The organism is Haliea salexigens DSM 19537 (assembly GCF_000423125.1).
GTDB classification, from domain to species: domain Bacteria; phylum Pseudomonadota; class Gammaproteobacteria; order Pseudomonadales; family Halieaceae; genus Haliea; species Haliea salexigens.
The window spans coordinates 230256-287674 of the sequence record NZ_AUHJ01000003.1; the positions used below are offsets into that span (position 1 = coordinate 230256).

55 protein-coding genes (2 of these 55 cut by a window edge) are annotated in these 57419 nt (G+C 62.5%); 22 read left to right on the forward strand and 33 right to left on the reverse strand.

Annotated features, from left to right (window positions below; translation table 11 throughout):
- The 15 genes in view from G533_RS0105315 to gspC are tightly spaced (at most 60 nt apart) and all read right to left on the reverse strand, a layout consistent with a single transcriptional unit that may run on beyond the window.
- Positions 1 to 535 carry the 5' portion of a sodium-dependent transporter gene (locus G533_RS0105315; protein ID WP_027949074.1) on the reverse strand. 815 nt of this gene lie to the left of the window's left edge, so the window shows 535 of its 1350 coding nt (coding positions 1-535); the start codon lies at positions 533 to 535; its stop codon lies off the left edge, out of view.
- 60 nt (positions 536 to 595) lie between these two features.
- Positions 596 to 2380 (reverse strand): aminopeptidase P family protein, encoded by a 1785-nt coding sequence (locus G533_RS0105320; RefSeq protein ID WP_027949075.1) that lies wholly within the window; start codon positions 2378 to 2380, stop codon positions 596 to 598.
- A 26-nt stretch (positions 2381 to 2406) separates the two neighbouring features.
- Positions 2407 to 2586, reverse strand: a complete 180-nt coding sequence (locus G533_RS0105325; RefSeq protein WP_027949076.1) for a rubredoxin — start codon at positions 2584 to 2586, stop codon at positions 2407 to 2409.
- Between the two features lie 37 nt (positions 2587 to 2623).
- Positions 2624 to 3379, reverse strand: coding sequence for a type II secretion system protein N (gene gspN / locus G533_RS0105330; protein ID WP_027949077.1), 756 nt, complete (start codon positions 3377 to 3379; stop codon positions 2624 to 2626).
- Positions 3376 to 3846: a type II secretion system protein M gene (gene gspM, locus G533_RS0105335; RefSeq protein ID WP_027949078.1), complete on the reverse strand. Its 471-nt coding sequence runs from the start codon at positions 3844 to 3846 to the stop codon at positions 3376 to 3378. Before gspM ends, gspN begins: the two co-directional genes overlap by 4 nt.
- Positions 3846 to 5039, reverse strand: coding sequence for a type II secretion system protein GspL (gene gspL / locus G533_RS0105340; RefSeq protein ID WP_051229991.1), 1194 nt, complete (start codon positions 5037 to 5039; stop codon positions 3846 to 3848). Before gspL ends, gspM begins: the two co-directional genes overlap by 1 nt.
- A 43-nt stretch (positions 5040 to 5082) precedes the next feature.
- Complete coding sequence (gspK, locus tag G533_RS20620) at positions 5083 to 6114, reverse strand: type II secretion system minor pseudopilin GspK (RefSeq protein ID WP_084638810.1); 1032 nt, start codon at positions 6112 to 6114, stop codon at positions 5083 to 5085.
- On the reverse strand, positions 6089 to 6739 hold the full coding sequence (gene gspJ / locus G533_RS0105350) for a type II secretion system minor pseudopilin GspJ (RefSeq protein ID WP_027949080.1): 651 nt from the start codon (positions 6737 to 6739) through the stop codon (positions 6089 to 6091). The genes gspK and gspJ overlap by 26 nt, the downstream gene beginning before the upstream one ends.
- A complete protein-coding gene (gene gspI / locus G533_RS23335) occupies positions 6729 to 7157 on the reverse strand; it encodes a type II secretion system minor pseudopilin GspI (RefSeq protein ID WP_240472378.1) in 429 nt (142 codons plus the stop codon). Before gspI ends, gspJ begins: the two co-directional genes overlap by 11 nt.
- A 16-nt stretch (positions 7158 to 7173) precedes the next feature.
- Positions 7174 to 7776, reverse strand: a complete 603-nt coding sequence (locus G533_RS0105360; protein WP_051229992.1) for a GspH/FimT family pseudopilin — start codon at positions 7774 to 7776, stop codon at positions 7174 to 7176.
- Positions 7777 to 7780: 4 nt separating this feature from the next.
- Entirely contained in the window at positions 7781 to 8230 is a 450-nt protein-coding gene (gspG, locus tag G533_RS0105365; protein ID WP_027949082.1) for a type II secretion system major pseudopilin GspG, read from the reverse strand.
- Between the two features lie 4 nt (positions 8231 to 8234).
- Positions 8235 to 9455, reverse strand: a complete 1221-nt coding sequence (gspF, locus tag G533_RS0105370; RefSeq protein WP_027949083.1) for a type II secretion system inner membrane protein GspF — start codon at positions 9453 to 9455, stop codon at positions 8235 to 8237.
- A 14-nt stretch (positions 9456 to 9469) separates the two neighbouring features.
- Complete coding sequence (gspE, locus tag G533_RS0105375) at positions 9470 to 10975, reverse strand: type II secretion system ATPase GspE (RefSeq protein WP_027949084.1); 1506 nt, start codon at positions 10973 to 10975, stop codon at positions 9470 to 9472.
- Positions 10975 to 13002: a type II secretion system secretin GspD gene (gene gspD / locus G533_RS0105380; protein ID WP_035526542.1), complete on the reverse strand. Its 2028-nt coding sequence runs from the start codon at positions 13000 to 13002 to the stop codon at positions 10975 to 10977. Before gspD ends, gspE begins: the two co-directional genes overlap by 1 nt.
- Before the next feature lie 45 nt (positions 13003 to 13047).
- The gene (gene gspC / locus G533_RS0105385; RefSeq protein WP_051229993.1) at positions 13048 to 14088 is read right to left on the reverse strand and encodes a type II secretion system protein GspC; all 1041 of its coding nucleotides are present in this window, start codon (positions 14086 to 14088) and stop codon (positions 13048 to 13050) included.
- A gap of 217 nt (positions 14089 to 14305) precedes the next feature.
- On the opposite strand from gspC, the gene cysK reads away from it, so the two are divergent.
- On the forward strand, positions 14306 to 15274 hold the full coding sequence (cysK, locus tag G533_RS0105390) for a cysteine synthase A (RefSeq protein WP_027949087.1): 969 nt from the start codon (positions 14306 to 14308) through the stop codon (positions 15272 to 15274).
- Positions 15275 to 15286: 12 nt separating this feature from the next.
- Here the strand turns inward: cysK and G533_RS0105395 are convergent, their stop codons facing one another.
- Both G533_RS0105395 and G533_RS0105400 read right to left on the reverse strand, forming a co-directional pair.
- A complete protein-coding gene (locus G533_RS0105395) occupies positions 15287 to 15886 on the reverse strand; it encodes a GNAT family N-acetyltransferase (RefSeq protein ID WP_205622550.1) in 600 nt (199 codons plus the stop codon).
- On the reverse strand, positions 15883 to 16866 hold the full coding sequence (locus G533_RS0105400; RefSeq protein ID WP_027949089.1) for a quinone oxidoreductase family protein: 984 nt from the start codon (positions 16864 to 16866) through the stop codon (positions 15883 to 15885). The genes G533_RS0105395 and G533_RS0105400 overlap by 4 nt, the downstream gene beginning before the upstream one ends.
- A gap of 168 nt (positions 16867 to 17034) precedes the next feature.
- Here G533_RS0105400 and G533_RS0105405 point away from each other — a divergent pair, with 168 nt between their 5' ends.
- Positions 17035 to 18360, forward strand: a complete 1326-nt coding sequence (locus G533_RS0105405; RefSeq protein ID WP_035526545.1) for a DEAD/DEAH box helicase — start codon at positions 17035 to 17037, stop codon at positions 18358 to 18360.
- Positions 18361 to 18364: 4 nt separating this feature from the next.
- On the opposite strand, the gene G533_RS0105410 is transcribed toward G533_RS0105405, so the two are convergent.
- Positions 18365 to 20419, reverse strand: coding sequence for a S9 family peptidase (locus G533_RS0105410; RefSeq protein ID WP_051229994.1), 2055 nt, complete (start codon positions 20417 to 20419; stop codon positions 18365 to 18367).
- 60 nt (positions 20420 to 20479) lie between these two features.
- Between G533_RS0105410 and prlC the strand changes: the two genes are divergently transcribed.
- Entirely contained in the window at positions 20480 to 22510 is a 2031-nt protein-coding gene (gene prlC, locus G533_RS0105415; RefSeq protein WP_027949092.1) for an oligopeptidase A, read from the forward strand.
- A gap of 7 nt (positions 22511 to 22517) precedes the next feature.
- On the opposite strand, the gene G533_RS0105420 is transcribed toward prlC, so the two are convergent.
- Positions 22518 to 23000, reverse strand: a complete 483-nt coding sequence (locus G533_RS0105420) for a 6-pyruvoyl trahydropterin synthase family protein (protein ID WP_027949093.1) — start codon at positions 22998 to 23000, stop codon at positions 22518 to 22520.
- Between the two features lie 189 nt (positions 23001 to 23189).
- Here G533_RS0105420 and G533_RS0105425 point away from each other — a divergent pair, with 189 nt between their 5' ends.
- Entirely contained in the window at positions 23190 to 23891 is a 702-nt protein-coding gene (locus tag G533_RS0105425) for an SDR family oxidoreductase (protein ID WP_027949094.1), read from the forward strand.
- Between the two features lies 1 nt (position 23892).
- A complete protein-coding gene (locus G533_RS0105430) occupies positions 23893 to 24681 on the forward strand; it encodes a queuosine precursor transporter (protein ID WP_027949095.1) in 789 nt (262 codons plus the stop codon).
- 21 nt (positions 24682 to 24702) lie between these two features.
- Here G533_RS0105430 and G533_RS20630 read toward each other — a convergent pair whose 3' ends face one another.
- Positions 24703 to 26319 carry an amidohydrolase family protein gene (locus G533_RS20630; protein WP_084638814.1) on the reverse strand — a complete coding sequence of 539 codons (1617 nt, stop codon included), beginning with the start codon at positions 26317 to 26319 and terminating at the stop codon, positions 24703 to 24705.
- 109 nt (positions 26320 to 26428) lie between these two features.
- Between G533_RS20630 and G533_RS0105440 the strand changes: the two genes are divergently transcribed.
- From G533_RS0105440 to G533_RS0105450, 3 genes are read left to right on the forward strand one after another with little or no spacing between them, the layout of a single operon-like run.
- Positions 26429 to 27202, forward strand: a complete 774-nt coding sequence (locus G533_RS0105440; protein WP_205622551.1) for a response regulator transcription factor — start codon at positions 26429 to 26431, stop codon at positions 27200 to 27202.
- Entirely contained in the window at positions 27199 to 27561 is a 363-nt protein-coding gene (locus G533_RS0105445) for an Hpt domain-containing protein (protein ID WP_027949097.1), read from the forward strand. The genes G533_RS0105440 and G533_RS0105445 overlap by 4 nt, the downstream gene beginning before the upstream one ends.
- Positions 27562 to 27568: 7 nt before the next feature.
- Entirely contained in the window at positions 27569 to 29737 is a 2169-nt protein-coding gene (locus G533_RS0105450; protein WP_027949098.1) for a GAF domain-containing hybrid sensor histidine kinase/response regulator, read from the forward strand.
- Positions 29738 to 29986: 249 nt separating this feature from the next.
- Here G533_RS0105450 and G533_RS0105455 read toward each other — a convergent pair whose 3' ends face one another.
- Positions 29987 to 31084, reverse strand: a complete 1098-nt coding sequence (locus G533_RS0105455; protein ID WP_027949099.1) for a Glu/Leu/Phe/Val family dehydrogenase — start codon at positions 31082 to 31084, stop codon at positions 29987 to 29989.
- Between the two features lie 29 nt (positions 31085 to 31113).
- Positions 31114 to 34617: an indolepyruvate ferredoxin oxidoreductase family protein gene (locus G533_RS0105460; RefSeq protein ID WP_027949100.1), complete on the reverse strand. Its 3504-nt coding sequence runs from the start codon at positions 34615 to 34617 to the stop codon at positions 31114 to 31116.
- A 133-nt stretch (positions 34618 to 34750) separates the two neighbouring features.
- Between G533_RS0105460 and G533_RS0105465 the strand changes: the two genes are divergently transcribed.
- From G533_RS0105465 to G533_RS0105475, 3 genes are read left to right on the forward strand one after another with little or no spacing between them, the layout of a single operon-like run.
- Positions 34751 to 35218: an Lrp/AsnC family transcriptional regulator gene (locus G533_RS0105465; RefSeq protein ID WP_035526670.1), complete on the forward strand. Its 468-nt coding sequence runs from the start codon at positions 34751 to 34753 to the stop codon at positions 35216 to 35218.
- 7 nt (positions 35219 to 35225) lie between these two features.
- The gene (locus G533_RS0105470) at positions 35226 to 36368 is read left to right on the forward strand and encodes a methionine aminotransferase (RefSeq protein ID WP_027949102.1); all 1143 of its coding nucleotides are present in this window, start codon (positions 35226 to 35228) and stop codon (positions 36366 to 36368) included.
- Positions 36356 to 37129: an amidohydrolase gene (locus G533_RS0105475; protein ID WP_027949103.1), complete on the forward strand. Its 774-nt coding sequence runs from the start codon at positions 36356 to 36358 to the stop codon at positions 37127 to 37129. Before G533_RS0105470 ends, G533_RS0105475 begins: the two co-directional genes overlap by 13 nt.
- Before the next feature lie 37 nt (positions 37130 to 37166).
- Here G533_RS0105475 and G533_RS20635 read toward each other — a convergent pair whose 3' ends face one another.
- The 4 genes from G533_RS20635 to G533_RS0105495 form a co-directional block, all read right to left on the reverse strand.
- Positions 37167 to 38195 (reverse strand): OmpA family protein, encoded by a 1029-nt coding sequence (locus G533_RS20635; protein ID WP_051229995.1) that lies wholly within the window; start codon positions 38193 to 38195, stop codon positions 37167 to 37169.
- A 132-nt stretch (positions 38196 to 38327) separates the two neighbouring features.
- Positions 38328 to 39062 carry a DnaA regulatory inactivator Hda gene (gene hda / locus G533_RS0105485; protein WP_205622552.1) on the reverse strand — a complete coding sequence of 245 codons (735 nt, stop codon included), beginning with the start codon at positions 39060 to 39062 and terminating at the stop codon, positions 38328 to 38330.
- Complete coding sequence (locus tag G533_RS0105490) at positions 39034 to 40116, reverse strand: AI-2E family transporter (RefSeq protein ID WP_027949105.1); 1083 nt, start codon at positions 40114 to 40116, stop codon at positions 39034 to 39036. The genes hda and G533_RS0105490 overlap by 29 nt, the downstream gene beginning before the upstream one ends.
- On the reverse strand, positions 40104 to 41144 hold the full coding sequence (locus G533_RS0105495) for a DUF2066 domain-containing protein (protein WP_158413395.1): 1041 nt from the start codon (positions 41142 to 41144) through the stop codon (positions 40104 to 40106). Before G533_RS0105495 ends, G533_RS0105490 begins: the two co-directional genes overlap by 13 nt.
- Before the next feature lie 164 nt (positions 41145 to 41308).
- On the opposite strand from G533_RS0105495, the gene purM reads away from it, so the two are divergent.
- The 3 genes from purM to G533_RS20645 are packed head-to-tail and all read left to right on the forward strand — an operon-like array spanning position 41309 to position 43744.
- Positions 41309 to 42346, forward strand: a complete 1038-nt coding sequence (gene purM / locus G533_RS0105500; protein ID WP_027949107.1) for a phosphoribosylformylglycinamidine cyclo-ligase — start codon at positions 41309 to 41311, stop codon at positions 42344 to 42346.
- The gene (gene purN / locus G533_RS20640) at positions 42346 to 43041 is read left to right on the forward strand and encodes a phosphoribosylglycinamide formyltransferase (RefSeq protein ID WP_051229997.1); all 696 of its coding nucleotides are present in this window, start codon (positions 42346 to 42348) and stop codon (positions 43039 to 43041) included. The genes purM and purN overlap by 1 nt, the downstream gene beginning before the upstream one ends.
- Positions 42959 to 43744: a DUF3108 domain-containing protein gene (locus G533_RS20645; RefSeq protein WP_240472379.1), complete on the forward strand. Its 786-nt coding sequence runs from the start codon at positions 42959 to 42961 to the stop codon at positions 43742 to 43744. The genes purN and G533_RS20645 overlap by 83 nt, the downstream gene beginning before the upstream one ends.
- A gap of 8 nt (positions 43745 to 43752) precedes the next feature.
- Here the strand turns inward: G533_RS20645 and dcd are convergent, their stop codons facing one another.
- Positions 43753 to 44319, reverse strand: a complete 567-nt coding sequence (gene dcd, locus G533_RS0105515; RefSeq protein WP_027949108.1) for a dCTP deaminase — start codon at positions 44317 to 44319, stop codon at positions 43753 to 43755.
- A gap of 17 nt (positions 44320 to 44336) precedes the next feature.
- Positions 44337 to 45152 (reverse strand): iron-sulfur cluster carrier protein ApbC, encoded by an 816-nt coding sequence (gene apbC, locus G533_RS20650; RefSeq protein ID WP_051229998.1) that lies wholly within the window; start codon positions 45150 to 45152, stop codon positions 44337 to 44339.
- Positions 45153 to 45307: 155 nt separating this feature from the next.
- On the opposite strand from apbC, the gene metG reads away from it, so the two are divergent.
- The 7 genes from metG (at position 45308) to G533_RS0105555 (ending at position 52380) form a co-directional block, all read left to right on the forward strand.
- A complete protein-coding gene (metG, locus tag G533_RS20655) occupies positions 45308 to 46978 on the forward strand; it encodes a methionine--tRNA ligase (RefSeq protein WP_084638816.1) in 1671 nt (556 codons plus the stop codon).
- 92 nt (positions 46979 to 47070) lie between these two features.
- Positions 47071 to 47649 (forward strand): electron transport complex subunit RsxA, encoded by a 579-nt coding sequence (gene rsxA / locus G533_RS0105530; protein ID WP_027949109.1) that lies wholly within the window; start codon positions 47071 to 47073, stop codon positions 47647 to 47649.
- 4 nt (positions 47650 to 47653) lie between these two features.
- Positions 47654 to 48268 (forward strand): electron transport complex subunit RsxB, encoded by a 615-nt coding sequence (gene rsxB / locus G533_RS0105535; protein ID WP_027949110.1) that lies wholly within the window; start codon positions 47654 to 47656, stop codon positions 48266 to 48268.
- Positions 48265 to 49989 carry an electron transport complex subunit RsxC gene (gene rsxC / locus G533_RS0105540; RefSeq protein ID WP_027949111.1) on the forward strand — a complete coding sequence of 575 codons (1725 nt, stop codon included), beginning with the start codon at positions 48265 to 48267 and terminating at the stop codon, positions 49987 to 49989. The genes rsxB and rsxC overlap by 4 nt, the downstream gene beginning before the upstream one ends.
- A complete protein-coding gene (rsxD, locus tag G533_RS0105545; protein WP_027949112.1) occupies positions 49989 to 51017 on the forward strand; it encodes an electron transport complex subunit RsxD in 1029 nt (342 codons plus the stop codon). The genes rsxC and rsxD overlap by 1 nt, the downstream gene beginning before the upstream one ends.
- Positions 51017 to 51670, forward strand: a complete 654-nt coding sequence (rsxG, locus tag G533_RS0105550) for an electron transport complex subunit RsxG (RefSeq protein WP_027949113.1) — start codon at positions 51017 to 51019, stop codon at positions 51668 to 51670. The genes rsxD and rsxG overlap by 1 nt, the downstream gene beginning before the upstream one ends.
- Positions 51667 to 52380, forward strand: a complete 714-nt coding sequence (locus tag G533_RS0105555) for an electron transport complex subunit E (protein ID WP_027949114.1) — start codon at positions 51667 to 51669, stop codon at positions 52378 to 52380. The genes rsxG and G533_RS0105555 overlap by 4 nt, the downstream gene beginning before the upstream one ends.
- Before the next feature lie 3 nt (positions 52381 to 52383).
- Here the strand turns inward: G533_RS0105555 and G533_RS0105560 are convergent, their stop codons facing one another.
- The 4 genes from G533_RS0105560 to G533_RS0105575 are packed head-to-tail and all read right to left on the reverse strand — an operon-like array spanning position 52384 to position 54890.
- Positions 52384 to 52794 carry a hypothetical protein gene (locus G533_RS0105560; RefSeq protein ID WP_027949115.1) on the reverse strand — a complete coding sequence of 137 codons (411 nt, stop codon included), beginning with the start codon at positions 52792 to 52794 and terminating at the stop codon, positions 52384 to 52386.
- Between the two features lie 7 nt (positions 52795 to 52801).
- Positions 52802 to 53212, reverse strand: coding sequence for a ribosomal protein S18-alanine N-acetyltransferase (gene rimI, locus G533_RS0105565; protein WP_051230000.1), 411 nt, complete (start codon positions 53210 to 53212; stop codon positions 52802 to 52804).
- 47 nt (positions 53213 to 53259) lie between these two features.
- Entirely contained in the window at positions 53260 to 53979 is a 720-nt protein-coding gene (locus tag G533_RS0105570; RefSeq protein WP_027949117.1) for a hypothetical protein, read from the reverse strand.
- A 50-nt stretch (positions 53980 to 54029) separates the two neighbouring features.
- On the reverse strand, positions 54030 to 54890 hold the full coding sequence (locus G533_RS0105575; protein ID WP_084638817.1) for a glycosyltransferase: 861 nt from the start codon (positions 54888 to 54890) through the stop codon (positions 54030 to 54032).
- Positions 54891 to 54967: 77 nt separating this feature from the next.
- On the opposite strand from G533_RS0105575, the gene G533_RS0105580 reads away from it, so the two are divergent.
- Positions 54968 to 56191 (forward strand): Nramp family divalent metal transporter, encoded by a 1224-nt coding sequence (locus tag G533_RS0105580; RefSeq protein WP_027949119.1) that lies wholly within the window; start codon positions 54968 to 54970, stop codon positions 56189 to 56191.
- A gap of 122 nt (positions 56192 to 56313) precedes the next feature.
- On the opposite strand, the gene G533_RS0105585 is transcribed toward G533_RS0105580, so the two are convergent.
- Positions 56314 to 57419, reverse strand: partial view of a hypothetical protein gene (locus G533_RS0105585; protein ID WP_144079799.1) — the 3' portion only. It continues 1198 nt past the right edge of the window; 1106 of the gene's 2304 nt are visible here — the last part of the coding sequence; its start codon lies off the right edge, out of view — the gene reads right to left on this strand; it ends in the stop codon at positions 56314 to 56316.

Here is a 57419-nt window from a genome sequence, read left to right on the forward strand (position 1 = left end):
CGACCACGGCGCGCTCGATACCATCCTTGACGCCGGCATAGATAATCAACCCGGTGATACCCAGGCCGACCAGGGTCCAGAACAGCATACCCAACGTATCGCCCTGAACCGCGGTAAACTGCGCGGCGGCGTTCACGGCATCGACATCGGTAAACCCGGTCGTCACTGCCTTGAACAGGTACCAGAGCACCCAGCCCACGATCACTGCGTAGACGATCTCGATAGTGTAGGCCGCCAGCAGCCCCATGCCACCGACCCACTGCCACTGGCGACTGCGACCACTCTCTGTGGCCACGACGGCCATGGCTTCGGGCGGGCTTGCCTGGCCGCGACGTCCCACCATAAGCTCGGCAATCAGGATGGGCATACCAATACAGAAGGCGCACACCAGATAAACAATGACAAAGGCAGCGCCGCCATTTTCCCCCGTGATGTAGGGAAACCGCCAGATGTTCCCCAGGCCCACCGCAAACCCGACGGCCGCCATGAGGAACGCAAACCGCGAAGACCAGTGATCCGCTGCCGCTACTGCCATGGTGCTCTACTCTCCGGGTTATGGTTATTCTGCGCAGTGTACACAAAAGCCCTCAAGGCATCAGCTGGCAATCAATGGCGCGCAGGCCTGCTCCAGCCATTGCCGGTCAAGCTCGTCCAGCAGGGGCGCCACCGTATCTTCCACGCGCCGGTGATAGGCATCGATCCAGGCCTGTTCAGCAGGCGATAGCAGGCCCACTTCTATCAGGCGCCGGTCAAAAGGTACCAGTGTCAACACGTCAAAGCCGTACATCGGCGTTTCCAGCTCGCCGTTCAATGCCTGCACCACCACCAGGTTTTCACAGCGAATACCGAACTCGCCGTCGCGATAGTAGCCCGGTTCGTTGCTGAGGATCATGCCCGGCTCAAGCGTTGCTGCGCTCCACGCCCGGCTGATCCGCTGCGGCCCTTCATGCACGCTGAGAAACGCCCCGACACCGTGACCGGTTCCGTGGTCGTAATCGAAGCCTTCGCGCCAGAGCGGCTGGCGTGCCAGCACGTCGAGGTGCGTACCGGTGGTACCGCGGGGGAAGTGTGCCTGGTCGAGTGCAATGTGGCCCTGCAATACCAGTGTGAAGAGCTTGCGCACCCCCGCCGCCGGCGTGCCAATGGCCACCGTGCGGGTGATGTCGGTTGTGCCGTCAGTATACTGACCCCCGGAGTCCACCAGATACACAGAGTCGGGCGGCAACCGGGCAGGCGTGGCGTTGCGATGATTGTAGTGGCACATGGCGGCGTTGCCCCCGGCCGCCGAGATGGTCTCGAACGAAGGCCCCTGGAAGTGCTCGCCCTCCTCACGGAAGGCGAGCAGCTGATCGGCGAGTCCCGCCTCGTCGTGATACTCGCCATGCTGCAGCTGCGCATCCAGCCAGGCGAGGAAACGGACCACGGCAACGGCGTCGCGCACGTGCGCCGCGCGAGCGCCCGCAATCTCCACCGCGTTCTTGCAGGCTTTGGGCAGCAGCACCGGGTCGGGCGCGGCGATCAGGGTTGCACAGCCCTCTTCCAGAAGTTGTTGCGACCAGGCATTGGCCGTGTGGGGATCCGCCACCACACGCTGGCCAGCCTGGCCGGCGAGAAGTGTCGCGGCCTCCTGTGGTGCGTGCAGACGCACGTCCGCTCCGCAGTGCGCCTGCCAGCCCGGGGGCATACGCTGTGGGTCCACGATAAGGTCCACCGAGGCGTCACGCCAAATCAGCGCCATCGCCTGCAATACCGGCAGGCAGGGCACATCCAGACCGCGCACATTCAGCAACCAGGATACGGAGTCCGGCGCGAATACCAGTGCGGCATCGGCGCGGTGGCCTTCCAGGCTTGCCGCGATGCGCGCGCGCTTGCTGGCGCTGGACTCACCGCTGAACGAGTCATCCAGCAACAGCGCCGGACGCACGTCTGGCGCGGGACGATCGTGCCAGCAACGGTCGACCAGGTTGTCCGCATCCGCACACAACACCACACCCGAGGCCTGCAATGTGTCCTCGGCGTCGCGGTACCACTGCAGGCTGTGCAGCCGTGGGTCTACCGCAACCCGCGCTCCGGAGCGCAATGCCGCGGCCAGCCAGCTGGCCGGGGGCGTGTTGATCAGGTGTTGATAACTGAAATGGGCCGCATCCACCTGTTGTCGGACCTGCACGGTGTAGCGCCCGTCGACAAAAATCGCCGCACTGTCGCGCAGCACCACAACCACGCCCGCCGAGCCGGTAAATCCGGACACCCAGAGCAGGCGTTCATTGTGTAGCGGAATATATTCGCCGAGGTGTTCATCGGCACGGGGGATGACCAGGGCATCGTAACCCCGCTCTTCCATCAGTTTGCGCAGGGCTTGCAGCCGGGTTGCAGTCGTCATCAGGGATTTCCAGAATGTGGTTAGGCTCAACCTTCCATAAGGTCAAAATCGGCCTTGGAGATACCGCAGTCGGGGCACTCCCAGTCATCAGGCAGATCTTCCCAGAGAGTACCGGGCGCAATGCCGTCCTCCGGAATACCCAGGGCTTCATCGTAGATAAAACCGCAAATGACACACTCGTACTTGCGCTGGCCGGGCTTGCTCATAACACGTGATCCTGTAGGTGGTTCGAAGTCAGTGACCCTACTGCGGGAGAGAGCCATCGAGGCGTAAATCGTAGCCCGCCGCCACTGGCCGCGCCAGCAGGGCGAGCGCTTCCTGTAACAGAGGATCCCAGGCTTCGTCATGGGTCAGTAAAATGGCGATGCTATAGTCGCGCTGTCGCAACTGCAACTCTCCCTCGGCACGCAGGGGGCCGGCGAGCGTGACGATGGTGCCGGCCAGCACCCCGGGGGCGGTATCCTGTATATCCGCGGCGTAGCTGCCCAGCGGCAGCAGACCCTGAGGTGAATCCCAGGCCGCCTGCTGCCAGGTCAGCCGCGCGGTCGCCTGCAACGGCAAACCGTCGCGCAGTTGCAGCCTCTCGGCCTGGGCTGTCATTCGCCCACTGAGGGCTATCGGTGCCAGGTGTCGCAACAGCGCTGCATCAAATCGCGCCTCGACATCGGACAGGATGACCTCGCGTTCGCCTCGCCAGGTGATAACAGCCGCCAGTTCCTGGTCACTCCAGCGGGAGTGTATACGCAGTGTCGGGGCCGCCACGAGCAACGACAGTGGACGCAAGGACCAGGTCACCTCGCCCAGATGCAGAATGCCGGCATCCGTGGCCACCCGCACGCGGCTGGCGCGGCCACTCCACACCGTACCTGACAAGCCGTCAGCCGCGACCGGCGTACCGGCGAGAACACGATTCAGCACGTGCGCAGGCGCGCCCGCCAGCAGCAGGACAATCAACAACAGCAGGGCGGCGACCCCCGCGAGCAGCTGCGCGCGGCTCATGGCTGACCGATCCGCACCGTCGCGTTGACCAGTCCCGCGCTGCCCGCCTGCGTGATCGCGACTTCTGCGAACACCAGGCCCTCCCGCATTTCGAGCTGATGCAGCCAGGCCGCAAGATCGGCAAAACGGGCGTTTTCCAGGCGCACCTGCAGGTCGCCCCGCGCACCCGGTTGCAACCTGCTCACTGACAGGCCGTAACGGGCGGTGCTTTGATTGACCACCGCGGCGAGATTGCTGCCCGAGCGCGCCGGCGTACTACCCTCCCGCGCCTGCAACACCAGCGCTGACAGCGCATCCACACGCACCAGTGTTTCCGCTGTCGCGCTGTTCTGCTCCACCATGCGATCGCGCTTGGCAGCCACCGGCGACCACAAGGCTACCCAAAGCAACCACACCACCACAGCCACCGCCAGCACCAGCACACTGGACTGCTCCCGCACCGTGAGGCGCACCCACCAGGCTTTCATCACGCGCCCCTCACCCGGATGCGGGCTCGCACCCCGTCACCTTGCGCACTGCTGCTCTCCATTTCAGCCGCCAGACCCGCATCCGTAAGCCCCGCGCGCAGCTGTTCAACCGCGGAGAAATCGCTGGCAACGATATTGAGGCGCATCTCGCCACCCCGCTGGTTGTAGTTCAGGCTGAGTACCCGCGTGGCCGGGCGCTCGGCAATCACGCGACCGGCGCGCTCCAGCAATGGCACAAAACTGCCTGCACCGGGCCCACCCCGCAGGCTGTCCAGCTGCCGTTGCAGCTGTCGCTCCGCGTCCACCAGCGCACCCTGCGGCACGGCCTGGCGGTAACTCGTCTCCAGCGCACCGCGCAATGCCAGATTCTCGCTTGCCAGGGCGCGGTAGTCCGCCCATGTCGCCGCCAGTTGCAAGACAAACGCGCCGAGCAGGAAACCGGCGGCGACTCGCCAGTAGTTCCACCATTGCACCAGCGGCAGACGCGACGCATAGGCGCCCTGCCGGAGGCTCAATGCCGCTTCATCGGCAGACAAGAGCAGCGCGCTGCACAGATTGCCCTGACGCCACTGCACGCGCTCACGCAGCAACGCTGGCAGCAAATCGAGTGCGGCCGCATGGTCAGCCGCATAGAAAATGATAGTCTCGGGCAGCTCTGCTTCGGCCGCAGCCGCGAGCACGACGGGCAACAGTTCGCACTCCACCGTGTAGCCTTCTGCCTCACCGCTGCGCACCAGTACCTGCTCGCCATCCATAACCAGGCACCATTCACCCGCGCGCCACGGGAGCAGCAGCGTTTCTGGCACCCACCGCGGCAAATCCGGCAGGTGCGCCAGACGCTGCGCCCAGTACGCCATCGCCCGGTGGCTGCACAGCGCCACCGCATAACGGGTTTTGTCCAGTGCCCGCGAGGCGAAATGCAGAGCGTCTACGTCTTCCGCAACCTGCTCCTCGAACATGAACGGCAATGCCCGCGCCAGATGCTTCTTCTCTGCCGCTGTTACCTCCAGCGATAGTAAGCGCACATCGGCACCCGGGGCTGCGAAGCATGCCTGCCAGCGCGAACTGCGCAGACTGGCGGCGAAGCTTGCTACCTCTTCGGCACTGCCCAGCGGCCGCGGCTGCTCACCCGCACCGGGCGGATACCAGACAAGCGCATCATCCATCAGGCGCACGATGGCTAGGTTCTGCACAGAGTTTTCTCCGTTGTCATCAATCCGGGGAATGGGGAGCGGGTCACAGGCTGCCCATCGCTCGCACGATTGGCCGCACCTCGCGCTTGTCGCGCTGCAGGACACTGTACAAGCGCATCTTGCGCTCGGCAACTTCCACCTCCGCAGACAGCAGGAACCAGGAGGAGCTTTCCCCCAACAGGCTACCCGCGTCGGTCATGGTCTTCTCGCCGAAAACGGAATTGGCGAGGAAAGTCTCAAGGTCGGCAAACCCGCCTTCCTCCTGCTGCGTCTGCCAAAGTGCTTCGCCCTGGGCTTCGCTGAGGGGGACAAGCTCGCCGTCACCGTTGATCGCGCGCAGCAAGGGCAGCGATGCCGTGTGAATATTAAGCGGTGCCGGTGTGCGCGGCCAGACCGTGACCCACGGCGCCAGTGCAACATACAGTTGCGGTGTCATGTTGGCGACCGCACGCAGTTCGCTGACGCTCGCCATGGGGTGGTTGGCCGCGCGGTAGGCGGGCGTCTGCCCGGTGTAAACATCATCCTCCGCGCCGAAGGCAAGGGGAATGCTGTCCTCGTCAAGCCAGTCGCCGATAGCACGCGTGACCGCCACCGCCTCGGCCTGCCCAAGCGCAGCTTCCGGCAGTGCCTGCAGCAGGCGGATGAAAAAGGCCTCGGCGGGAGTGAAGCGCTCGCCCGCCTCTCCCGGCTCAATGGGCGCCAGCGCATTGAGGTTGAAGCGCCCCTGCAGGTCCTGCAGCGACCCGACAAGCCAACCGCCCTCGTCCAGTGGATACGGGGTCGCCTGCTGCGCCCAGATTTCATTCCTGTCATCGCGCGGCTGCGCACGGGACTGGTCGGCGTCGTGATCCATCACCAGGGCCACCGCGGCAAGCTCCTCTGCTCCGCGCAGGTACGCGTATCCCTGATCCTGTAAAAACAGGTTCGCGCCCCGCTGCGCAAACAGGGCGAACTCACGCTGCATGGCGACCATAAGGGCAGCGCACAGCCCGAACACCAACAGGGCGACCACCAGCGCCACGCCGCGCTCCGCCAGCGCCGTCCCGGGGCTACAACGGCGGCGGTGGTAATTCATACAACATCCGCAGGTCGCCGAGATCATCCAGTTCCAGCGTCAGTTCCAGCGCCGCCGGGGGCGCCAGTGTAGCGTTCGGCTGACTGGTATCCACCACCCAGTTGTCAGGCCAGTTGCGCGTATCAACCTCAGTGCCCCGGGCGCCCGGCTGCAAGGCCGCCACCGAGGCCAGAAACGTGATCTGAACCCCTGTCACCCCCTCCAGCAAGCGCACCCGCTGCGGCTCGGTCGAACCCGCACGGTCCAGCACGGCATAGCTCTCGCGCCACAGGCTGTCTTCCTGCCACACATAGTTGACCCGCTGCAGCGTGCTGCGCGGCTGATCCGTCGGGTTATGCCAGCCGGTGCGGGTGAAGCTGAGCAGAAAGCGCGCTGCCGGACCACCCATCAGGGCCGGCTCCTGGTCACCGAACTCATCCCGGACGGGGCGGTCGACGAAATGTCGCAGGTCGCGCTGCAGTATCTGCAGGGCACGATTCAACTCCCACGTGCGCTCAGCAACCCCGCGGGTACTCTCGACGCCGTTGATAACGGTAGACAGGCCGGTGTACGCCACCGCAGCCACGAAAGCCGTTATCGCCAATGCGATCAGCACTTCCACCAGGGTAAAGCCGCTAACTCGCAAAACGGAAACCCCCTGCCCGCTGCCGCGCCACGATGCCCTGCCGCTCGCCACCCGGCGCGGCGAGGAAAGCAACCAGGGAATAGAGCAGCGGCCCGCCATCCTCCTCCCCGGCACGCACAGTAATTTCCACCCGGTAGAAACCCTGCACCTGGGTGGGCGTGCTTTCCAGCCGCCAGTGCCAGGGGCGGCCGGCAAACTCCTCACTGCCGCTGTCGGAGCCCCGCAACAGCTCACCCCGTGCGGCGCTCAACAGGCGCAACTCCACCAGCTTGTTGTTGGCTACCAGCTGAGCCAGCGACTTGTCACGCAAGTAGCCGGTGCCGTCCACCTGCTGATGCAGGGCGAACAACAACGCGGGCAGGGCCAGCGCCACGATCGCCAGTGCCACCATCACCTCCACCAGCGTGAAGCCACGCACGCTCCGGGCCCGGCAACTAGCGCGAGGGATACGCGTCATCGACCTCACCGCGGGGCAACATGGTCATACGCCCCAGCAAGTCCCACTCCAGCCGCCAGAGCACCTCCGCCGTGTCTCGAGCGCGCCACTCCAGCGCGCCCGGCGCCACTTCGCCACTGGCGTAGAACACCACCTGGGGTGCGGCGTCCTCGGCCAGCGGCGCAGCCAGCAAATCAGCAGTGGGGATATCATCCAGCAGCAACACCAGTTCGACCTCCGCAGGCAGCGTACGCGGCGCCAGCACCTCGCGCGCCAGCGCCGGTGACCGCCAGCCCTCGGCACGCCGCTCACGCCAGTCGTAGAGGTATTGAGTTTGCGCACCACGCGCATCCACCGCCAGCACCAGGCCCATGTCCCGCCCCGCCATCTGCGCCTCTTCCAGGGCGAACTCCGCGACATTGCGCAACTCACGCACCTGGGACTCAAGCACCTGTTGCTGTCCGCCATCACCCACGTTGAGGGTGGCAAGCGACGTCATCAGCACAATCACAAACAGAACAACCAGCAGTTCAACCAGGCTGAAAGCGCGACACCGTGCGGCACACGGCCGTGACAACCACGCGCCCACCTGCCGCTGCATGGAATCAGTCCTGTTCCTTCCAGTTGCCGATATCGGCGTTCTGGCCTTCGCCTCCCGACAGGCCATCGGCGCCGAGGCTGTAAATATCCACTTCACCGTTTTCGCCCGGGCTCAGAAACAGGTAGGGGCGCCCCCAGGGATCCAGCGGCACTTCCGGCAGGTAACCACCGTCCTTGAAATTACGTGGCTGCGGATCGAGATTGCTCGCCTCGACCAGCGCATCGAGGCCCTGCTCGGTGGTTGGATAGACGTAGTTGTCGAGGCGATAGATTTTCAGCGCGGTCTCGATCGCCTTGAAATCGGCGTGAACTTTCTGGATGCGCGCTTCATCCGCCCGGTTGAGCACCGTGGGTGCCACAACACTGATCAGCAGCCCCATGATCACCAGCACCACCAGAATTTCCACCAGCGAGAAACCGCTGTGCGCCCGCCTTGCTGTCGTCGGCAATTTCATATCACTATCGCACCATCGTATTGAGATCAAAAATCGGCAACAGAATGGCCATGACTATGACCAACACCATGCCGCCCATAAACACCACGAGCAGGGGTTCGAGCAGGCTCATGAGTGTTCCCAGTGTCATTTCCAGTTCGCGCTCCTGATTGCTGGCCGATCGCGCCAGCATGGTTTCCAGTTCGCCACTGGCTTCGCCGCTGGCCACCATGTGCACCATCATCGGCGGGAACCGGCCATTCTCTCGCAGCGCTCGGTGCAGGCTGCTCCCCTCCTGCACCCGCTCAGCCACGCGGGCACTGTCTTCTCGCAGCACCAGGTTGGTCAACACCTGCCCGGCAATGCGCAGCGACTCCAGCAGGGGCACCCCGCTGGCCATGAGAATGCTCAGGGTCGAAGCAAAACGCGCCGTGTCCATCGCTATCACCAGCCGGGAGAAACCCGGCACGCGCAGCAACAGGGCATGCCAGCGCCGGCGACGCTGAGGCTGGCGCAGCCAGCGCCGCAGCCCGAACACCAAAAGCACCACGGCCACCAGCACCCACAGCGCGTAGTCGCGCGAAAAATCGCTGGCGACAATCAAGCCTCGGGTCAGCAGTGGCAACTCGCGGTTGGTGTGCGCAAAAATGCCGATCAGCTCCGGTACGACAAAAATCATCAGTGCCACAACCACCGCCAGCGCCACGGCGATCAGGATAAACGGATAGATCATGGCCATTTTCAGCTTTTGCGCGGTGTACTGGCGCTGTTCGTTGTAATCGGCCAACTGCGCCAGCACCGGACCGAGAAAACCCGCATGCTCCCCGGCGTTGACCATGGCCCGGTACATTTCGTTGAACACCAGCGGGAACTCACCCATGGCATAGGCGAGCGTATGACCCTCCGCGACCCTGGAGCGCACCTGCAACAACAGCCCCTGCGTCCGGCCCTTGCGGCTCTGCTCGGCGGCTGCCTGCAAACATTCGTCCAGCGGCAAATTGGACTGCACCAGTGTGGCGAGCTGCCGGGTCACCAGCGCCAGTTCGGCAACACTGATACGCGGCTGCAGAAACGACCACCCTGAACGCGGCTTGCTCTCCGCCTGGCGGTTTGCCACCACAACGTCAACCGGGCGCAGCTTCTGCGTGCGCAGCTGGCCGCGCACCTGGCGCTCGGAATCACCTTCGAGCACGCCCTTGACCAGCTTGCCGCTGGCATCCAGTGCCCGGTAACGATATGCGGTCATAAGCGCCTATCGGCTCAGGTGACAGCGGTGACGCGCAGCACTTCTTCGATGCTGGTTTCACCGCTCAGGATGCGCCGGCGACCGTCCTCCTGAATCCCCGGATAGTGCTTGCGCGCTTCGAGCAGCATCTGCTGCTCGCTCGCGCCCTCGTGAATCATCAGGCGCAGCGCGTCCGTCACCTCGATAAGTTCATAGATACCTGTGCGCCCACGGTAGCCGCCGAAATTGCACTGCTCGCACCCCTTGGCCCGATAGACACTGACCGCTGCCGTGGTATCCGCAGAGAGTCCCAGTAGCGTGCGCTCGGAATCTGCCAGTTGATGTGGCTCCTTGCAGTCGCGGCAAAGCAACCGCACCAGACGCTGGGCCATCACGCCAATCAGGCTTGATGACAGCAGGAAAGGCTCAATACCCATGTCCTGCAGACGCGTCACCGCGCCGATGGCGGTATTGGTGTGCAGCGTGGACAGCACCAGGTGGCCGGTGAGGGACGCCTGCACCGCGATTTCCGCCGTTTCCAGGTCGCGAATCTCGCCGACCATCACCACGTCAGGGTCCTGCCGCAGAATAGCCCGCAGGCCGCGCGCAAAGGTCATGTCGACCTTGGGATTGACCTGCGTCTGCCCCACACCTGGCAGCATGTACTCCACCGGGTCTTCTATGGTGAGGATATTGCGCGTGGCCTGGTTGATATGCGACAGGCCGGCATACAGCGTTGTGGTTTTACCCGACCCCGTGGGGCCGGTTACCAGGATGATGCCGTGTGGACTGCGCAGAGCCTTTTCATAACTGTGCAGCACCTGCTCATTCATATTCAATTGCCGCAGTTCCAACTGCCCGGCCTGCTTGTCCAGCAGGCGCAGCACCACGCGTTCACCGTGGGCAGAGGGCATGGTCGACATGCGGATATCAATGGCGTGCCCGGCTATTCGCACGGAAATGCGGCCATCCTGGGGCACCCGCTTTTCGGCGATGTCCAGCTTCGCCATCACTTTCAGCCGCGACACCAGCAGCGGCGCCAGCATCCGCTTCGGGGACAGCACCTCCGCCAGCACGCCATCCACCCGATAGCGCACGCTGAGCCGGTCCTCGAAGGTTTCAATATGGATGTCCGAGGCCTGCTCACGCACGGCCTGGGAGAGGATGGCGTTGATCAGACGAATGATGGGCGCATCGTCCTCGGCGTCCATCAAATCGCCCGCGTCCGGTATTTCATCGGCGAGACGGCTGAGGTCGACGTCGGCACTGATGTCTTCCGCCATCTGCACCGCCGCGTTGTTGTCGCGTTGGTAAGCGCGGGAGAGGCGCCGCTGGAACTCGGCATCCGACACCGTCTCGCATTCGAACGGGGCGCCCAGCCAGCGACGAATCTCCAGCAACAAGGGGGCCTCAAGAGGGCCACGGTGCACGAGCACCGCTCCCTGCGCCCGGTTATCAACCAGCACGCCAAACTGCTTGGCAAACCCGAAGGGCAGGTTTGCCCTCGGCGGCTCGGGCACCGCGACCTCCGCGGAGGTCATCAGTCGGCCTCCACAGCCGCCGGCGTGTTACCCGACTCGTCGCGGATTTCCTCCAACTGCCGGATTTGTTCTTCCCACTCGGGCAATACCGGCACGCTGCTGTCATCAAGGAACATCAGGCCCCGCTCGCGACGCAGCACCTGCTGGTCGCGGATATAGCGGTACTTGTCTGCCGTGGCGCCGGCGAGTTGTTCGTCATCGCGAATGATCGTGGGCCGAATGAAAATAAGCAGGTTGGTTTTAATGACCTGTACTGCGTCATTGCGGAACAGGCGCCCGAGCAGCGGAATATCGCCGAGCAGCGGCACCTTCTGGCTGGCGTCCTGCACATCGTCCTTGATCAGACCGCCGAGCACCACAACGCGTCCATCCGCCGCCAACACCTTGGTTTGCAGTACGCGCTCGTTGGTGATCAGGTCAGACGCCTGTAACACCACGGACGTGTTGCTGAGACTGGAGACTTCCTGGGAGATATCCAACACCACAGAGTCTCCCTCGTTGATGTGGGGCGTCACCTTGAGCGTAATGCCCACATTCTCCCGCTCAATGGTCTGGAACGGGTTTTGTGCACCATCGCCGGTACCGGTGCTGGTAAATGAACCGGTCACAAACGGCACGTTCTGGCCCACGGTGATGTAGGCTTCCTGATTGTCCAGCGTCAGCAGGCTGGGTGTTGACAGGATGTTGGCGTTGGATTTCTCCTTCAGGGCGTTGAGAATCACGGTCATCGACAGATTGTCATCAATCACGCCCCAGCCCAGGGAAACACCCGGTGACTGAGCCAGCGCGCCCGCCAGGGCGCCCACGTTGAAGTCGCCCGTGGTCACGCCGCCGTCGGTCCCGTCACCGCCATCTTCCGGCAGAATGGCCCCGGCTATGCGTCGCGCCCGCGCATCGTCAGCACTGATACTGCTGCCGAAAAAGCCGTTGTCGTTGGCAAACAGCCACTGCAGGCCCAGATCCTGGCCGTCACGCACTTCCATCTCGACGATGATGGCCTCCACCAGCACCTGGGCGCGGCGTATGTCGAGGCGCGCCACAACCGCCTCCAGCGCCGCCATCTTGTCGGTCGGCGCGGTAATAATCAGGGCATTGGTATTGGCGTCGGCCTCGATGGTCGCGCTGGTTTCAGATGCACGCTGCGCGCGCCCCGCCTCGCCGGCATCCACCCGGCCGATGTTCTGCATGACCTTGGTCAGCACCTCGGCAATGTCCTCCGCCTTGGCGTACTCCAGGTAGATCACCTTTACGTTGCCGCTTTGCTCGAGAGGCGTGTCGAGATAGCGGATCAGCTGCGTCATGCGCGCACGCTCCAGCTCATCGGCACTGATCAACACACTGTTGGTGCGCGCATCCGCTACCAGCATGACCTCAACCTCATTGCCCTGCTGCGCCTCTGAGGTGTTGAGCTGGTCGAGCATACGCACCACGTCTTCAGCGACGCCATAGCGCAGCTTGATGACCTCGGTCTCCTGCGTTGCCGTGCGGTCCATGCGCTCGATGATCGCCGCGATGCGATCAATGTTGGAGGCCACATCCGAAATGATAATGGCATTGCTCGGCGCGTACGCCGCCATATGTGCCTGTTGCGGCACCAGGGGCCGCAGCACGGGTATCAGCTTGGCGGCGGAAATGTTCTTCAGGCGCATGACCTGCGTGACATATTCGTCATTGCCGCGCCGTCCCTCGTCGTCGCGCACCGTCACCGGTGCCGAGCGGGCGTCTTTGCTCTGTATCACCCGCACTACCCCGCCGGAGCGGACTGCGGTGTAACCATGCACTTCCAGTATGGACAGGAAGAGATCATAGAGCTCAGTGCGCGACACCGGCTTGGAGGACACCACCTTGACCTTGCCCTTGACTGCCGGGTCCACCACGATCGTGATGTCGGTCGCCTCCGCCACGAACTTGATCAGCTCCTGAATATCGGCCTCTTTCAGGTTGACCGTGAAATCCTGGGCGCTCGCGACAGCTGCCCACAGGGCAGCCAGCAGATAAAACAGCGGTACTCGCAGTGCCCGCAACATGGTTCTCACTGATTCTATGTCCTTAACCGAATAGCCGTGACTCTATCACCGATCCGTCGACGCAGCATCAAGGCTCACACTGAGTGCCACCGCTTCACCGGCGCGCAGTAGCTCGAACGAGACCTCGCTTGCGGAGCGCATGGCCTGGTAGAGCCGCATGGTGTTTGCCGGATCTGACAGGGACAGGCCATTCACCGCCAGCACAAGGTCACCGGCGCGAAATCCCAGCTGCTCGAACTGCGCCCGATCCCGTCCCGGTGTCACCCGATAGCCCTGCAGGGCGCCCTCCTCGCGCACCGCGCTGATGCGCACCAGATCGGCCAGTGACTGGGGGTCCTCATACAGCTGGTCGCGATAGCCCGCCGCCAGCGCCGCGGATTCCGCATCGCTGCGCCGGTCGATAACCGCGGCCGCAACCGGCGCCGTGCGCGTGTCACCGGCAGCCATTGCGCGGCGCCCCGTGAGCTGCGCATCAAGTTCGTTTGGAGGGTACAGGCGCAGAAGCTCGTAGGTGCCGCCGTTGTCCAGAACCACCTGCTGCGGCATGACCTTGGCCAGCACCACATTGCCGCCGACAGGCAACTCGTCGTCCACGGAATAAATTGCCTGCCGGCCGCGATACTCAATCACCGCGCTGCCCTCACCGGCTGCATTGAAGGCAATGATGCCACGGAGGGTAAGCTCGAGCCGGCTTTCCCGGGCTCCTCGCTCGATACCCTCGCGGGCTGCACGCGCCTCGCTGGGGAGTGGGGCCACCTCTTCCACCACGGATCCTGCGCCGGGCTCACCGAACAGCGCCCAGCCACGCAGTGCCTCAATGTCTACAGGCGTTCGCTCGCCGGGCGCTGAGATTGCCTCCGCCGGGGGATTGATAACGCCACCCGACAACGCTGTTGCTGGCGCTGCGGGGAACAGCGCCCAGAACAACTGCGCCAGTGCCGCCATCAGCCAGCATACCGCGAGTGCCAGCACACCCCGGCGCAACCAGCGCACACAGCGCGGCTCTGCCAGCATCGCCAGCAGCCGCTGCGCACCGGCCACCCACTTCCCTGCAACGCTGCCCTGATTCAGTGAACCTGCGGCCAATGCTCTCTCCCGGTGTGCCACCGTCCGCCGGCGGCGGCCTCATGGATGTAACGGCCCGATTATAGGGTGCGCCATTAAAAGATAAAACCGTGACGGTTGCGTGACAGGCAGATGACAAGGGCATGACAGCCGACACGGCCGCAAGGCGGCCAATGGACAGCGACAGGCCAGTTGACTACCCTTGCTCGCAGCTGACCCCCTTTCAGGAGCACGACCGATGGGACGTATTTTCAACGACAACTCGGAAACCATTGGCGGCACACCACTGGTTCGCATCAACCACATAAGCACCGGCAACGTTTATGCCAAGCTGGAGAACCGGAATCCGGCGATGTCGGTGAAGTGTCGCATCGGCACAAGCATGGTGCTGGCGGCGGAGCGCGACGGCAGCCTCCAACCCGGCATGACCATTGTCGAGCCCACCAGCGGCAACACCGGCATCGCCCTGGCGTTTGTGGCGTCCGCTCGCGGCTACGGTTGTACCCTGACGATGCCCAACACCATGAGCCTGGAACGGCGCAAACTGATGAAGGCACTCGGCGCCGAGATCATCCTCACCGACGGCAGCAAGGGTATGCCCGCCGCGATTGCCCGGGCCGAGGAAATCATTGCCTCCGAGCCCGGCCGTTATTGGGGTGCACGGCAGTTCGAGAACCCCGCCAACCCGGCCATTCACGAGAGCACGACCGGGCCGGAAATCTGGCAGGATACCGAGGGCGCGATTGATATCCTGGTGGCCGGCGTGGGCACGGGCGGCACGCTGACCGGGATCTCCCGCTACATCAAGGGCAGCGCCGGCAAGGCCATACAAACAGTCGCCGTCGAGCCTGCGAGCACAACGGTGATTACCGCGGCCAAAGCCGGCGCCGAACCTTCCCATGCACCGCACAAGATCCAGGGTATCGGTGCCGGTTTCCTGCCCGGCAACCTGGACCTGGCCATGGTCGACCGCGTGGAACAGGTCAGCAACGACGACGCCATGGCCTGGGCACACAAGCTCATGCAACAGGAAGGCATTCTTGCCGGGGTGTCCTGTGGCGCGGCGATGGCCGTGGCTGATCGCGTGTCGAGGGAGCCTGCCAATGCCGGCAAGATGGTGGTGGTGATCCTGCCGGATTCAGGCGAGCGCTACCTGAGTGCAGCCCTGTTCGAGGGTCGTTTCAGTGATAACGAAATGGTGCAGTGAAAGGGGCGCGGTTCAGCGCCCCTCACGCAACTGTGCCAGGCGGCGCTTGACTGCCGGCCACTCGGTATCCAGCACGCTGAAGTAGACCGAATCCCGGGAAAAGTCGTTCTGCACAATACGGTGCTTGCGCAGCACCCCTTCGCGCATGGCGCCGATGCGCTCCAGCGCACGCTGTGATCGCAAATTGCGTGCGTCCGCCTTGAACTCCACCCGCAAACACCGCAGCCGTTCAAAGGCGTGACGCAGCAGCAGCAGTTTAGCCTCGGTGTTGACCCCGGTGCGCTGCCACTCCTGGCCCAGCCAGGTCCAGCCGATTTCCAGGCTGCGATGCTCCGGCAGCATGTTCAGATAGCGCGTACTGCCCACCACCTTGCCTTTCGCGTTCTCGACAATGGCCCAGGCTTGCTCACCGGGCGCACTGGTGGCCTCGTCGATCCAATGACGGGTATCCGCCAGATCGATAAAACAGCCGCGCGGCATGAATGCCCAGTCCGCTGCGTGACAGCCGCGCAAAAACAATCCCTGGGCGTGCTGCTGGGTAAGCGGCTCCAGCCTGACCAACTCCCCACGCAGAACCGTGTTACCGGCATCGGGGCCCGGCGGCATGCTCATGGCAGTATGATCGTCGAACCGGTGGTCACCCGTCCCTCGAGGTCGCGGTGGGCGCGTGCAACGTCAGCCAAGGGGTAGCGCTGACCAATCGTCACGGTCAATACGCCCGCCAGTAATCGATCGAACACTGCGGCGGACGACTGCCGCAACTCCTCCGTAGTGGCGGTGTAGGTCAGCAGCGTCGGGCGCGTCACATACAGCGACCCCAGGGTGGCGAGGGTCTGCAAATCCAGCGGTGCCGGCTTGCCGGAGGCGTTGCCGAAACTCACCAGCATACCCCGCGGCTGCAAACAGGCCAGCGATACGTCGAAGGTATCGCGGCCTACGCCGTCATAGACGACCGGCACGCCCTGCCCGTCAGTAAGCTCCCGTACGCGCTGGGCCACGTCTTCCTGCGCGTAATTGATCACATGGGCGTAACCCTGCGCCCGGGCGAGCTCCGCTTTCGCCTCTGAGCTAACAGTGCCAATCGCGTTGACACCCAGGCTCTTCGCCCACTGCCCGAACAACAGCCCCACGCCACCCGCCGCCGCATGAAACAGGCAGGTCTGGCCAGATTGCAGCGGAAACACCCGCTGCAACAGGAACTCTGTCGTCTGGCCCTTGAGCAAAGCTGCCGCGGCCGTTGCAAAATCGATGCCCTCAGGAATGGCGACCAGTCGCGCAGAGGGCAGATTCACCGCCTCGGCGTAGGCACCAAACAGGGCAGAGCAATAGGCCACGCGGTCACCCACGGCGAACTCCGCCCCCTCCCCCACCGCAGTCACCACGCCGGCAGCTTCCATACCCAGCCCACTGGGCAGCGGAATGGGATAGGCACCACTGCGGTGGTAGGTATCAATGAAGTTGAGCCCAATGGCCCGCTGAGCCACAGTCACCATGCCAGGCCCCGGTGGCGGCAGCTCAACATCGACCAGCTGCATGACCTCGGGCCCACCTGTGTGCTCAATGCGCACTGCCTTTACTGACTGTGTACTCATACAACCGTCTACTTGCCCTGTGTGAAACGCTAGTGTGCCAAACAAGCCCACTGAGGGAAACGGAAGTTTGCCTGCTGTCACGCGGTCGGGTATTGGCCTGTGGCATGCTACACTGCCCCCTTCACCTGCGCCGGCTACAGACCGGCGCCGCAGCCTGAGACTACCCATGTGTTAGAAGATCTTGCCCTTGACCGCAGCCTGCAACTGGCACTGGAAGACCTCGGCTTCGGCAAGCCGACGGCCGTGCAGCAGGATGTTATTCCGCTCGCCCTGAGCGGCAGTGACCTGCGTGTCAGCGCCCCGACCGGCAGTGGCAAGACACTCGCCTACCTGCTGCCCGGATTGCAGCGCCTGCTACAGGCACCACTGCCGACTGACGGCGGCACTTTGCTACTGGTGCTGGTGCCCACGCGAGAGCTTGCGCGCCAGGTTCTGAAAACGGCACGCCAGCTGCTGGGCAAAAGCACACTGCGTGCCGACGCCCTCACCGGCGGTGCCGACTTCAAATACCAGAAATCCCTGTTGCGCAAGAACCCGGAAGTGGTCATCGCGACGCCAGGGAGGCTGCTGGAGCATTGCGAGCATGGCAGCGCCGATCTGCGCGGCCTGCAAGTGCTGGTCATTGATGAAGCAGACCGCATGCTCGACCTGGGCTTTCGCGACGATGTGCTGAAAATTGCCGGCTTCTGCCCCGCCGAGCGCCAGACACTCCTCCTGTCTGCCACGCTGCACGCCCGCGGCCTGAGTGATATGAGCGCCGCCCTGCAGCAAGACCCGGTTGCTGTGAGCTGCGGCGACATCCGCAGCGCACACGAAAGTATTCACCACCAGCGCATCCTGGCCGACAGCCAGGAGCACAAGGACAAGCTGCTGCTCGCACTGCTGCATGACAGCGGTCGCAAGCAGCTGGTGTTTGCCAACAAACGCAGCACGGCGTCACGCCTGGCTGATTTTCTGCGCCACCACGGCCTGCGTGCGGGGTGCCTGCACGGCGAAATGACCACCGAGGAACGCAAGGCGATCGTGACGCGTTTTGAGCAGGGCGGCGTCAGCACCGTCACCGCCAGCGATGTCGCTGCGCGGGGGCTGGATATCCAGGGTATCGACACGGTCATCAACTACGACTTGCCGCGCAATGGCGACGACTACCTGCACCGCACCGGCCGCACCGGCAGGGCCGACAGCAAGGGTACCGCGATCTCGCTGGTGACCGCGGCTGACTGGAACCTCATGATCAGCATACAGCGCTACCTGAATATCACCATGGAACCGCGCGCCCTGGCCGGCCTGAAAGCGCGCTACGCGGGGCCAAAGAAGATGAAGTCGTCAGGCAAAGCCAGCGGCAGCAAGAAAAAGGCGCCGGTTGCTAAGAAGAAAGTACGCGCCCGCGACAGCAAGGCAAAAGGCAAGCCGCGCAAGACAACCAGCGCCTGGCCGGCGAACGACGGTTTCGCGCCGCTGATGAAAAAGCGGCGCGAGCCGAACGACGAATGAGCTTTCAGTCTACAGGCGTGGGCGCATAGCGCTCGAACCAGCCGAGAATAGCCGCCACCTTGGCGATGAGCTGGCTGGGACGACGGGCGATGGAGTGCGATGCGCCGGGGACCCGCACCATCGCGGTTTCGACACCACTCAGCTTCAAGGCCTGATAGTACTGTTCGGTTTCCGACATGGGCGTACGCAGGTCCTCCTCGCCTGTCAGCAGCAGCGTGGGTGTTGTCACGTTGCCGACCAGGGAAAGCGGTGAGCGCCGCCAGTAGGCCTCGGGGTTTTCCCAGGGCATGTCCCCAAACCAGTAGCGCGCAAAGACGGGTGACTGGTCCGCCGTCAGCACAAAGCTGGCCCAGTTGATCACCGGCTTGGCAACGACCGCCGCCCGAAAGCGCTGGGTTTTGCCGACTATCCATGCCGTCAGTGTGCCACCACCACTACCACCTGTGACGTACAATTGCTGCGGGTCCACATAGCCTTCGGCGATCACCGCATCAACGCCGGACATGAGGTCGTCGTAATCCTCGCCCGGATAGTTGTGGTGGATGAGATTGGCAAACTCTTCGCCGTAGCTGGTACTGCCTCGTGGATTCACATACAGCACAACGTAGCCGGCCGCCGCAAACAACTGCAACTCGGCCGCAAAGCGCGGACCGTAGTTGGCAAAGGGTCCGCCGTGAATTTCCAGTAGCAACGGATAGCGCTTTTGCGGGTCAAAATCCGGCGGGGTGACCACCCAGGCTTGAATATCACGTCCGTCAAACGAGGACGGATAGGTCAGTTCGCGTACCTCGCCGAGGGTGCGGTAACCAAGGAGATTGCTGTTCAGCGTGGTGAGCGTACTTAGGCGGTCACTGCCGACACGCCCAGCCTTCAACTCTGCCGGTGCCTGCGGGGTAACCGCGGTATACACAAAGCGGTCGCCGCCAACCGCGTAGTCAGCACCCGCGTAGGGACGACCGAGCTGCTTGCCACCGAGATCGCGGGCGAGGATGCGCATGCGGCCCTTGAGATCGGTCATGGCGAGATGCGTGTCGCCTCGATCGTCATAGTAAAAGAAGATGTGCTTGCCATCGGCGGACCACTGGGGGTGCTCAATGCTGCGATCAAGGTCCGGCAGCAACTCCCGACGCTGTTCGCCTGCCACGCTCATCACATAGAGCCTGTCCCGGTGATACCCCATCCCCTTGTCATCCCAACCGGTCCACGCCAGCCAGCGCCCGTCTGGCGATACGGTGACTTCCTTGTCCGGCCCCTGTCGATCGGTCAGGGGCGCCATGACGCCGGACTGCAGGTCAACCCGGTACAGCTCGGTATTCTGGGTATCCATTGCCCAGTCGGCGTGGCGATTGGCAGACAGGTACAGCGCCGAGCCATCGGCCGCCCAGGCAACTGCCCCCGTGTGGTTGAAATCACCGTGAGTCACCTGACGCGGACTGCCACCGGCAGCAGGCAGCACGAACACCTGCTCAAAGCCGTGGGGTTTGCTGCCACTGCCATCTGCACGATACACCGTGCGGTCTACCACCACCGGTGCCGCCGCCCACTGCGCACCGATCGGGGCTACGGGCACGTCTTCCACCGCTGGCGCAGGCGCCGGCACCAGCATACGGAACGCCAGCCACTCACCGTCCGGGGACCAGGTCAAACCCTGCGGCGCCCAGGGCAGCCGCGTGAGCTGCGCGGTCTGCGCGGAATCCAGCCAGCTCACGAACAGCTGCAAGCCCGTGTCATCGCGCCGTAAATAGGCAACGCGGTCCCCCGCCGGGGACAGGGCCGGCGAGCTGACCGAGTCCGGGCCCGTCACTACCGGGCGGTGCTCGCTGCCGTCGATGTTCATGCGCCAGAGGCTGGCCTGCGGCTGGTCGCGCATCATGTCCATGCTGTGGCGCAGGTACACCAGGCGACGCCCTTCCCGATCCAGCTGGGGGGACGTTGCCCAGGCCAACTGGAACACATCCCCGGCACTGAACGGTTCAGCGCTCGCCGCACCCGCCGGGGGCGCAAGTAACGCTACCGCAAGGGCCATCGCCCACAAACACCGGTTCGTTGGCTCTCTCATTCCGTCTCCCCACCACTATCCGTTAGACTGTACATACATTTCTCGGGACAACCTTTGATTATGACCAACCCGCTAATGGAAAAGAACCTCTTGCCGCCCTTTTCCGCCATTCGCGCGGAGCATGTGGAACCGGCCATACGCACCCTTATCGAACGCCACAAGGCACAGCTCAACGCTCTGCTTGCGCAGCCGGGGCCGCGCACCTGGGCGTCGCTGATTGCCCCCATTGAAGCAATGGATGATGAGCTGGCACAGTGCTGGTCACCGGTGGGACATTTAAACGGCGTGCTCAACAGCGAGGCGCTGCGCGCTGCCTACAAGGCCTGCCTGCCGCTGCTCTCCGAGTACCGCACCTGGGTGGGCCAGAACGCGGACCTGTATGCGGCCTATTGCGAGGTGGCACAAGGCGAGGACTTCAACGCTCTCGGCCAGGCCGAGCAGCAGGCAGTACACAACGCCCTGCGCGACTTCAAGCTGGCCGGCGTTGCGCTGCCCGAGACGAGCAAGAAGCGCTTCGGCGAGATACAGCAGCAGCTAGCCAAGCTCAGCAGCCAGTTCAGCGACAACGTCCTGGACGCCAGCAACGCCTGGAGCAAACAGGTTACCGCGGAGCAGCTGCAGGGCCTGCCCGCTTCGGCGATCGCCAGCGCGACACAAGCGGCACAGGAGCGCGACCTGGAGGGATGCCTGCTCACGCTCGACTTCCCCTCCGTGTTGCCGCTACTGACCTACTGCGACGATCGGGAGCTGCGCCGCGAAGTCTATCTGGCCAATGTTACCCGGGCATCGGACATTGGCCCGCACGGCGGCCAGTTCGATAACACACAGCTGATGGACGAGATTCTCGACCTGCGCCAGGAGCTCGCCCGCCTGTTGGGCTTCGCAAACTATGCCGAGTGTTCCCTGGCGACCAAGATGGCCGACAGCCCACTGCGCGTAGTCGAATTCCTCACCGAGCTGGCAGAGCGCTCCCGCGCCCAGGCACAAGCGGAGTGGCAGGAGCTGAGCCGGTTTGCCGCCAGCGAGCACAGCATCGAGCAACTCAAACCCTGGGATGTCACCTACTACAGCGAAAAACTGCGTCAGCGCACCTTCAGCATTGCGCAGGAAGAGTTGCGCCCCTACCTACCGGTGGAGCGCGTACTCAGCGGCCTGTTTGCAGTGGTACAGCGGCTCTATAACGTAACCGTGGAAGAGGTGCAGGATTTCGACAGCTACCACCCGGACCTGCGCCTGTTCGAGATTCAACAGGATGGTGAACCCCTGGCGCGCTTCTATCTCGACCTGTATGCCCGCAGCCACAAACGGGGTGGCGCATGGATGGACGACTGTCGCGTGCGCCGCGTGACCGACACCGGGTTGCAGCTGCCGGTAGCCTACCTGGTCTGCAATTTCACCGCCCCCGTGGGTGAGCAGCCCTCGCTGCTCACTGAAAATGAAATGGTGACACTGTTTCACGAATTCGGGCACGGCCTGCATCACATGCTGACCAAGCAGCATGTGGCCTCGGTGTCCGGCATTAACGGGGTAGCCTGGGATGCCGTCGAGCTGCCCAGCCAGTTTATGGAGAACTGGTGTTATCAACCCGAGGCGCTGGCCTTTATTTCCGGCCACGTGGACACCGGGGAGCCTCTGCCCCAGGCACTGCTGGATAAAATGCTGGCGGCACGCAACTTCCAATCAGGCATGCAGATGATGCGGCAACTGGAGTTCGCCCTGTTTGACTTCCAGCTCCACCAGCATTGGGGCGAGACGGGCGTCACCGTGCAGGGCACCCTGGATGCTGTGCGCGCACAGGTCGCCGTGATTCCGGCAGTGCCAGAAAACCGGTTCCAGCACGCGTTCAGCCACATTTTCGCCGGCGGTTATGCGGCAGGGTACTACAGCTACAAATGGGCCGAAGTGCTCTCCGCCGATGCCTTCGCGCGGTTTGAGGAGGAAGGTATTTTCAACCCTCTCACCGGCAGCGATTTCCGGCGACACATTCTGGAAGCGGGCGGCTCACAGGATGCCATGGCACTGTTCGTGGCGTTTCGCGGGCGCGAACCGGACGTAGAGCCCCTGCTGCGCCACAGTGGTATCGCGGCCTGATACGGCCTCAGGGCTTGTGCCAGCAGGCACAGCCCTTTTGCCCCGGCCCAGAGGCGACGCACAGCTCCACTTCCCGCAGGTCATCACCCTCTGAGGCGAGCAGCAACTGTTGCAGCAGGTAGCGGGAAAACTCCTCCACCGTCGCATTGCGCAGGGGCAACACGCGGGTGTCAGCCTTGAGAAAAAGCATCTCTTCGCGGGCGAAATGCACCCGGTAATAGTCTTCCGCGTCCTCTATGCGCTGATACGGCGAATCGCCGGCAAGCAAGAGGTACTCGTCCAGCGCATCGCAGAGCGACTTCAGGCGACGCTTGTAGACATTGTAGTCGGCGGCGAAGCCATTATCCCCCATGGGGGCGACAATCTTCGCCGACACGGAGTAATTGTGGCCATGCAAGCGTTCGCGCTCGGTCGCCGAAAAAATCGTGAAATGTGCCGCAGAGAACTTGTGGCTCTCTTTGTCGATGTACAGCGTGGTCAAACGCTCCATGAGAGACTTCCAGCCGATTGACGTTGAAACATTGTCACGACTCTACGCAGAATAGGCAAGGCTGGACCGGTGATGCACAATGGCGCTGGTCAGGCACAGCGCAAACTGAATTGCGGGTGCCTGCGTATTACCGACTGCACACGACCATCGGGGTAGCACCCCGGTGAGCGATATTCCAGGGGGAAATCCATGCACACTGCAATTATCACTGGCGCCAGCGTTGGTATTGGCCGCGCCACGGCGCAACGCTTTCTGGCGCTCGGCTACCGCGTCTACAACCTGTCCCGACGTGCCTGTCCGGAAGACGGCGTCGAAAATATCGCCTGTGACCTCGCCTCCGACGCCTCGATTAACGCCGCCTGCAGCACACTGCTGCCGGTCGTCAAAGACAGCGAAACCGTCTGCCTGCTGCACAACGCCAGCCAGATGCGCAAGGATGCCGTTTCCCACTGCAGCAGCGACAGCCTGCGCGAGGTCCTGGAAACCAACGTCGTGGCGTTGAACAGCGTCAACCAGCTGCTGCTACCTGCGCTGCCAGCGGGGTCCAGCCTGCTGTATATCGGCTCAACGCTATCCGAGAAGGCGGTCGCGGGCTCCTTCAGCTACGTGCTGAGCAAGCACGCCCAACTCGGCATGATGCGGGCAAGCTGCCAGGACCTGATGGGGACGGGCATTCACACAGCGCTGATCTGCCCGGGCTTTACCGACACAGAGATGTTACGCACGCATATCGGCAATAACCCCGAAGTGGTTGCGGCAATCGGCGGCATGAATGCCTATGGCCGACTGATCGACCCGGGTGAAATCGCCGAGCTGATTGTGTGGGCGCATGGCAACCCGGTGATCAACGGTGCCGTTCTGCACGCCAACCTGGGACAGAAGGAAGCCTGACATGACCGCCGCAGTCACCGTGTGGGAGCGCCGGGAGCGGGTTTTCCTGGTCCTGGCCGGCATTTTTCTCTGTGCGATGACGCTGCTGAATGTGATCGGCATCACCCGGTTTATCCAGCTTGGGCCCATGGCGCTGGCCGTGGGTGTGCTGCCCTACCCGCTCACTTTCCTCTGTACAGACCTGGTTTGTGAACTTTATGGGCGCGCCCGGGCCAACTTTCTGGTCAGCGTGGGCCTGGGGCTCAACTTCTTCATTCTGCTCGTCCTGTTCCTGGGCGATGCCATGCCCTCCGTGGGGCCAGAGGCCATGCCGCCGTGGCAGATTCTGCAACTGGCGGAGCCGGTGACGCTGCCCAGTGGTCAGGTGGTGAGCAACAGCATCGGGCTGTACCAGCTGATCTATGCGACAACCTCCGGCGCTGTGTTCGCCTCCATGCTCGCCTACATCGCCGCGCAGTACTGCGATGTGCAGCTGTTCCACTTCTGGAAACGGATAACCCGCGGCAAATATCTGTGGGTTCGCAACAATTTCAGCACGCTGATGAGCCAGATGGTGGACTCGGTGATGGTTATCACCGTCACCTTTGGTGCGGCATTCCTGCGCGGTGACATCGCTTTCCAGGCCCTGTTGGTCCTGATAGGCAGCAACTACGTGTTCAAGGCAGCGGTTGCACTGCTCGATACCGGCCCGTTCTATGTGCTGGTGCACTACCTGCGCCGCTACCTGGAACTCGGGCCCGAGGATTATGCCGTGCCCGGGGGCAGGTCGGACGGGGTCACGGTCGAGTAACACTGAGAAACGGCGAAGCGCCTAGTGGCGCAGCGCTGCTTCTTCCGCCTTGCGTTGCGCCACCAGCTCACGCACATCGGCCAGCAGGGCCCGCGCATCAAACACGATGCCATCCTTGATCGTGTACCGGATTCCACCGGCGAGCTCCACCGCGCCGCGCTCGCGGTTCAGGCGCTGGTGGCCGGTGCCATAGAGAATCTTGAAATTGGCCAGCGGGTTCTCGTCGACGATGACCAGATCAGCGCGTTTGCCCAGTTCAACCGTGCCGCGGTCACTGTCGACACCCAGCAACTCCGCCCCCTTGAGGGTCGCCGACTGTATGACTTCCAGCGGGTGAAACCCTGCCTCCTGCAACAGTTCCAACTCCCGAATGTAGGCAAAACCGTAAATTTTGTAGATGAACCCCGCATCTGACCCCGCCGTCACGCGTCCGCCGGCGTTTTTGTAATCATTCACGAACTGCATCCAGAGTGAAAAATTCTCCTTCCAGGCGATTTCATCCGCCGTCGTCCAGTCAAAAAAATAGGAGCCGTGGATGTCCGGGCTGGGCTCAAACGCCCGCATCATATAGGGCATGGTGTAGCTGGCGTGCCACTCTGCCAGACGTGCTCGCATCAGGTCACGGTTGGCTTCATAGATGGTGAACGTTGGCGAGAGCGTAAAATCAAGCGAGATCAATTCGTCAATAGTGGCGCGCCACACGTCCGAGCCCGGCGCGGCGGTTTGCTGCCACAGCCTACCGGCCTCACCAAAGCGGTCCTGCTCATTGCTGTAATTGTAATCGTAGGGATAATGCTGGATACGACGATCCTCAAACATCGCCTCGGGCAAGCCATACCAGTGCTCCATGCTGTTCACACCCATTCTGGCGCTGTCGAGCACATTGACCCGGGTGACCGCCAGCTGCGCGTGATGAAAGGCGGTGCGCATGTCGCGATCTATCGCCTCCGCGGTCGCCGCCGCAATAATCGCGGGCGCAGCACCAAAGAACTTCACACCGTCAGCACCTTTGCGATGCACGTCGCGCACCCATGCACGGGCCTGTTCCGGGCTGGCGATCGTCGCCGGAAGCGCAGCAAACACCAGCAGATGCGGCGCGGCAATGCTGCCTTTCGCGCTGAGCTCCCGGTGCTGCAGGGTCCACTTCAGCCCCATGGTCGCACCCACGTCACGCACCGTAGTAATGCCGTGCGCCAACCAGAGCTTGAGCACATACTCAGGGTTCGTCAGGCTGCCTGCCGGGGCGTGACTGGTACTGCCGAGGTGAGCATGCGCATCGATAAAGCCCGGCAGAATATATTTGCCGCCGGCATCGATGACTTCTGTTCCGTCCGGTGCGGTTGCATTGGACACAGCGCCTTTGTCCGCACTGCGTATCTCGGCAATACGATTGTTCAGTATCAGTATATCCACGGGGCCGCGCGGCGGCGCGCCGGTGCCATCGATCAGGAAGCCATTACGCAGTAACAAGCGAGGAAATGGTCCGCGAGACTCGTCTCCCCGCGCCGGGGCCACAGTGGGCGGGGCGATACCGCCAGCCAGCACTTCGTTGATATTCTCCTCGCCGGGCTCCGGCGCAGCCGTGGACTGAGCGGCAACACACAGCGCAGCCACACTCACCAGCAATTGACGCAACATTCTCACAGGCCTTCTCCTCGATCTACGCCGCCGGCACCACAGCAACTTGCAAACTGTTACAAAGCCGCACATGTACCACCGCGTAACAGCGCGTATCATGCTGCATTCCATGTCAGGGAAACACAAGGACGCTGCTGTGGCTGCGGCAAACATTCTGATAATTGATGACGACCTCCTGTTTTGCAAGGTGTTGCGCTATCAACTGGGTGTACGCAAATACCACTGTGATTTCGTTGACTCCTCCACGCGTGCGCTACAGCGGCTGCAGCGGGAACCCTGCCCCGACCTGATCATGCTCGACTACTTTCTCGGCGCGCAGGAGATGAATGGCCTGCAGCTCTGCAGCCAGATCAAGACAGTGTGCGATACGCCGGTGATCATGCTCACAGCCAACGACGACGTGCGCACGACGATTTCCTGTCTGGACGCAGGAGCCGATCAATACATCGTCAAGCCCTACGATATCGACGAACTCACTGCGCGGATTCGCGCAGTACTACGCCAGCATGGCAGCGGCGAACAGCGCGATAATGGCGCCACGGCGAGCCGGGTGCTCGAGTGGGAAGCACTGCACCTTGACCCGCTGCATCGCACACTCGGCGCCTTCGGCAAGGAAGTCGCACTTTCCGAAAAAGAACTGGCGGTATTGTCCGTTCTGATGCGAAACCCGGGCAGCGCCGTACAACGCAACGACCTTTACAGCATTGTTTACGGCAGAGACTTCGACTCCATGAATCGGGCCATGGATGTTCTTGTCGGACGCGCCCGGAAAAAACTCAAGTCGCTCACGGACAACTACTGCATTCGATCAGTGAGAGGTGCCGGTTATGCGTTGCAGCCAACCCGGGCCAGGAGAACACTGCATGAGGATGCCCAGCCATGACCACGCAGCAAACCGTTTTCGACAGCTCGCATTTGCCTCGGTCTCTGGAGCTTGACGACTGGGAGATACTGGAGGATTTCTACGGTACGTTTCTACAGCAGCTGGATACGCTACTGCTGCACATTGAGTCCGCCCCCCCGCCAATGACGATGGATGAGCAACGTCATCACGCACACAAGCTGGGCTCCTCCTGCCGTACTGTGGGGGCACCCGCCCTGGCTTCCCTGTTCGAGTCTCTCGAGACGCTGTGCCGGGACGCGGCAAACGCGGAAACGCGGGAGCAACTGCTCGCAGACATTGTAATACTGGCAAAAACGACCCGCGAGCGCGTTGCATCACATCTTGCAGCGGGAGCCTGACACCGGCATGCCCGCCACCCGTGCCATTTTCGAGGCCCTGACCGCCAGCCAACTGGGCGCCATGCGCTGGCGCCGCGGTGTTGGCGCCATTGCGCTCAACCGTGGCCTGTGCGCCGCACTGGAATTGCCTGCAGGCACCAACGCCCTGTCCGCAGCGAACTTCGAAAGCATGCTCTATGAGGAGGATCGCGCGCGGGTTATCCGCAGTTTCAATCATTACATCGAACAGGGTTTACAGGAGACCGTCGAGATTCCGCTGCGCGCACGAACCACGCAAGGCGGCATACGAAAATTCCAATGCGTGCTCAGCATTGTCACCGATGAGGGTCAGCCCCAAGACGACGTCATGATCATCCTCCGCGACATGACCGAAGCCGAAATAGCACGCACGGAAACACTGCAGAAATCGGAACTGGAGAGATTGATTATCTCCATCTCCATCAAACTGCTTGAAGCCCCAATCGAGCTGATTGACGCCACGATCACCGAGGCGCTGAGCGACACATCAAAATATGTCGGTGCTGATAGAGCCTACCGCTTCACCTACGACTGGGAGCGGGAAAGCTGCTGCAATACGCATGAATGGTGTGCCCCGGGTGTCGAGCCACAAATCGATCTCCTGCAGGACATTTCCACCCGGGACCTGCATTTGTGGACCAGCAATCACAGGAGCCGCTTGCCTTTCATTGTCTCCGCCGTGCGCAGCCGCGCGCCGGGTGACGCCCTGCGGGCAATACTCGAACCTCAGGGCATACAGTCACTGGCGACATTCCCCGAGCTGCTGGGTGATGATTGTATCGGCTTTATCGGCTTCGACTCGGTAAACAGTGCGCGCCATTACAGCGACGTAGAGATCATGTTGCTGGAATTACTGGCCGACCTGATCACACACACCGAACAGCGACGCCGCCGGGAACAGGAACTACTCGATACGCTTGCTTCCCTCAAGGAATCCCGCAACTCGGCGCTGACCATGGCCACAGTGGCGAGCTCAGCCAACGAGGCCAAGTCACGCTTCGTTGCCACCATGAGCCATGAAATCCGCACCCCGCTGCACGTCATTCTCGGCATGACGGAGTTGCTCAAGGGCACAGTGCTGGACGAGAACCAGCGCTCGCTACTGGATGCACTGGAATCGTCCGGCCGCAATCTGGCGGAATTGATTGGCGATATTCTTGAGGTGTCGCGCATCGAAAGTGGCAACCTTGCACTGGAGCCTGTGCCCTTCTCGCTGCCGGACTTGAGCGGTCCGGTGGAGAAAGTACTGCGCCCGCTCGCGGACCGGAAACGCATCAGGCTCGATTTCCAATTGACCACTGGGCTCCCCTGCCGATTTTACAGCGATGCCATCAAGATTCGTCAGGTCATCCAGAATCTGGTGGCCAATGCCATCAAATTTACCGAAACCGGATCGGTGGAGGTACAGCTGTCAGTGACGCAACCTTACCAAAGCGCAGCACATGACGACTGGCAACTGCGGATCTGCGTCGAGGATACTGGCATAGGCATGCCGGAAGATGTACTGGCGCACCTCCATGAACCTTTCTACCAGGCCAGCGCCGCTGGGCCAGCGCGCGCGGGAGGCACCGGGCTCGGGCTGGCCATTGTCTACAATCTGGTGAGCGCGATGGGCGGCTCGGTTGCGGTGGAGAGTACGCTTGCCGCAGGCTCGAAGTTCGAGGTGAGCTTGCCGCTGCAGCCATTTGACGACGCGGAAGCCACCGACAAACACTGTCAGACAGGCGGACCGGTAAACGCCCACGTGGAAGCGGACCAGTATGCCAACCGGATCAACGGCAAGCGCATTCTACTGGCGGAAGACAACCTGATGAACCAGCGGCTGGTGCAAACCCATTTGAACGGCTACAGCTGCGAGCTGGAGTTTGCGGAGAACGGGGAAGAAGCCGTGGCCCTGGTGGAGCAACGCGACTTTGACCTCATCCTGATGGATTGCCAGATGCCCATCATGAACGGCTTTGAGGCGACCCGCCAGATCCGCGCCAACTTGCGTCAGCAACACAGGCCTCAGCCGGCGGTGCTCGCAGTCACAGCAAATTCGGTACAGGGGGACAGGGAAAAGTGTCTCGCGTTCGGTATGGACGCCATGCTCAGCAAGCCATTCTCGCGTCAGGAGCTTATCGCCACCGTTGCACAGTGGGTTGAGCGAGCCGCCTGAACCGGCTCTTTATCGCCGTCATACCGAGCGGCGGGATACCCAACGTTACAAAGCTGATCATGCCGGTTTGTTATCATGTCGCCTTCACGTACGCGGAAGCCAGTATGAGCGCGCCAACACTAGCCACCCCATTCACACAGCATGAGCAGAGCATTGAATCAGGCACCGGCATTGCGCCTGCCGAGCGGCGCAGAGGTGGCCGTGCTTCCTGTGCTTCGCTACTGCTCCTCGTGGCCACCAGCAGTGTAATCAGCGTATGGTCGCTGCAAGCGCTGCTTGCGATAGCGGGGTAGTCGTCTCTCTCGCAGGAGCTGCACCGCGCAGGTATTCAACCGCCAGCGCCTCCGCCACTGCGTTCGACGGCTGTCCAGATGCGTCCGCTCTACGCAGCACTTCAGCCAGGGTCGCGCTGATACGCTCAATGTGTGCTCTCTTCGCCGCCGCCGGCAAGCCGGCGCGTTGATAGTGCACGTCGATGATGCCACCGGCGTTTATCAGGAAGTCCGGGCAATACAGAATGCCGTGCCCCTGTAAGCGCGCACAGTCCTCCACGGTCGCCAACTGGTTGTTGGCGGCACCGGCCACAATGCCCGCGCGCAACGTGTCGATGCTGCGATCATTCAGCACGGCGCCCATCGCACAGGGAGCCAGCACATCCACTTCCAGGCCGAGTATTTCCGCAGGTGCCACCGGCAAGACGCCGAGCGCTTCCACCGCGCGAGCCAGATTCGCCTCATTGACGTCCGCCCCATAGACTACCGCGCCGTCCTCGCGGAGATGACGCGCGAGGTGATAACCCACATGACCCAGGCCCTGTACCGCGACGCGCAAACCTGCAGTGGTGGCCGCACCCAGGCGGTGTTGCACCGCCGCGCGGATGCCGAGAAAAACACCGTAGGCGGTGCTCGGTGAGGGGTCGCCACCGTGCTCATTGTCGTCGATGCCACTGACATGAGGTGTCCGTGTGGCCATTCGGCGCAGGTCCTCTACACCGGTACCTGAATCCTCCGCGGCCACGTAGCGCCCACCCTGGGCATGCACGAAATCGCCCATCGCCCGCATGAGGGCCGGCGTCTTGTCGCGCCGCGGGTCGCCGATGATGACCGACTTCCCACCGCCCATGGGCAGGCCCGCCAGCGCCGATTTGTAGGTCATGCCGCGAGAGAGGCGCAGCACATCGTGCAGCGCGTCCTCATCACTGGCATAGGGAAACATGCGACAGCCACCGACACCCGGTCCGAGGCTGGAATTGTGTACGGCAATAATCGCACGAAGCCCGGTGCCAGCATCACTGCCGAAGACAACCAGTTCATGGCCATCCCAGGCGGGGGCGGAAAATACACTCATGACAGTTCCTCTCCAGCTGCCTGCGTTAGTCAGGCAGCGTTGACAATGGTGACCGTGTCCACGGCTTCGCCACGGAAACGACGCAAAAGCTGGGCGCGTTGCCCGGCCAGCTGCTCGCGGTTGCGGTCCTTGATGTGGCCGAAGCCGCGCAGCCGAGCGGGCAGCGACGCCAGTTCCACCGCTTCCGCGTAGTTGTCTTCGCTCAAGCCGGAGAGCAACTCGTCGAGCAGGCTGAGGTAGTCATCAATATCCGCCCGCTCCTGCCGGCGCTCAGCGGTATAGCCGAAAATATCGAAGCGTGTTCCACGCAGGCGCCGCAGTCGTGCGAGCCAAGCAAAAGCGGTCAGCATCCACGGGCCGAACTCCTGCTTGACCAAGTGGCCGGTAGCAGGGTCGCGCTTGCTGAACAAGGGAGGCGCGAGGTTGAAACGCAGTTCAAAATCCCCCTCGAACTGCTGCTCGAGCTTGCGCAGGAACTCGCCATTGCTGTACAGCCTGGCCACTTCGTACTCGTCTTTGTAGGCCATCAGCTTGTGAAGCACACGGGCCACGGTGGCGCTGAGGCTACCCGGCTTTTCTGCCCGGGGATCCGCGGCGCGCACACGCTCTACCAATTGCCGGTAGCGTTCCGCGTAGGCCGCGTCCTGGTAGTCCGCAAGTCGCACCGTGCGGTCGGCAACAATCTCATCCACCAACTCGAGGCGCGGTGCCGCGGGCGGCGCCAGCTCATCCACCAGCGCGAGCACGCGCTCGGGCTGATCGGCACAGCGGCGTCCCCACAGGAATGCCTGTTTATTGAAATTGACCGCCACCGCATTCAACTCAATGGCCTCCTCCAGAGCGGCGGCGGAAACGGGCACCAGGCCCTGTTGCCAGGCGTAACCAAGCAGGAACAGGTTCGCGGCTATCGAGTCGCCCAGCAGCTGCGTGGCGATGCGCGTGGCATCAATGAAGAACGCCGCCGAATCGCCGACCTCATCACTCACCTTGGCTTTCATGGCGCTGGTGGGGAAGCGCGCATCCGGGTCGAGAATAAAGGCGGAAGTAGGCACTTCGGCATCGTTGACAACGGCGTGGGTGCGGCCGTGCGCCACCTTGCCCAGTGCTTCATAGGTGGAAGTCACCACCAGGTCACAACCGAGCAGCAAGTCGGCCTCTCCGGCGGGAATACGCACCGCCTTGATGTCTTCCTGATTGGCGCTGACCCGCACATGACTGACCACGGCGCCAAACTTCTGCGCCAGACCCGTCTGGTTCATGGTCGCACAACCCTTGCCTTCAATGTGTGCCGCCATGGCCACCAGGGCTGTAATGGTCAGCACACCGGTACCGCCCACGCCCGTCACCACGGTGTTCCAGGGCCGCTCGAGCTCTGGCAACTGCGGTTCGGGAAGCGGGTCGAACAGGCCTTCCACGCCACCGCCGGCGCCCTCGGGCTTGCGCAGCTTGCCGCCAACGACCGACACGAAGCTCGGGCAAAAGCCATTGGCGCAGCTGTAGTCTTTGTTGCAGGAGCTCTGGTCGATTTTGCGTTTGCGGCCCAGCTCGGTTTCCTTCGGCAGCACCGACAGGCAATTGGACTTGATGCTGCAATCCCCGCAACCCTCGCAGACCGCATCGTTGATGAACAAGCGCTTAGCCGGGTCCTCCAACACGCCCTTCTTGCGTCGACGGCGCTTTTCCGCCGCGCAGGTTTGCACGTAAACGATCACCGAGGTGCCGCGATACTCGCGCAATTCGCGCTGCAAGGTGTCCATCTCGCTGCGATCATGCAGACTGTAATAACTGGTGACGCCATGAAACTGACCGTTCCAGGCTTCCGGATGATCACTCACGAGGGCAATGCGCTGCACACCCTCCGCCGCGACCTGGCGCACCAGGTCACCCACCGACAGGCTGCCATCAATAGGCTGCCCCCCGGTCATGGCGACCGCGTCGTTATAGAGAATCTTGTAAGTGATGTTCACCCCGGCGGCGACCGCTGCCCGAATGGCGAGAATACCCGAGTGGAAATAGGTGCCGTCACCAAGATTCTGGAACACATGTTGGGTATCGGTGAACGGCGCCTGGCCAATCCACGTCGCCCCCTCGCCCCCCATTTGCGTGAACGTATGGGTTTGCCGGTCAGGCATCCAGGTGGCCATGTAATGACAGCCTATGCCACCAAGGGCGTGGCTGCCTTCAGGGACCTTGGTCGAGGTATTGTGCGGGCAGCCGGAGCAGAAGTGCGGCACACGCTCGATGGTGTCCCGCGGCTGGGCGAGTGATCGCTCCTTCCCCTCGATCCAGCGGATACGCTGATCCATGGTTTCCGACTGGTAGAAGCGGCGGATACGACTGGCGATCGCCAGAGCAACCATCGCCGGCGTCAACTCGGCCAGGTTGGGCAGGAGGTCCCTGCCGGCTTCGTCGAACTCGCCGATCACGCGGGGGCGCGCCGCCACCGGGTAGTTGTACAGCTGGCCGGTCAGCTGGTCTTCGATGATGGAACGCTTTTCCTCCACCACCAGAATCTCTTCCAGACCTTCGGCGAAGTCGTGGGTCATACGCGGCTCGAGGGGCCAGGGCATACCGACCTTGTAGACGCGCAGGCCGATTTCGGCGGCCACCGCATCGTCGATACCCATATCCTCCAGCGCCTGCATGACGTCCAGATAGGCCTTGCCCGAAGTGATAATACCCAGTCGCGGCTTAGGGCAATCCACTACCACACGGTTGATGCCGTTGACACGTGCGAACTCCCGCGCCGCATAGATCTTGAACTTGTTGAGCCGCAACTCCTGTTCCAGCGGCTTGTCCGGCCAGCGCGCATGCACGCCATCGGCGGGCATCTGGAAGTCTTCGGGCATGACGATGTTGATACGGTCGGGATCGATGTCCGCAGAAATGGCTGAATCCATGTTTTCGGTGATGGCTTTCAACGCCACCCAACAGCCGCTATAGCGCGATAATTCCCAACCGAAAATGCCCAGGTCGAGTACTTCCTGCACATTGGCCGGGCTCAACACGGGCACCGAGGCACCGATGAACATGTGCTCCGACTGGTGCGGCAGTGTTGAAGACTTGCAGGCATGGTCATCCCCTGCCACCGCCAGCACACCGCCGTAGCGCGATGTGCCAAATGCATTGGCATGTTTGATCACATCCATGCTGCGATCAACCCCCGGCCCCTTGCCATACCACATGCCGAACACGCCATCGTAGCGCGCCCCGGCAAACAGGTTGGTCTGCTGGCTGCCCCACACCGAGGTCGCGGCAAGGTCCTCGTTCAACCCGGCCTGAAAGTGGATATTGTGACGCTTCAGCCAGGGCTCGGCTTTCCACATCGCCTGATCAACGCCACCGACCGGGGAGCCCCGATAGCCAGATATGAAGCCCGCGGTGTTGAGGCCGGCGCGGCGGTCGCGCTGCTGCTGCAACATAGGCAGCCTGACCAGCGCTTCAATCCCGGTCATGTAGGCACGCGCCGTGTCGAGGGCGTACTTGTCGTCCAGCGATACTTTCCTGAGAGCCTTGCGGTTGTCGGTTGCCATAATCACTGCTCCTGCACGGACCTGAGATTCTGCGCCAGACGGAAAGGATTTGTTATTTGATTTGGTGGCCTTTTACACGATATTGTGCATAAATTATGCAGCCGTTAAGCAATTACAGGGTAAAACAACCATCATGCTCGCCCCTCAGGACATTGAGATACTGAAACTACTGCAGCGGGATGCCACCACCAGCACCGCCAGCATCGCCGACAGGATCAACCTGTCCCAGTCACCCTGCTGGCGCCGCATCAACCGCCTGGAGGAAGAAGGCATTATCCGGCGGCGTGTCGCGCTGCTGGATCGCGCACAGTTGGGTATGGATGTGGTGGTGTTCGCCACCATCAACCTGACCGCCACCGGGCGCCAGAACCTGGTGAGCTTCGAAACCGAAATCGTCGATCACCCCGAAGTGGTCGAGTGCTATACCATGACCGGCATCTGGGACTACATGCTGAAGATTGTTACCCGCGACATCCGTCATTATGAAGACTTCGTGCGCAACACGCTGACCACCAGCCCCGGCATTCGGGAGTTGCACTCCCACATGGCGGTGACTGAAATCAAGAACACCACCGAATTGCCGCTGGATACCCAGCTCTAGGACGCGCATGTTAGAGAGCAAACTCCCGGCGGTTGGCACCACCATCTTCTCGCACATGTCCGCTCTGGCGAGCGAATGTGGCGCATTGAACCTGTCGCAGGGCTTTCCCGATTTCCCCGCACCCGAGCGCTTGCGACAGGCGCTGGCCCGGCAGGCGCTGGAAGGGCACAACCAGTACGCACCGATGGCGGGGCTACCCGCATTGCGCGAAGCGATCGCTGGGCAACTGGCACATCATCGCGGCGTAGTGTGCGACGCAGACACTGAAATCACCGTACTGCCGGGCGCCACCGAAGCGATCTACTGCGCCATCACCGCCTGCGTGTCCGCCGGCGACGAAGTAATTCTGCTCGACCCCTGCTACGACAGCTATCGACCCGCGGTGCTGCTGGCAGGTGGTGTTCCGGTACATGTGCCGCTAGACCCCGTGACGTTCATGCCCAACTGGGCCTGTATCGAGGCCGCCATTTCCAGGCGCACGCGCATGCTGGTCATCAACTCGCCTCACAATCCTACCGGCGCAGCGCTGGCACGGGAGGACCTCGAAACCCTGAACAGACTGGTCGCCAGGCACGGCCTGCTGGTGGTGAGCGACGAGGTCTATGAATACCTGATTTACGATGGACGCACGCACCACAGTGCACTGCAATTCGACGCTCTGCGCGCGGCCACTTTTGCCGTATTCTCCTTCGGCAAAACCTACGGTGTCACCGGCTGGAAAACCGGCTACTGCGTAGCGCCCCCTGCGCTCACGGCAGAACTGCGTAAAATCCACCAGTATGTCTGCTTTGTCGCCGTCACCCCGGTGCAGCAGGCACTGGCTGAATTCATGCGCGCCGAGCCCGATTACCCGTTGACGCTGGCGGCGCGATACCAGCACAAGCGCGATCTGTTCAATCGTGCCCTCGCCGGTTCGGCGCTACGCCTCACACCCAGTGCCGGCAGCTATTTTCAGCTACTGGACTATGCTGCACTCAGCGACAGCGCCGATGTTCAGCTCTGTGAAGCGTGGACCCGGGAGGTGGGCGTTGCCTCCATACCCGTATCGGTGTTTTACCAGCAACCGCCTGCACAGCGGCTTTTGCGCTTCTGTTTTGCCAAGCAGGACGCCGTGCTGCAGCAGGCCGCGGAGCGACTATGCAAAATCTGAATGTCACCCTGGTGCAGTGCGAACTGGCCTGGGAGGCCCCCGAAGACAACCGGCGCCACCTCGAAGCACTGCTCGAGAAAAGCGCCGGTGGAACGGACCTCATCGTCCTGCCGGAAATGTTCACCACCGGTTTTTCCATGAACGCACTGGCCAATGCCGAATTACCCGGCGGCGCTACGGAGTGCTGGATGCTGCGGCTGGCCGCACAGCACGATTGTGCCCTCACCGGCAGCATCGCAGTGCGCTGCGAAGACCAGGTCTACAATCGCATGCTGTTTGTCACACCCGACGGCAGCGTCAGCCACTATGACAAGCGCCACCTGTTTCGCATGGCGGGTGAGCACGAACGTTACGGCGCTGGCCAACAGCGCGTTACCGTGGCCTGGCGTGGCTGGCGGGTGTTGCTCCAGGTCTGTTACGACCTGCGCTTTCCCGTGTTCAGCAGAAACCGGGAGGACTACGACCTGGCTCTGTACGTGGCCAACTGGCCCGCTGCGCGGCGCACACACTGGCGTGCCCTGCTTCCAGCACGTGCCATCGAAAACGCTGCCTGTGTGGTGGGCGTGAATCGTGTGGGGCAAGATGCCAAAGGCATTGGGTATTCGGGGGATAGCCTGGCGATCGCCGCCGATGGCAGCATGCTGGCTGACCTTGAAAACAAAAACGGCACTGCCAGTATTACTCTGAACAGTGCCGATCTACTTGCGTACCGTACGCGTTTCCCCTGCCAGCTGGATGCGGACGACTTTCAGCTGCGCTGAATAGTCGCCCTGCAGCCAGCAGATTCAGGGCGCCGGCTTACTTCTTGTATTCAACTTCCAGCGTTGCCATTACACGGCGGTTTGCAGCACGACCTTCGCTGGTGTCGTTGCTGGCGACCGGGCGCGCTTCGCCGTAACCTACAGCTTCCAGGCGGTCAGCGCTGATACCGTGCTGATTCACCAGGAGGTCAACCACAGCCTGTGCACGACGCTGCGAGAGTTGCTGGTTGTAGTTTTCTGGGCCGACGCTGTCGGTGTGACCTTCAACATCAACCTGCAGGTCGTTGAAGCGCTTCAGGAATTCCGCCAGCTCGCTGATGTCGTTGAAGTACATCTCTTTGACTTTGGTTGAATCAAAGTCGAAGTTGACTTTCAGCTTGATGGACGCCACCTGGGTTACCGGCAGCGGGCAGCCAGTTGCGTCTACACGCGTGCCAGCGGCTGTGCCGGGGCACTGGTCGCGATCGTCGTTTACGCCGTCGCCATCAGAATCCACAGGAGCCGCCGCAACCACGACCGGCGCGGCGTCTTCTTCCACTTTACCGAAGTAGTAGTTCAGGCCAGCGGTGAGCAGGAAGTCGTTTTCGCTCTCGTCCAGGCTGTGCAGCATGCGCGCGTCAAGGCGGGCACCGAAACGCGGTGTCAGCATCCAGCGCAAACCACCGCCGGCGTTGGCTGTGGTTTCAACGGTGTCGAACAGGTCAGCGTCGATATCGATTTCACCCATGCCGAAAGCCAAGTAAGGACGGACGCGATTGCCGCCGCCGATGTAGCTGCCGGTGTAATACATCATGCCCACCTGCCACGCAGCGACGTCGGTTTCCGTACCGTCGTTGTAACGCGTGCTGTCTTCGGCGTACATGACCTCAGCGGCCCAGTTATCGGTAAAAGCCCACTCGAGGCCAACAACCGGAGTTTCAGTGTCTTTCAACCGACGGTCGCCATCGAACACGAACTGACCGATGCCAGCGTTGAGTGTCAGCGGGACCTCGGCAGAAACCGGCGCAACAGACATGGATGCAGTGGCTGCGATTGCAGCAACACCGGCGAAAAATTGTTTTTTCATTACACTCTCTCCTGATTGCATGACACGGCCCCCTATTTCATTGGCCATTACGTAATGATACAGAGTCATCTCTCATTCGCCACCACAACAAGGCTAAATAATTCACAGTCTTGATTGGGAATATTTCTCGCGCTAGAGGCCGAGCACACCCTTGACGAAAGGCACCGTGAGTGCGCGCTGGTCGGCCAGCGAACGGGCATCCAGCGTCTCCAGCACGTGCATCAGCGACGCCATGTCGCGCGGCGCGCGACTCACCAGGAAACGGCTGACTTCCAGGGGCATATCGAGCCCGCGACAACGAGCACGGAACTGCAGGATAGCCTGCATGCCGGCATCGTCCGGTGCGGGCAGCTGAAATACCGGCCCCCAACCCAGCCGGGAGCGCAGGTCGGCCAGCAACACGGGCAGCTGGCGAGGACTGCTATCCGCAGCAAACACCAGCCGGCAGCGGTTCTCGCGGGCGCGATTGAACAGGTGGAACAGGGCCTCCTCCCACTCCGGCTGGCCAGCCACCCGGTCAAGATCGTCGATGCACAGCAGGCGCTGGCCTTCGAGCCCACCGAGCAACTCTGCGGCCGGCAAGTTGCCCAGATCTGCCAGAGGCAAATAGGAGCTACTCCCCGGACACAGGTGGCAGGCCGCCTGCAGCAGATGCGACTTGCCGCTGCCGGCGGGACCAAACAGATACAGGGTCGGCTCCCCCTCCGCCATGCACTGGGCCTGCAATGCGGCCAACAGTGGCTCGTGCACCGCGGCGCCCAGAAAACTGGCGAAGGTCGCGTCATCCCGCAGCCGTACGTTCAGGGCCAGCTGCCGGGCGGGCACAGCAGACACCGCCTCAATCCCCGCTGTAAAGCTGGCTGGCACGGTAGTAGGCCATGGCGTGGCGCACGAAAACCATAATAACCGCCGACACCGGCAGCGCGACCAACACGCCGACAAAGCCCGCAATCTGTCCACCGGCCATCAGGGCAAAGATTACCGCCACCGGGTGCAAGCCAATGCGATCGCCCACCAGCACCGGGGTCAACAGCACACTTTCCAGCACCTGGCCCACGCCGAACACCAGCGCGACCCAGAGCAGGATTGTCCACTCCTGGAACTGCACATACGCCAGCACGCAGGACGCCAGAATACCGACGACAAACCCGAGGTAGGGCACAATGCTGGCAAGCCCCGCAACAACGCCGAGCACCAGCGCGAACTGCACCCCGACGAGCCACAGGCCAGTGCTGTAGATCACCCCCAGCGAGCACATGACCAGGAACTGGCCGCGCAGAAACGCACTCAGCACCTCGTCTGCTTCCCGCACCAGAGCAATCGCGTTCTTGTGCCAGGCAACCGGCACGATACCCAGCGCCTTTTCCATGAGGATGTCCCAGTCGCGCATGAGGTAGAAGGCCACCACCGGCACCAGCGCGAGATTGAACAAGCCGGCGAGAAACCCGGCACCTGAGCCGGTTAGGCTTTTCAGGGTGGACGCCGTCACCTTACCCAGGGACTGCCAGTGCTCGGCAAGCTGCCCGGACCAGTCGATCTGCGGCAGCTGGGCCGCAGGCACACTCAAACGATCGCGCAGCCAGGGCACGAGCGTCTGCGTAAGCCATTGATATAAAGCAGGTATTTTCTGGATCAGGGCATCCAACTGCTGTAGCACCAACGGTACGGCAACGAGCATCCCGACCACAATCAGGCCGGAAAACAGGACGAAAACCACCAACACCCCTGCCGTACGCCCGAGCTTGCGGCGTTCCAGCGCATCCACCACCGGATCGCCCAGATAGCCGATCAAAGCCCCGAGTACAAACGGCAGCAAAATGGGCTGTAACAGGTAGAAGGCCAAAGACAGCGCCACGAGCAGCGCCAGGGCCAGGGGCCAGCGCTGCACGGGCAACTGGCTGTCGGGTTCTAGTTGCGCCACAGGTAATTCAGTCCTTTTCCGGTGCCGGCCGCGGCCGGTCGCATACGGGGGTTCAACTCGATGATTGAAGCCAGCTGGGAGGCGTCTGCCGCCGCCACAACAGCGAGAGTCAGCCTGTCTTTATCCAGCGCGGTCACGCGCGCCTGCCGGATAGGCTCCAGGCTCTCCAGCCAGCTCATGATCGCCGCGTAGTCGGCGTAGCCCGCCACCCCACTCACGTTCAGCAACAGGGTATCGCCGGCATCGGCGCCGCTAATGGCATAGCGCGCCGCCATATCTTCCACCACCAGATCGACCCCGCCGCGCAAGAAACTATTCGCGTCCGTACGCGTGGCACTGCGGTCCTGCCGCCCCTGCGTGGACAGATAAGCCCAGTCACCGACCACATCGCCCGCCGCCAGTTTTGCCACACGCCCGGCCAGCACCTCGGTGGCGCGATAGCGTGTAGAGGCGGCGATCAACAGAGGCGACGGCAGGTGCCAGGCTTCGGCGGGGTCAAGCGCTGCGGCGTCGGTGAGGTCAAGCAGCGGAAAGCGCAACGGAACGCCCCGGCGGCGGAAGCCTTCGGTGAGCTCGGCAGCCAGTTCCGGATGCGCCCCCGGGCTGACAAAACTGCGTTGACCGGCCTCTTCCACCACCAACCAGACGAGAACAGCGGGGCGGGTCGCGGTCCAGATGGGGGCTCCCGCGCTCAGCAGCAAATCGCGCACCTGAGCCGGGTCAAACTCCACCCGGGCGGACAGTGCCGCGTCGCCGCTGTCAATCCGGTTGTAGGAATATTGCTGCACCCGCGCCCGCGCGGATTGCAGCGCCCCCGCGACCTCGGGACGCGCCAGCACGTCCACCGACCCGGACACCTTGACCAGCACCTGCGCCAAACCTTCCTCGGCGGCGCGCGCAAGCTCCGCTTCATCGCGATTGGCAACCGGCACATCGGCCACGTACAGATCGCGTACCAGCTCTGCCGGAAACGCATTACACACCACGAGTAACAGGCTTGCTGCCACCCACTTGAGGGGCGCACCCAAAATGGCCTCCGGCGAATCAGGAAAAAGGCCATTGTAACAGCAGCGGGGGAAGTGGAGCTGCATCGGCGTGAAAATTGCCGCAGGCGTGAATCGCTCCGCGATTAGGGCTAGAATACGCCCCCTGCCACGGCAGCAGCCAGCAACCGAATCGGACCTCGCACACCATGAGCACAGACAATCAGGGCAAAGCCCTCAGCTACAAAGATGCCGGCGTGAATATCGACGCCGGCAATGCACTGGTGGAGCGCATCAAACACGTTTCCCGACGCACTGCTCGCCCGGAAGTACTGGGCGGCCTGGGTGGTTTTGGCGCGCTCTGCGAAATACCCGCCGGCTACCGGCAGCCAGTTCTGGTCTCTGGCACCGATGGCGTCGGCACCAAGCTGCGCCTTGCGCTTGAGATGGGCATACACGACACCATCGGCATCGACCTGGTCGCGATGTGCGTCAACGATCTGGTGGTGGCAGGTGCCGAGCCGCTGTTTTTCCTCGACTACTACGCCACCGGTGCCCTGAATATCGACACGGCCGCCGCCGTTGTCAGCGGCATCGGCCAGGGCTGCGAGCTCGCGGGCTGCGCACTGGTGGGTGGAGAAACCGCCGAAATGCCCGGCATGTACGAAGGCGAAGACTACGACCTGGCGGGCTTCTGCGTTGGCGTGGTGGAAAAGGCCGACATTATTGACGGCAGCAAGGTCGAGGCCGGCGACACGCTGATTGCCATCGCCAGCAGCGGCCCGCACTCCAACGGCTACTCACTGATCCGCAAGATATTGGAGGTCAGCGGCGCGTCCCTGCAACAGCCCTTCGGCGACAGCACTCTGGGTGAAACCCTGCTCACGCCCACGCTGATTTACGTCAAGGCATTGCTCGCCCTGTTTGGCGAGGTTGAGGTCAAGGCACTGAGCCACATCACCGGCGGCGGCTTGCCGGAGAACCTGCCGCGGGTACTGCCGGCTGACTGCCGCGCGGTGGTGGACACCGCAAGCTGGTCCTGGCCACCGATTTTCCAGTGGCTGCAGGAACAGGGAAACGTCGCCACGCCCGAGATGTACCGCACCTTCAATTGCGGCGTGGGCATGGTGCTGTGTGTCGCACCGTCCGCTACCCGCACCACGCTCGATCTGCTCGCCCGTGAGGGCTTGACGGCATGGCAGCTGGGCACGATTGAGCACGGCGAGCACGGGGTGGAACTGGCCTGATGTCGGGGAGATCACCCGGCCGCATTGCGGTGCTTATCTCCGGTCGCGGTTCCAATATGCACGCCCTGATTGACGCCTGCAACAGCGGTGCCCTGCCTGCGGAAGTCTGTCTGGTCATCAGCAACCGTGCTGATGCAGAGGGCTTGCGCAGCGCGCGGGAGGCCGGTATCGAAACCGCATGCATCGCCCACGCAGATTTCCCAGACCGCGAGGCGTTCGATAGCGCACTGGTGGCGAGGCTCCAGCAGGCGCAACCGGATCTGGTGGCCCTGGCGGGGTTCATGCGCATTCTAACGCCGGTATTTATCACACCTTTTGCCGGTAGATTATTGAACATTCATCCGTCATTGTTGCCCAAGTACCCGGGGCTGCACACACACCAGCGGGCCATTGACGCCGGAGACAGTGAGGCCGGAAGCACCGTCCACTTTGTCACCCCCGAGCTGGACGGTGGCCCACCCGTACTGCAGGCGCGTGTCCCGATACAGGCCCATGACACCGCGGACAGCCTCGCGCTGCGCGTTCTGGAGATGGAGCACGCCATATACCCGTTGGCCGCCCGCTGGTTCCTGCAGGGCAGGCTCACACTGGACAAACAAGGAGCACATTTCGATGGCCAGAAGATTCCCGCGAATGGGCTTCACTACCGGCCGCCCGTCAACGCTGATGGCGCTGCTGCTGGGAGCCGCCCTTAGTGCCGCGTTAGCCGCGGGCCCGGCCCGGGCCACAGCATCTGCAGAACCTGAGCTGCAGCCCTACCTGGTCAAATACTCCACGTCGGCGCGGGGCATGACGGTGACGCTGGAGCGCGAGCTGAAAGCCGAGGGTGAGGGCCGCTACACGCTGACCAACGGCGGCACGCTTCTGGTCGTGGGCTTCCACGAAGTGGCGGTGTTCAACGTTGAGGGCACGGAGATTCACCCAAAATCCTACATTTACCAGGGCACAGGCCTGATCAACCGCCGTCGCGAGGTGCATTTCACGCCTGGCGCCGATACCGTGCGCAGCTTCTACAAGGATGAATGGTACGAATTGCCCTACACCGAGGGCACGCTGGACCGCATGAGCCAGCAGGAACAGCTGCGCCTGCAATTGATGGCGAAGGAGAACCCGAAGGAAAACCTGCAGGTCCGCATTGCCGACGGCAAGCGCATTCGCGACTACGAGCTGGTGTATGTGGGCGAAGAGATTCTGGACACCCCGCTGGGCCCGGTGAACACGCTGCACTTCGAGCGGCTACATGAAGAACCGGACCGCGAGTCCGACATGTGGCTGGCGCCGGAGTGGGATTACCTGATGGTCAAAACCATCCACGTGGAAGACGACAAGCCGGTGGAAGTGTTGCTCGCCGAAGGCAGCATGGGCGGCACACCGCTACAGGCCACCGCCACTCCCTGAAATGTGCCTCAGGCGCGCGGCAACGTGACGCCGCGCTGGCCCTGGTACTTGCCTCCGCGATCGCGGTAGCTGGTTTCACACACCTCATCCGACTCGAAAAACAGCATCTGCGCGACGCCTTCATTCGCGTATATCTTCGCCGGCAGGGTAGTGGTGTTGGAGAATTCCAGCGTCACGTGCCCTTCCCATTCCGGCTCCAGAGGCGTCACGTTGACGATGATGCCACAGCGGGCATAGGTCGACTTGCCCAGGCAAATGGTCAGCACGTTGCGCGGTATGCGGAAATACTCCACCGTCACCGCCAGCGCGAAAGAGTTCGGCGGAATCACGCACACATCGCCACGCACGTCGACAAAGCTGTTTTCATCGAAGGCTTTCGGGTCTACGGTTGCGGAATTGATGTTGGTGAACACCTTGAAATGATCCGAGCAGCGCACATCGTAACCGTAGCTCGATGTGCCGTAGGAAATAAGCCGGCGATCGCCGTCGCTGCGCACCTGACCCGGTTCAAAGGGCTCAATCATGCCCTGCTGCTCCGCCATACGGCGTATCCATTTATCTGCCTTGATGCTCACGCTGCAATACGCTCCGTTCAGTCGTCGCTGATTCGTATGGTGGGACCCCCGGCATCGCCGCCCGAGGCCGCGCCCGCGAGGGTCGCGTCAATGGCCCGGGCAGCTGCAAGATACAACTGCGCTTCCGGAGATTCCGGCGCCGCGACAACCGTCGGGGTGCCGCTGTCAGTCTGCTCGCGGATGGACAGGGCCAAGGGCAGGCTGGCCAGCAGCGGCACACCGTAATCCGCCGAGACCCGCTCACCACCGGCGCTGCCGAAAATATGCTCGGCATGGCCACACTGGCTGCACACGTGCACGGCCATGTTCTCAAGGATGCCGAGAATGGGAACATCCACCTTGCGAAACATCTCGATACCCTTGCGGGCATCCAGCAGGGCAATATCCTGGGGCGTGGTGACGATCACCGCACCGGCGACCGTGGCTTTCTGCGACAGGGTAAGCTGTATATCACCGGTACCGGGCGGCATGTCGATCACCAGATAGTCCAGCTCGCCCCAGAGGGTCTGCTCCAGCATCTGCACCAGTGCACCGCCCGCCATGGGACCGCGCCAGACCATGGGTGTGCGCTCACTGGCGAGAAATCCCATGGACATGGTTTTCAGCCCGTGTGCCATCACCGGCAGCAGCCATTTCCCATCTTTCTGTTCCGGCTTGGTACCCTCGGCAATACCCAGCATGCGCTGCTGGCTGGGCCCGTAGATGTCGGCGTCCAGCAACCCCACGCGGCTCCCCAGCGCCCGCAGCGCCAGCGCCAGGTTCACCGCTGTGGTCGATTTGCCGACGCCACCCTTGCCGGAGGCAACGGCGATGATGTGCTTGATTGTGTTCATGACTGCCGGATCCGTGGAATACCAGTGCTGGGCCTGAGCGAGACCCGCGAGGGACGCCAGTATAGGGAGTTGGGCGGGCCCCGACAATGACTGGCGCAGGCAAACCCGCTATAGTACGCCCCCCGTTTTTTGAACTGCATGGAATAGTGAAGCACATGCCAGACAGCCGCGCGCGCAAGATCCTGGTGACCAGCGCCCTACCTTACGCCAACGGCCCACTGCATTTGGGCCACATGCTGGAGATGGTGCAAACCGATATCTGGGTGCGCTTCCAGAAGTCGCGTGGCCACGATTGCCTCTACGTGTGCGCCGATGACGCACACGGTACCGCCATCATGCTCACTGCGGAAAAACTGGGCATCACCCCCGAGGAGCAGATCGCCCGTATCAAGGCAGAGCACGAGCAGGATGCGGCTGGGTTCTGTATCGGTTTCGACAACTACTACAGCACCCATTCGGCGGAGAACCGCCACTGGAGCGAGGAAATCTACGGCCGCCTCAAGGCCAATGGCCACATCACGCGCCGCGATATCGTGCAGGCGTTTGACCCGGAGAAGGAACTGTTCCTCGCCGACCGCTTTATCAAGGGTACCTGCCCGCGCTGCAAAACCCCTGGGCAGTACGGTGACAACTGCGAAGCCTGCGGCGCTACGTACACCCCCGCGGACCTCATTGACCCGGTGTCAGCCATTTCCGGGGCGCGCCCTATCGACAAGGAATCAACCCACTTTTTCTTTGCCCTGCCCGCACTCGCGGACATGCTGGGCGACTGGATCGACTCCGGCACGCTGCAGCCACAAATTGCCAACAAGCTGCGCGAGTGGACCGCCGCGGGGCTGCAGGAGTGGGATATCAGCCGCGATGCGCCCTACTTCGGCTTTGAAATTCCCGGCGAGCCCGGCAAGTACTTTTATGTGTGGCTGGATGCGCCCATCGGCTATATCGCCAGTTTCCAGAACTACTGCGAGCGCACGGGCTGCGACTTCGGCCGCTACTGGCATGCCGATGCTGACGCCGAGTTGTTTCATTTCATCGGCAAGGACATTATCAACTTCCACGGTCTGTTCTGGCCGGCGATGCTGCACTCGGCGGGCCTGCGCACGCCAACGGCAATCTATGCCCACGGTTTCCTCACCGTCAATGGCACCAAGATGTCCAAGAGCCGCGGCACCTTCATCAATGCCGGCACCTACCTGCAGCACCTGGATGCGGAATACCTGCGCTATTACTTCGCCGCCAAACTCGGTGCCGCGGTGGATGATATCGACCTCAACCTGACGGACTTCGTACAACGGGTGAATGCCGATGTCATCGGCAAGGTGGTCAATATCGCCAGCCGCTGCGCCGGCTTCCTGCGCAAGGGCTTCGACAACACCACCACAGCGCACTGCGCCGAACCGGAATTGCTGCAGGCCTTCATGGATCAGGGCGAAGCCATCGCCGAGGCCTACGAGCAGCGCGAATACAGCAAAGCCATCCGCGCCATCGTCGCCCTCGCGGACCGTGCGAATCAGTATATTGATGAGCGTAAGCCCTGGGTATTGGCCAAGGAGGCGGGCCGCGAAGCTGATGTTCACGCCGTGTGCAGCATGGGGATCAATCTGTTTCGTGTTCTTATGACCTACCTGAAGCCGGTGCTACCCGCGATGGCAGAGAAATCCGAACGGTTCCTCAATTGCTCGCTGGACTGGACCGCACTCACCGGGGGGCCGCTGCTCCAGCACGGCCTGTCACCGTTCGAGCCCCTGCTGACCCGCGTTGATCCGGCTCAGGTTGAGGCAATGCTGGCTGCCAGCGCCGACGAGGCGAAAGCCAGCCAGGCTTGAACCAACACGGGTTTTAAACCCCGGTGGCGATTGTTTCCACCGGGATAACTACTTACCATTAGGCGAATTGGTAACCCCTTGATGACGTTATTGTGCTGGCCGACTATTCCATCCTTCTGATCGGAGCCATTCTGGTCAACAACTTCGTGCTCGTGCAGTTCCTTGGACTGTGCCCATTCATGGGCGTGTCCAACAAACTGGAAACCGCCATGGGCATGTCCATGGCCACCACCTTCGTACTCACACTCGCCTCGGCCTGCAGCCACCTGACCTACTACCTGCTGCTGGAGCCGCTGGGGCTCGAATACCTGCGTACCATCTCATTTATCCTGGTGATCGCCGTTGTGGTGCAGTTCACCGAGATGGTGGTGCGCAAAAGCAGCCCACTGTTGCACCGGGTGCTGGGTGTCTACCTGCCCCTTATCACCACCAACTGTGCCGTACTGGGTGTCGCACTGCTCAATATCAACAAGGACCACAGCTTTCTCCAGGCCTTGTTTTACGGCTTTGGCGCCGCGCTGGGCTTCTCCCTGGTGCTGATTCTGTTCGCGGCCATGCGCGAGCGCCTGGCCGTTGCCGACGTGCCAGAGCCCTTTCGGGGCGCTGCCATCGGCATGGTCACGGCCGGCTTGATGTCACTGGCCTTCATGGGCTTCGCGGGACTGGTGTAGCGTTATGCCGAGCTGGATCGCAGAATATCCATTGCTTGCGGCGCTGTTGGCGCTGGTCGGGCTCGGCGCACCGTTCGGTGCGCTGCTGGGCTTCGCTGCCGTGCGCTTTCGGACGGAAGGCAACCCGATTGCCGATGAAATCAACGCCATCCTGCCACAAACCCAGTGCGGACAGTGCGGCTTTCCCGGCTGCCGTCCCTACGCCGAGGCCATTGCCGGCGGCGAAGCCATCAACAAGTGCCCGCCCGGCGGCGAGTCCACCATCCAGGCCCTGGCGGACCTGCTGGACGTAGAAGCACCGCCGCTGGACGAGGAACACGGCGAGGAAAAGGTAAAGGCGGTGGCCTACATCCGCGAGGATGAGTGCATCGGCTGTACGAAGTGCATCCAGGCCTGCCCTGTCGATGCGATTCTGGGCGCGGCGAAGCAGATGCACACCGTGATCGCCAGCGAGTGCACAGGTTGCGACCTCTGCGTGGAGCCCTGCCCTGTGGACTGCATCGACATGATCCCGCAGCCTGAAAGCCTGCAAACTTGGCACTGGCAAATGCCCGCCCAACGCAGCAACAACCTGGAAATTATAGCCACCGATGCCACACCGGCCGAGCGTGCCGCATGAGGCGGGTGCATGATTTCCACGGCGGCATTCACCCCGCCGAGAACAAGCATCAGTCGCTGCAGCAGCCCATTCGCAACGCGGGTATACCGCCACAATTGATTCTGCCTCTGTCGCAGCACATTGGCGCGCCGGCGCGGCCGGTCGTCGCGGTTGGCGAGCAGGTACTGAAAGGGCAGTTGATTGCCGAGCCTGGTGGACATGTCAGCGTACCGCTACACGCGCCGACTTCAGGCATGGTCAGCGCCATTGAAGACCGGCCCATACCCCACCCCTCCGGCTTCCCTGCACCCTGCATCGTCATCGACTGCGATCAGGAAGACCGCTGGGCGCCACTGCAGGGTGTAGCTAACTACCGCGATTGCGAAGCCACCGAGCTGCTGGAGTTGATCCGCGCTGGGGGCATAGCGGGCATGGGTGGGGCGGGTTTCCCCACCGCCGTGAAGCTCGCCGGCAAGCCCGGGCGAGCCGTCAAGACCCTGATCATCAACGGCACGGAGTGTGAACCCTACATCACAGCCGACGACAGCCTGATGCGCGAACGGGCCACCGATATCGTCGAGGGCATTGCCATCCTGCAGCATATCCTGCAGCCGCAAGAGGTCCTGCTGGGGCTGGAAGACAATAAACCCGAAGCCATTGCTGCCCTGCGCGCGGCCACCGCTGGCAGTACCATTGAGGTGGTGACCTTCCCGACCAAATACCCGTCGGGCGGAGAGAAGCAGCTCATCGAGATTCTCACCGGGCAGCAGGTGCCCAGCGGCGGCTTGCCGGGAGACATCGGCATTGTCTGCCAGAACGTGGGCACCGCCGTGGCCGTGCGCGATGCCATCTGCCATGGACGACCGCTGCTTTCGCGCATCACCACGGTGACCGGCGACGCGGTGGAGGCTCCGCAAAACTTCGAGGTGCTGTTGGGCACGCCCATGCAGTACCTGCTGGAGCTTGCCGGCCTGCACCCGGAGCGCTGCAAGCGCCTGGTAATGGGCGGGCCGATGATGGGTTTCACCGTCACCACCGTGCAGGCACCTATCGTCAAGACCACCAACTGCATTCTGGCACCCACCGCCGCCGAGCTACCGCCACCACCGCCCGCGCAGCCCTGCATCCGCTGCGGCCTCTGCGCCGAGGCCTGCCCGGCAAGCCTGCTGCCCCAGCAACTGTTCTGGTTTGCCCAGGGCAAGGAATTCGAAAAGCTGGAGCAACACAAGCTGTTCGACTGCATTGAGTGCGGGGCCTGCTCGTGGGTCTGCCCCAGCCACATCCCACTGGTGCAGTATTACCGCGCCTCAAAGGCCGACATTCTGGAACAGCGACGCGAGCACGCCAAATCGGAGCAGGCGCGACAGCGGTTCGAGGCACGCCAGGTCAGGCTGGCACAGGAAGAAGAAGAACGCGAAGCCAAACGTGCTGCGCGCAAAGCGGCCGCGGAGAAGCGCGCCGAACTGGCCGCTCAGGGTGACGCGGAGGACCCGATCCAGGCCGCCATCGAGCGCGCCAAGGCCAAGAAGGCCGCACAGCAGGACGGCCAACCCGTCGCAGCCAGTGTTTCTCCCGAGGCTGCGCTGCGGCAGAAACTGGCGAAAGCCGAACAACGCCTGGCGCAGAGCGTTGCGTCTGGCGAGGACGCCAAAATCGTCAGCGCCCTGGAGGCCTCGGTGGAGCGCCTGAAAGGCAAACTGGCTGAGGCCGAATCAGCCGCAACAGAATCGGGAGCGACCTGATGGCACTGATGCGCGTCAGTTCGCCGCATGCTCACGGCAGCTACAGCACAGGCATGGTGATGCGCCAGGTGCTGCTGGCCACCCTGCCCGGTGTGTTTATGCTCACCCTGTTCTTTGGTTTTGGCACCCTGATCAATGTAGCCTGGGCGTGCCTGGTCGGCATCGCCTTTGAATCCCTGGCGCTGTTCCTGCGCGGGCGCTCCCTGACCTTCTACCTCAAAGACTGCAGCGCCCTGGTGACCTGCGTATTGCTGGGCATCGCCCTGCCACCCTATGCCCCCTGGTGGCTGATCGCCGTGGGTGTGGCGGCAGCCATTCTGATGGCCAAGCAACTCTACGGCGGGCTGGGCTATAACCCTTTCAACCCCGCCATGGTGGGCTACGTCGTGCTGCTGATTTCGTTTCCTGTGCAGATGACGGCGTGGGCGCCACCGCGTGGCCTCGCGGACGTACCCAATCTCTGGGAGGCCCTGCAAGCCTGCTTCCTGCCCGCCCAGTTCGATGGCGTCACCATGGCGACCCCGCTCGATATACTGCGCCAGAACCAGGGACTGCTCATGGAGGACCTGTGGGCCCAGACACCACAGTTCGGGCGCTGGGCGGGCATTGGCTGGGAATGGGTCAACCTCGCCTTTCTGGCCGGTGGACTGTGGCTGTTGTACCGGCGCATATTCACCTGGCATGCCCCGGTAGCCATGCTTGCCAGCCTCACGCTGATGTCAGCGCTTTTCTACGCCGGTGGCAGCTCCAGCAGTGGCGGGTCACCCCTGTTCCACCTGCTCAGCGGCGCCACCATGTTCGGCGCCTTCTTCATCGTTACCGACCCGGTCTCCTCCGCCGTCTCGGTGCGGGGCAGGCTGGTTTTCGGTGCGCTTATCGGCGTGCTGGTGTATCTGATTCGCGTCTGGGGCAATTACCCCGATGCCGTGGCTTTTGCGGTACTCATCGCCAACTTTGCCGCACCCTTCATCGACCACTACACCCAGCCACGCGTCTATGGCCACGGCAAGTCTGGAGGCACCGGCTGATGCAACTCCTGGGGCAATCGATTACCCGCAACAGCGCACTGCTGGCGCTCTTCGCTCTGTGCACAGCATTGCTGATTGGCGGCACCTGGCTCGCCACGCGGGACACCATTGCCCTGGAGCAGCGCCACGCGGAAGAACAGGCGCTGCTTGAAATCGTGCCCCGCGAGCGCCACGACAACAGCATGCTGGACGACACCCGCACACTGCAGCCGGGGGGCAACGACCTTGGGCTGCGCGAAGCCCGCCCCTTGTACATTGCACGCCAGAGCGGCGATGCTGTCGCCGTGATAGTACCGGTGGTGGCGCGAGACGGGTACAGCGGCGACATCGAGTTGATCGTCGGCGTCAATGCGGACGGCACCGTTGCCGGCGTACGCGCCGTAAAACACCGGGAAACCCCCGGCCTGGGCGACAAAGTCGACCTGCGCAAATCGCAGTGGATTCTCGATTTCAACGGCAAATCCCTGACCAACCCGCCACCCGCCCAGTGGGGCGTGCGCAAGGATGGCGGCGCGTTTGACCAGTTCACCGGCGCCACGATCACCCCGCGTGCCGTCGTCGCGGCGGTACAAAAGGCCCTGCAGTTCGTTCAGCGCGAGCACGCCAGCCTGTTTGGCAAACCCGACGCAACGCAGAAGGAGCCCACCGCATGAGTACTCCCGCCTACAGCGAACTGACTCTGAACGGTTTGTGGAAAAACAACCCGGCGATTGTGCAGCTGCTCGGCCTCTGCCCCTTGCTCGCGGTCACCGGCAATGTGGTCAATGCACTGGGCCTGGCCGCCGCCACCACACTGGTCCTGGCCTGTTCCAACACAGCGGTCTCCGTCATCCGCAACGTGGTATCGGATGCCGTGCGCCTGCCGGTGTTCGTTATGATCATCGCCTCTGCGGTCACCTGCACCGAGTTGCTGATGCAGGCCTTCGCCTTCGACCTCTACCAGATTCTGGGGATTTTCCTGCCGCTTATCACCACCAACTGCGTCATTCTGGGCCGCGCCGACGCCTTTGCCAGCAAGCATGCGGTTGCGCCGGCGCTCTATGATGGCCTGATCATGGGGCTGGGCTTTGGCGTGGTGCTGGTGATGCTGGGCGCCGTGCGCGAAATGCTGGGAACGGGGGCCCTGTTTGCCGATATGCAGCTGCTGTTTGGCGCCTCGGCGGCGAGCTGGAAACTGGTATTGATCGATGACTACCAGCCTTTTCTGCTGGCCATTCTGCCTCCCGGTGCGTTTATTTTCACCGGGCTGATGATCGCCGGCAAAAATCTCATCGACAGCCACATAAAACGCCGCCAGGACGCGCTGAAAGCCAGGCCGGTGAAAGGCGCCAAGCGGGTGCGCGTAACCGGCACCATCAGCTGACGCTCAGCCCGGGGCTGCCTCGCTCAGCGCCAGGGTGTCCAATAGTGCGTCGACGGCGGCATCGTCCATGCCACGGTTGTCGCTGTCGCAGCTGTAGCTGACAAACAGCAACAGGCCGTGCGCGGCAAGATACCATTCGCGGACCGCCGCATCTTCCTCGATGAAACGGGTCGACCAGCCTGCAAAGTCACCACAAGTGACCGCCTGCCAACCTGATGCCGCGGGCGACTCCGCCGCAGCAATCTGCCGGAGCTCTGCCTGTCCGAGGTCACCGTCTGTCTTGTGCAGCGTGGTCATCTCGAGGCAGCCCACATCGTCTTCGTCGGCGATGAGTACGGTGCCGTCCTCCTCGACATCGGCCCACCATTCAGGCGCCAGCGCCATCGTCCACCACTCGGTTTCCACTATGTTCATTGTTCTCTCACAGATCCAGTGACATCAGTACCGCATCTTCACGCCCAGGCGGCAGCGGATAATAGTTGCGCCGCAAACCGTCCACGTGAAACCCCATCTGCTCGTACAGGCGGCGGGCGGGCAGATTGGACTTGCGCACCTCAAGCACACAGCGCCGCGCTCCGGTTGCGAGCATGGCATCAACGGCCGACTGCAACAGACACTCCCCGAACCCCTGGCGTCGCGCGGAGCTGGCAACCACGATATTGTAGATACTGCCGTCATCAAACTCGCGCGCGTACACCACAAACCCCTGCAGGGCGCCATTCACTTCCAGCAACAGCGCGCGCTCCGAGGCATCTTCGGCCACCGCGCAGCAACGAACGAACTGTGATTCCCGCCATGGCCAAGCCGATGCCTGCGCATCCAGTGAAGCCATCCTGGGGATATCTTCAGGCAACGCGGGCCTGATAACCGAAGACACGGTTAGAGTTCCAACGCCGCCAGCGCCAGCCAGGCATCGCGCTTCAATGCGGGCTCAGCAATCATCTCGGCACTATCAGGCAAACGCACGGCAGGCACCGTGTCGAGCTCTGGCTGCAGCAGGTACTGGCCAGCATGCGCACCCAACAGCACGAGGCAATGGCAGCCTTTATCGCGCAACTGCCGCAGCACAAAACCGGTGAGCGCTGCGGCCGCGGCCTCCTCGCCCAGATCGAGCTGCCGGTTCGTATGCAGGGGCCAATCGAACCGCGTAGCCAGCGGCGCAGCCTCCCGCTCACCGCCGCGACGCATGGTGTGGGCAAACGCCATGGCGCGAATCAACTGCAGCTGCTCTGCCGGCAATTCCGGGCCTTTCACAGGCTGCAACCAAAGGCAGCCTCCGGCGACGATTGCGACCACGCTGAACGTGACCGCGGTTGCAGCAACAGGGCTGGGCGTGGGTGCCGGGACGGCTGTTGGCGCGCGCTTGGCTGGCGCCGACGGTGCGAGGGAGGGTGAGACCGCCGCCCGATCGGTTGTCGATACCGCATCGGTAGCGACCGGCGCGTCCGCCAGGGCCGGTGCGGCAGCTTCAGACCGCCATACAACCGGAACACGCGGCGCACTCGGCGCCGCACCGGGCAAGACCCTGCGGGCCACCAGCAGCTGCAACCCCAGGGGCTCCAGGCACGCCAGCTTGTGCAAATCTCGTGGGGTTGCCATGGTCGCTTCACGTTTCGACGAGCCGGCAGTCTAGCAGTTTTCGCAGGGCGCTACAGCCAGCGCCACCCGTAACGGTGGAAGAAACGCAGGCCCGCTCGCAGAAAATAAGCAACATGCTGCAGGCCCTTGCGTGCCGTTTCCCCGCCGTAATGGCGCACGCACATCTCGGGCAGGTAGTGCAGCTCACCCAGGGCAGCCAGGCGCAAGGACAGATCATAGTCTTCAAAATACAGGAAAAACGCCGGATCAAAACCGCCCATGCGGCGCAACACAGCCCCTCGCACCAGCATAAAGCAGCCGCTTGCCAGTGGCACGGCCGTAGGCCTGCCGGCAGCGTGTACGTCGTGCATGGCGTAGGCGGCAAGGCGCGCCGCGAAGCGGGCCTGTAACCACGGGGGCGCAAAGGCGCGCAACGCCAGCACCAGCACTGAGGGCATACGCTTGCTGAGATACGCCGGGCTGCCATCTGCCAGCTCCCCCCGGGGGCAAACGAGCACCACCTGCGGGTGCTCGCGCAGATACCTCAAGCCGACAGCCAGAGCCCGGGCGTCTGTGACAATATCCGGGTTCAGCACCAGATGGCAGTCAGAAGCACCTTGTTCCAGAGCCATATTGTGGCCGGCGCCGTAACCGAGATTGGCCGCCGCCTGCAGTACGCGGCACACCACCTCGGTGCGCTCCCAGGGCAGCTGACCGATGGTATCGCGCAGCGCCTGGTGGTACACCCTGCACACCGAATTATCCACAATGAGCACAGCAACCGTTGTGAGCGCGGCGGCTTCACGCGCCTTCTGCACCGCCACCAGCAGCGCAGCCAGGGTCTCTTCCAGGCGCGCCAGGTCGCTGTGGTAGACAACCACAGAAACGCACAGTGATGGGGCAGTAGCAGTCAACGTGGCCATGGCCGGCATGGTAGCAGCCGCACGCACCGACAACCTAGCCCAAGGCTGCTAACATGGCCGTTGAGGCAACGCGGGAGCACCACTTGATGACATCCAGTAAACAGCGCTTCCGCTTTGGCCCCGGGTTGCTGGTTACAGCAGCTTTCATCGGCCCCGGCACCATAACCACCGCGAGCTCTGCCGGCGCACACTATGGCTTCGCTCTGCTCTGGGCTTTGCTATTCTCCGTGTTCGCCACGTATATCCTGCAGGAAATGAGTGCCCGCCTGGGGCTCGCGACACGCGCTGGCCTGGCAGAAGCGATGCGTGCTCACTTCACCAGCCCACTACTGGGCAAACTCGCGGTTATCCTCGTAGTGGTCGCCATTGGCATTGGCAACGCGGCCTACGAGGCAGGCAACATTGCGGGTGCAGCGCTGGCGCTGAACACGGTATCCGGTCTCGGCACCGCTTTCTGGTCCGTGGTCATTGGGCTGGTCGCTGCCGGCCTGCTGGCAAGTGGCCGCTACGCGGTGCTGGAAGCCGTGCTGATCCTGCTCGTGCTGGTAATGAGCGTTGTGTTCATGCTGGCCGCTATCGTGGTGAGCCCCTGCGTGACCGACATTCTTTACGGTCTGCTGCGCCCGACGCTGCCCGAGGGGTCGGTCATGGTCGCCATCGCGCTGATTGGCACAACCGTAGTGCCCTACAACCTGTTCCTGCATGCCAATGCCGTGCGGGAAAAGTGGCCGGCGAACATCAGTCTGGAGCGGGCAGTTCACGAATCGCGCGTGGACAGTGGCCTGTCCATCGGTCTCGGTGGGCTGATCACCCTGGCGATCATGAGCACAGCGGCCACGGCCTTTTTTGGTACCGGCGTGACATTCGACGGCGGTTCACTGGCACGACAGCTGGAGCCCTTGCTGGGGCCGGCGGCAAACAGCATTTTTGCCGCCGGCCTGTTCGCAGGCGGCCTGACCAGCGCGATCACCGCCCCACTCGCCGCCTCCTATGCGGTTTGTGGCGCCATGGGCTGGCAATCCCGCATGAGCGCTCCGGGCTTCCGCCTGATATGGATTTCTGTACTGACCACAGGCACGCTGTTCGCGGCGCTGGGCACACGACCACTCGCCGCGATTTTGCTGGCACAGGCAGCCAATGGCCTCTTGCTGCCTGTGGTCGCCGTCTTCCTGCTCTTGGTGATGAACAGTCGCTCGCTACTGGGGGCACAGGCCAACGGGTGGCTTGCCAACCTGCTGGGAAGCCTGGTGGTAGCGGTCGCGGTGGGCCTGGGCGGCCTGAAGATCCTGGATGTTGCGGGCTGGCTGTAGGCCGCGACTCACCACCACCAACGACCGGACATCGGGGCACAACACCCACTCGGTGTTGCGCAAACCGGTGAGCCCCGTTTTAGCGCCTGGGGACGACACGCGCACCGCCCCCAAGCTTTCTTCTACGGATCAACAACCTCAAGGTTCAGGGTTTTGCTGACTACTTGCCCACCCTGGTCGCTGACTTCCACGACGATATCGTAGCTTCCCGTGACGGGACTTGCCCAGGAAAGCAAGGCGCCGCTTGTCCCGCTATTGCTCACGGAGAGCCCCACGGCGCCATCATTGAAGACCAGGGTCCAGTTTTTCTGCGAACCAGACTCGCCACCACTGGACTCCAACAGCGTCGAGTATGCACTTCCATCGGTCGCATCCGGCAACGTGGAGGTCTGAATCACAAGCTGCGGATCGGTAGCCGGGCCGGTGCCTGCCACGGTAAACCCGCACCGGAAGTCAAATTGCGCGTCTCCGCTACCTGTCTCAAAGGTCGCCGTGTACTCTATTGTCTGATCATTCTCTTCAGGCTGGGGCAAGGTAATGGAATAGCGCACCGCCACCGCCCCATTACTATCGGTAACACCCGCACTGGAGCCGCCATCGGAGGCCGGCGTGAAGATGAAATTGGGGCTGCCGCTTGGCCAGGTGAAATCGGAGGCAGAAAGCAGCGCGTTCGGAATGGGTTCTCCTGAATCTGTCAGATACACGAGCCCCAAGGTCCTGGACGAACAATTCAGGTTGCCAATGAGGTTGCCTGAACCCGAAGCAAGAATAGTGACCTCCACCTCGCTGGGCTCGCCGAGAGACTGAACGGAGAACAGAAGGGTAATTTCATCGCTTCCCGGGAGCTGGTCGCGGACGTTCACAACGGCCGAGGTGCAACCGCCAGCACCTGTAACCAGCGCACCTGACGATCCCTGCCCATTCACATCAACGCTGGCACCAAACGTATCCCCTACACTGAACTGGATAGATTGAGCGGGCAACGGCACTTGATTGCCGTCGCGAACGCAGAGTGAGACCACACCATTGGTCACATTACTCGTCAACGTTCTGGTCGAGGCAGTCAGGGTCAACCCCTCTTCTTCCAGTGAGCCGAGATAAACCGGACCACCGGGATTGAACACACGGCTGACGGAGAAATCCTCCGTTTGTGCGACGAGAAGCGCAGTGCGCCCAACATTGCTGAAGGGGTAAGTCAGCAGTGTGCTGGCTGTGCCGTTGGCATCCG

Excerpts from the sequence above, each read along its gene's own strand:
- G533_RS0105465 (WP_035526670.1), top strand. The coding sequence starts at position 34,751 with ATGCTCGCCCCTCAGGACATTGAGATACTGAAACTACTGCAGCGGGAT.
- G533_RS0105580 (WP_027949119.1), top strand. The coding sequence starts at position 54,968 with ATGACATCCAGTAAACAGCGCTTCCGCTTTGGCCCCGGGTTGCTGGTT.
- gspG (WP_027949082.1), bottom strand. The coding sequence starts at position 8,230 with ATGAAATTGCCGACGACAGCAAGGCGGGCGCACAGCGGTTTCTCGCTG.
- G533_RS0105400 (WP_027949089.1), bottom strand. The coding sequence starts at position 16,866 with ATGAGTACACAGTCAGTAAAGGCAGTGCGCATTGAGCACACAGGTGGG.
- G533_RS0105560 (WP_027949115.1), bottom strand. The coding sequence starts at position 52,794 with ATGAACATAGTGGAAACCGAGTGGTGGACGATGGCGCTGGCGCCTGAA.
- G533_RS0105440 (WP_205622551.1), top strand. The coding sequence starts at position 26,429 with ATGTCAGGGAAACACAAGGACGCTGCTGTGGCTGCGGCAAACATTCTG.
- G533_RS0105455 (WP_027949099.1), bottom strand. The coding sequence starts at position 31,084 with ATGAGTGTATTTTCCGCCCCCGCCTGGGATGGCCATGAACTGGTTGTC.
- apbC (WP_051229998.1), bottom strand. The coding sequence starts at position 45,152 with ATGAACACAATCAAGCACATCATCGCCGTTGCCTCCGGCAAGGGTGGC.
- purM (WP_027949107.1), top strand. The coding sequence starts at position 41,309 with ATGAGCACAGACAATCAGGGCAAAGCCCTCAGCTACAAAGATGCCGGC.
- G533_RS0105420 (WP_027949093.1), bottom strand. The coding sequence starts at position 23,000 with ATGGAGCGTTTGACCACGCTGTACATCGACAAAGAGAGCCACAAGTTC.
- G533_RS0105470 (WP_027949102.1), top strand. The coding sequence starts at position 35,226 with ATGTTAGAGAGCAAACTCCCGGCGGTTGGCACCACCATCTTCTCGCAC.
- G533_RS20645 (WP_240472379.1), top strand. The coding sequence starts at position 42,959 with ATGGCCAGAAGATTCCCGCGAATGGGCTTCACTACCGGCCGCCCGTCA.
- G533_RS0105325 (WP_027949076.1), bottom strand. The coding sequence starts at position 2,586 with ATGAGCAAGCCCGGCCAGCGCAAGTACGAGTGTGTCATTTGCGGTTTT.
- G533_RS0105360 (WP_051229992.1), bottom strand. The coding sequence starts at position 7,776 with ATGCAGCGGCAGGTGGGCGCGTGGTTGTCACGGCCGTGTGCCGCACGG.
- cysK (WP_027949087.1), top strand. The coding sequence starts at position 14,306 with ATGGGACGTATTTTCAACGACAACTCGGAAACCATTGGCGGCACACCA.
- gspF (WP_027949083.1), bottom strand. The coding sequence starts at position 9,455 with ATGACCGCATATCGTTACCGGGCACTGGATGCCAGCGGCAAGCTGGTC.
- G533_RS0105460 (WP_027949100.1), bottom strand. The coding sequence starts at position 34,617 with ATGGCAACCGACAACCGCAAGGCTCTCAGGAAAGTATCGCTGGACGAC.
- rsxC (WP_027949111.1), top strand. The coding sequence starts at position 48,265 with ATGAGGCGGGTGCATGATTTCCACGGCGGCATTCACCCCGCCGAGAAC.
- gspE (WP_027949084.1), bottom strand. The coding sequence starts at position 10,975 with ATGACCTCCGCGGAGGTCGCGGTGCCCGAGCCGCCGAGGGCAAACCTG.
- G533_RS0105555 (WP_027949114.1), top strand. The coding sequence starts at position 51,667 with ATGAGTACTCCCGCCTACAGCGAACTGACTCTGAACGGTTTGTGGAAA.
- G533_RS0105575 (WP_084638817.1), bottom strand. The coding sequence starts at position 54,890 with ATGCCGGCCATGGCCACGTTGACTGCTACTGCCCCATCACTGTGCGTT.
- rsxD (WP_027949112.1), top strand. The coding sequence starts at position 49,989 with ATGGCACTGATGCGCGTCAGTTCGCCGCATGCTCACGGCAGCTACAGC.
- G533_RS0105430 (WP_027949095.1), top strand. The coding sequence starts at position 23,893 with ATGACCGCCGCAGTCACCGTGTGGGAGCGCCGGGAGCGGGTTTTCCTG.
- G533_RS0105445 (WP_027949097.1), top strand. The coding sequence starts at position 27,199 with ATGACCACGCAGCAAACCGTTTTCGACAGCTCGCATTTGCCTCGGTCT.
- rimI (WP_051230000.1), bottom strand. The coding sequence starts at position 53,212 with ATGGCTTCACTGGATGCGCAGGCATCGGCTTGGCCATGGCGGGAATCA.
- G533_RS0105450 (WP_027949098.1), top strand. The coding sequence starts at position 27,569 with ATGCCCGCCACCCGTGCCATTTTCGAGGCCCTGACCGCCAGCCAACTG.
- metG (WP_084638816.1), top strand. The coding sequence starts at position 45,308 with ATGCCAGACAGCCGCGCGCGCAAGATCCTGGTGACCAGCGCCCTACCT.
- G533_RS0105425 (WP_027949094.1), top strand. The coding sequence starts at position 23,190 with ATGCACACTGCAATTATCACTGGCGCCAGCGTTGGTATTGGCCGCGCC.
- purN (WP_051229997.1), top strand. The coding sequence starts at position 42,346 with ATGTCGGGGAGATCACCCGGCCGCATTGCGGTGCTTATCTCCGGTCGC.
- gspN (WP_027949077.1), bottom strand. The coding sequence starts at position 3,379 with ATGAGCCGCGCGCAGCTGCTCGCGGGGGTCGCCGCCCTGCTGTTGTTG.
- G533_RS0105570 (WP_027949117.1), bottom strand. The coding sequence starts at position 53,979 with ATGGCAACCCCACGAGATTTGCACAAGCTGGCGTGCCTGGAGCCCCTG.
- gspK (WP_084638810.1), bottom strand. The coding sequence starts at position 6,114 with ATGAATTACCACCGCCGCCGTTGTAGCCCCGGGACGGCGCTGGCGGAG.
- G533_RS0105320 (WP_027949075.1), bottom strand. The coding sequence starts at position 2,380 with ATGACGACTGCAACCCGGCTGCAAGCCCTGCGCAAACTGATGGAAGAG.
- G533_RS0105475 (WP_027949103.1), top strand. The coding sequence starts at position 36,356 with ATGCAAAATCTGAATGTCACCCTGGTGCAGTGCGAACTGGCCTGGGAG.
- prlC (WP_027949092.1), top strand. The coding sequence starts at position 20,480 with ATGACCAACCCGCTAATGGAAAAGAACCTCTTGCCGCCCTTTTCCGCC.
- G533_RS0105410 (WP_051229994.1), bottom strand. The coding sequence starts at position 20,419 with ATGAGAGAGCCAACGAACCGGTGTTTGTGGGCGATGGCCCTTGCGGTA.
- rsxG (WP_027949113.1), top strand. The coding sequence starts at position 51,017 with ATGCAACTCCTGGGGCAATCGATTACCCGCAACAGCGCACTGCTGGCG.
- gspM (WP_027949078.1), bottom strand. The coding sequence starts at position 3,846 with ATGAAAGCCTGGTGGGTGCGCCTCACGGTGCGGGAGCAGTCCAGTGTG.
- G533_RS0105395 (WP_205622550.1), bottom strand. The coding sequence starts at position 15,886 with ATGAGCATGCCGCCGGGCCCCGATGCCGGTAACACGGTTCTGCGTGGG.
- rsxB (WP_027949110.1), top strand. The coding sequence starts at position 47,654 with ATGCCGAGCTGGATCGCAGAATATCCATTGCTTGCGGCGCTGTTGGCG.
- G533_RS20630 (WP_084638814.1), bottom strand. The coding sequence starts at position 26,319 with ATGTTGCGTCAATTGCTGGTGAGTGTGGCTGCGCTGTGTGTTGCCGCT.
- gspD (WP_035526542.1), bottom strand. The coding sequence starts at position 13,002 with ATGTTGCGGGCACTGCGAGTACCGCTGTTTTATCTGCTGGCTGCCCTG.
- G533_RS20635 (WP_051229995.1), bottom strand. The coding sequence starts at position 38,195 with ATGAAAAAACAATTTTTCGCCGGTGTTGCTGCAATCGCAGCCACTGCA.